Here is a 52601-nt window from a genome sequence, read left to right as displayed (position 1 = left end):
TGATTGAACGTTCAATCAAAACAAAATTCCTGCCTTCCCGTGACAGCGCATACTCGTGCGCCGGGCCTGCGCGCCCGGAAATCTTTGCCTATGCTGCTGTCTACCAACAAGGAATCAACGTGACGAGGGACACCGCCATGTTCTACGTGCAACGCGACGCCACCGGCCAGTTGCTGCGGGTAGAAGCCGCTTCATACGAAGGGTTCAGCGAGATACTCCCCGCCGACAATGCCGAAATCCAGGAATGGTTCGGCGATGACGAAGTGGAAAACAGCCTCAAGCAGCTCAAGCAAAGCGACCTGGACATGATCCGCGTGCTCGAGGACTTGATCGATGTGCTGACCGCCAAGGGCGTCTTCAGCATCACCGACCTGCCTGCCGGGGCACAGGCCAAGTTGCTCAATCGTTCCAAGGCGCGCAAGGCGCTCGGCAGCTTGAACAACCTGATCGATGAAGAAGAGCAGGGCGGGTTGATCTGATACTGGATCAGCCCCCGTTCCTCAGTGATATGGTTATTCAATAAAGGTATTTAAAATATCCTTCTTATGACTTTATAGTCGATCCCACTGCGTACCCGTCGACCAATCGATGCGCCGCACGACTTGAACCCACACGGGAAATCCCCGTGCGTTTCTGATCGTTGCGCGTACTTTGACGTCGCGCACTGCGTGGGAGTGAACCATGTCCGCCGCCTCGAACGCCTTGTCGTCCATCGACAGCGCCCAGCCGCAACACTTTGAAATCCGCCCGTTCTCCGGTGCCGTCGGGGCCGAGATCATTGGCCTTGACCTTGGCAAGCCCGTCAACGCCGAGGATTTCACCCGCATTCATCGCGCCCACCTCGATCACCATGTACTGGTGTTCCGCGACCAGCGCATCACCCCTGAACAGCAAATCAGCTTCAGCCGCCGCTTCGGCGAGCTGCAGATCCATGTGCTCAAACAGTTTCTGCTGGCCGGGCACCCCGAGATCCTGATCGTTTCCAACATCGTCGAAGACGGCCACAACATTGGCCTGGGTGATGCTGGCAAGTTCTGGCATTCGGACCTGTCGTACAAGACGCTCCCCAGCCTCGGTTCGATGCTGCATGCCCAGGAACTGCCGAGCGAGGGCGGCGATACCCTGTTCGCCGACATGCACAAGGCCTGGGACGCCGTACCCGAAGCCCTGCGCAGCGTGATCGAGGGCCGCGCGGCCGCTCATTCCTACACGGCCCGTTATTCCGAAACCAAGTTCGAGGGCAACTGGCGCCCGACCCTGAGCGCCGAGCAGTTGGCCCAGGTGCAGGAAGTCATCCACCCGGTGGTGCGTACCCACCCGGAAAACGGCCGCAAGGCGCTGTTCGTCAGTGAAGGCTTCACCACCCGCATCGTCGGCCTGCCAGCGGATGAAAGCCACGACGTGCTGCAACAGCTGTATGCCCTGAGCGTGCTCGAACAGAACATCTACCGCCATCAGTGGCAGCCCCACGACCTGGTGTTCTGGGACAACCGCTCGCTGATCCACCTCGCCACCGGCTGCCCCGCGCACCTGCGGCGCAAGCTGTACCGCACCACCATCCAGGGCGATGCCCCGTTCTGACGACTGAGGAAACACATCATGCGCAAATCCATCAGCCGCCTGGCGGCAAGCATCGGCCTGGGCGCGAGCCTGGTCGTCGGCAGCCTGGCGGCACCTGCCGTGGCCCAGGCCGAAGGCGAGATCCGCATCGCCGAACAGTTCGGCATCGTCTACCTGCTGCTGAACGTGGTGCGTGACCAGCACCTGATCGAGAAGCACGGCAAGGAGCAGGGCATCGACATCAAAGTCGATTGGGCCCAGCTTTCTGGCGGTGCAGCCATCAACGATGCGCTGCTGTCTGGCTCGGTGGACATCGCCGGCGCCGGCGTTGGCCCACTGCTGACCGTCTGGGACCGTACCAAGGGCCGGCAGAACGTCAAGGCCGTCGCCTCGCTGGGCAACTTCCCGTATTACCTGGTCAGCAGCAACCCCAACGTGAAGACCATCGCCGACATCTCCGAGAAAGACCGCATCGCCGTGCCGGCGGTAGGCGTCTCCGTGCAGTCGCGCTTCCTTCAATACGCCGCAGCCCAGCAGTGGGGCGACAAGGACTACAACCGCCTCGACAAGTACACCCTGGCCGTACCGCACCCCGATGCCACGGCCGCGTTGATCGCCGGTGGCACCGAGCTTAACGGGCACTTCTCCAACCCGCCGTTCCAGGACCAGGCGTTGGCCAACAAGGACGTGCACGTCGTGCTCAACAGCTACGACCTGCTCGGCCCCAACTCGCCGACCCTGCTGTTCGCCACCGAAAAATTCCGCAACGACAACCCCAAGACCTACAAGGCCTTCGTCGACGCCCTGGCCGAGGCTGCGGACTTTGCGCAGAAGGACAAGGCTGCTGCTGCCGATACCTACATCCGCGTGACCAAGGCCAAGATCGACCGCGACGCGCTGATCAAGCTGATCGACAACCCGCAGTACGAGTTCACCGTCACGCCGAAGAACACCTACAAGCTGGCAGACTTCCTTTATCGGGTCGGCGCCATCAAGCACAAGCCTGAGTCGTGGAAGGATTACTTCTTCCAGGATGAACGCCCGCTGCAGGGGAGCTGATCGATCATGACCGCCCCATTGCCAGGCCACGCGGCCAGCAACCTGAGCCGTGTCGCCACGCCACCCTTGCTCAAGGTGGATAAACTCAGCCTCGAATACCGCACCGCGCAGCGCGTGGTGCGGGCCACTCACCAGGTCAGCTTCGAAGTTGACCGTGCCGACCGTTTCGTCTTGCTGGGGCCTTCGGGCTGCGGCAAGTCCACCTTGCTCAAGGCCGTGGCCGGGTTCATCAACCCCCAGGAAGGGCAGATCCTGCTGCAGGGCCAGCCCGTCAAAGGCCCAGGGCCGGACCGTATCGTGGTGTTTCAGGAGTTCGACCAGCTACCGCCCTGGAAGACGGTAAAGCAGAACGTCATGTTCCCGCTGCTGGTCTCTGGCCAGCTCAAGCGCGCCGAGGCCGAGGAACGGGCGCTGCATTACCTGGACAAGGTCGGCCTGGCGGCGTTTGCCGATGCCTATCCCCATACCCTGTCTGGCGGCATGAAGGCGCGCGTGGCGATTGCCCGGGCCTTGGCCACCCAGCCGAAGATTCTGCTGATGGACGAACCGTTCGCCGCGCTCGACGCGCTGACCCGGCGCAAGATGCAGGAAGAGCTGCTGCTGCTGTGGGAAGAGGTGCGTTTCACCTTGCTGTTCGTCACCCACTCCATCGAAGAGGCGCTGGTGGTCGGCAACCGCATCTTGCTGCTGTCGCCGCACCCGGGGCGGGTACGGGCCGAGGTGCACAGCCATCAGTACGATCTTGGCAGCCTGGGCGCAGCGGATTTCCAGGCCAGTGCCCGCCGCATTCATCGGCTGCTGTTCGATGAGGCACAAACGCCCGAGCAAGCCGACGAACTCGGCTTCAACGATATCCGTATCGCCCACTGACAGGAGCTTCAGCCATGACCACTACCCCTGTACGTCAGGAATACGAGGTGCAGCTGGAGCCGCTGCTCAGTGTGCCTCTGGAACGCCAACTGCCATTGGCCCAGCGTTTGTGGCAGCACGGCTGGCTGCGCAAGGCGGTCATCCTGGTGGTGATCGCCGCGCTTTGGGAGGCCGCAGCCCGCTATCAAGGCAACGACCTGCTGCTGCCGAGCTTTCTGCAAACGTCCGCTGCGTTATGGGATGGCCTGATCAGCGGTGAACTGCCGGCCAAGGTCGGCGTGTCGCTGGTGATCTTGCTCAAGGGGTACGTGCTGGGCATCGCGCTGGCCTTTGGGTTGACCAGCCTGGCGGTGTCGACCCAGCTCGGTCGTGACCTGCTGGGCACCTTGACCTCGATGTTCAACCCCCTGCCAGCGATCGCCTTGCTGCCGCTGGCGCTGCTGTGGTTCGGCCTGGGCGACAACAGCCTGATCTTCGTGCTGGTGCACTCGGTGCTGTGGGCACTGGCGCTGAACACCTACGCGGGCTTTCTCGGGGTGTCCGAAACCCTGCGCATGGCCGGCCGCAACTATGGCCTGAAGGGCCTGCGCCTGGTGTTGCATATCCTGGTACCGGCGGCCTTGCCGTCGATTCTGTCGGGGTTGAAGATCGGCTGGGCGTTTGCCTGGCGTACCCTGATTGCCGCCGAGCTGGTGTTTGGCGCCAGCAGTGGCAAGGGCGGCCTGGGTTGGTACATCTTCCAGAACCGCAACGAGCTGTACACCGACAAGGTGTTCGCCGGGCTGGCCGTGGTGATCCTGATCGGTTTGCTGGTCGAAGGGTTGGTGTTCAATACCCTGGAGCGGCTGACGGTGCGGCGTTGGGGCATGCAGCGCTAGCAGGCAAGCCTGCACCGGCTGCTGTGGGGGCGGGGTTATCGGGGTGCCGAACCGGCACGCAGAGGCCGGTACAGGTTATGGGTTCTGGTACTGGGCAGCCGCATTGCTCAGCATCTTGCCAATCTCTTCGCGCAGCCCTTCGGGTTGCTCCACCACTACCCCATCCCCCTGGCTCAGCAGCCACCAGCGCAACGGCCAGCCATCGCTCACCGTGGCACGCACCCGATGCCCATGCTCCTGCGCCGTCAGCTGCATGTCGGTGCTTAGCGGCGTCTCGCGCAGCTGCCGCGCCAATGTGTCACTGATCCGCGCCACCAGCTCCACCCCTTCGCCCTGGGCCGGCTGCAGCGCGTCACCGCGCAGGTAGGTCAATAGGTCGAAATTGCCGCGCAGCTCGCCCACGGCAGTCGACGACCAGTGCCAGCCGAACGGTATGCTCTTGTCATTGCGCTCCAGCGGAAAAATCAGCGACAACTCGTTGAGGTCGCGCTCAACCGTGCGTTTGCTGACATTGAAGCCCACATCACGCAGGCGCCAGACCAGCTCGGCGCTGGTGATGCCTGGGGAGCGGCTGGGCAGCTGGCGCAGCAGCGCCCACTGACGGCTGAGGGTGGCGCGAGTGGTGGCGAACGGCAAAAGATAACGTCCTTGTCTAGGCTTGCCGCAATAGGATGGCGGCACGAGCGGGGCATGGCAATTGGCCACAGCCTGCTCAGATCAAGGAAGTCGCATTTGGTTGCCTCGTGCCGAATCGTTCGCGACAGGTTTTGTCGTGACGTCACGCAGAATCACGCCTCATCACAGCTGAGGTTGGGGTTGTGTGTCGTTCAATGAGGATGAACATGTCTGCTGCCAGCAATATCCATTCGCTGCTCGCCCGTCTTCTGCCAGAGCGGGTCATCGCCCCACCAGCCCCTGCGGCGAGGCGTCATCGGTTGTTTGCCGGGGTCGGGTTGCCCAGCCAGCGGTCGCTGTTGGTCAGCCGCCTGGATGAGGCCAGCGATTTGCAGGTGGTGTATGCCGACCTGCGCCGCCAGGCGTTGCAAGGCAGCGTAGCGGCGCTCAATGACCTCGGCTGGATCTGGCTCAATGGCAAGTACTGGCGTGCCGACACGGTGCTGGCCGGCCACCTGCTGCGCATGGCGGCCTTGCAGGGCAACGCCGCGGCCTGGTTCAACCTGGGCCAGCAGCACTATTTCGGCAAAGGCATCGAGGCGTCGTACGTGCAGGCGGCCGAGTGTTATCGGCAGGCGTTCGACCGCGGCATGTTGCATGCTGCCGCTGCGCTCGGTGACTTGTATGAAGAGGAAGTGTGCGATGGCGACCTTGACTGGCAGGTCGACCTGGTAGAGGCCTACCAGTGGTTTCAGCGCGGCGCCCAGCGGGGCGAAGCGCGATGCCGGTTTGAAGTCGGTTATCGGCTGATGCATGGCCTGTACGTCGAAGCCGATATCAAAGGCGCGTTGTATTGGCTGGAACTGGCGGCTGCGGCGGGGGTGATGCAGGCGGCCGAGGAGCTGGCGGTGCATTTCAGCAGCCGCGACGGCACGCGGTACCTGGAATGGCGCGACCGGGCAGTGCAGATGGGCAGCACGCTGGCGCTGACGATGAAGCTGGAAGACCAGGTGCAGCCCTGACCGTTGCCTCATATTCGCGGCAAAGCGCAGCCCCTTGTGGGGGCGGCCTTGCGCCGCGAAAGGGCATTACATGAACAACAATTCATCCACGCTATCCGTCGCCCGCTGTTGACGACAGGGGGAGGGCCAGGCGTATATTGATAGTTAGCAAACTATGAATATCCTTGGTTCCTTTCATGACCCTTGATCTCCTGCGCCTGCAAGTCAGCAGCGGCATGGTGGTTGCCGCACGCCATTGGCGGCGCATCTGCCATGCGGCCCTCACCAGTTACGGCATCTCCGAGGCCTGCGCCGCGCCGTTGCTGATGATCGTGCGCCTGGGCGACGGCGTGCATCAGGTGGCGGTGGCCCAGGCCGCCGGCCTCGAAAGCCCGTCGTTGGTGCGCTTGCTCGACCAACTGTGCAAAGCCGGGCTGGTGTGTCGCAGCGAGGACCCTCTGGACCGCCGCGCCAAGGCCCTGAGCCTGACCGCCGAAGGCCGCGCCCTGGCCGAGTCCATCGAAGCCGAGCTGGTGCGCCTGCGCCGTGATGTGCTGCAGGGCATCGACCAGGCCGACCTGGAGGCCACCTTGCGCGTACTGCGCGCCTTCGAAGCCGTCGGCCTCGGCACACCAGGCGGGGCAGCATGAACGGATTCTTCAGCTCGGTGCCCCCGGCCCGCGATTGGTTCTACGGCGTGCGCACCTTCGGTGCGTCGATGATCGCCCTGTACATTGCCCTGCTCATGCAACTGCCACGCCCTTACTGGGCGATGGCGACCGTCTATATCGTCTCCAGCCCGTTCGTCGGCCCCACCAGCTCCAAGGCCCTGTACCGCGCCCTGGGCACCTTGCTCGGTGCCGGCGGGGCGGTATTGCTGGTGCCACCGCTGGTGCAGTCGCCGCTGTTGCTGAGCGTGGCCATCGCCTTGTGGACCGGCACCTTGCTGTTCCTCTCGCTGAACCTGCGCACGGCCAACAACTACGTGCTGATGCTGGCCGGCTACACCCTGCCGATGATTGCCCTGGCTGTGGTCGACAACCCTACGGCGGTGTTTGATGTGGCCTCGTCGCGGGCCCAGGAAATCTGCCTGGGCATCGTCTGCGCGGCGGTGGTCGGCGCGATCTTCTGGCCGCGGCGCCTGGCCCCGGTGGTGGTCGGCTCGACCGGCAACTGGTTCGCCGAGGCGATCCGCTACAGCGATACCTACCTGGCCCGCGACGTTGCCGCCGACAAGGTCGGCAGCATGCGCGCCTCGATGGTGGCCACGTTCAATACCCTGGAAATGATGATCGGCCAGCTCGGCCACGAAGGTGCCGGCCCCCACACCCTGAAAAACGCCAGTGAACTGCGTGGGCGCATGATCCACCTGCTGCCAGTGATCGACGCCCTGGACGACGCCCTGGTCGCCCTCGAAGGCCGTGCGCCGGCCCAGTTCGCCCAGCTGCAACCGCTGCTGGCCGAGGCCCGCGAATGGCTCAAAGGCACCGCTGACGATGCCTCCCTGGCCCCCTGGACCGCATTGCACGAGCAGATCACCCGCCTGCAACCCAGCGCCACGGCCCTGGACCAGCGCGCCGGCCTGCTGCTGTCCAACGCCCTGTATCGCCTGACTGAATGGGTCGACCTCTGGCAAGACTGCTGCACCCTCCAGCACGCCTTGCGCAAGGACGACGCCACGCCCTGGCGCGCCGCCTACCGCCACTGGCGCCTGGGCCGGCTGACGCCGTTCTTTGACCGTGGCCTGATGCTCTACTCGGTGTTTTCCACGGTTACCGCGATCATCGTCGCCAGTGGCCTGTGGATTCTGCTCGGCTGGAACGACGGTGGCAGCGCGGTCATCCTCGCTGCCGTAGCCTGCAGCTTCTTTGCCGCAATGGACGACCCGGCGCCGCAGATCTACCGGTTCTTCTTCTGGACGCTGATGTCGGTGATCTTCTCCAGCGTCTACCTGTTCCTGGTGCTGCCCAACCTGCACGACTTCCCGATGCTGGTGCTGGCCTTTGCCGTGCCGTTCATCTGCGTCGGTACGCTGACCGTGCAGCCGCGTTTCTACCTCGGCACCTTGCTGACCATCGTCAACACCGCCACCTTCATCAGCATCCAGGGCGTCTATGATGCGGACTTCCTGACCTTCATCAACGCCAACCTGGCAGGCCCGGTGGGGCTGCTGTTCGCCTTCATCTGGACCTTGCTGCTGCGCCCGTTCGGCGTGGAGCTGGCGGCCAAGCGCATGACCCGCTTCGCCTGGCGCGATATCGTCGAAATGACCCAGCCCGCGACATTGGCCGAACACCGCCAGGTGGGCGTACAGATGCTCGACCGCCTGATGCAGCACCTGCCACGCTTGTCGCAAACCGGCCAAGACAGCGGTGTGGCGCTGCGTGACCTGCGCGTAGGCCTGAACCTGCTTGACCTGCTGGCCTACCTGCCACGCGCCAACCCGCAGGCCCGCGAGCGCCTGGCTTTGGTCATCGAAGAAGTCGGCGCCCACTACGCCGCCTGCCTGCGCGCCAATCAGCGCCTGCACGCCCCGGCCGCGCTGTTGCGCAACATGGAGCGTGCGCGACAAGGGCTGGCGTTGGACGATCACAACGACCGCGGCGATGCCCGTGTACACCTGCTGCACGCCTTGAGTGGCCTGCGCCTGGCCTTGCTGCCCGGTGTCGAAGTGATGCTCGAACCTACCGAACAACCGCAACTGCCCCCCGGCATCGATGGAGCCCCACTGTGATCGGTGATCTGGATATCAGCGGGGTGTTTCTGCCCACGCTGTTGGTGATGATGTTGTTCACCTACCTGTTGTTCCTGGGCGTGCACGCTGTACTGGTGCGCCTGCACTTTTACCGCCTGGTCTGGCACCGGGCCTTGTTCAACGTTGCCCTCTACGCCGTGATGCTGGGCGCGGTCGACCACTTTTGCCGAAACCTGATGCTGCCATGAAAAAACCTTTGCTGACCCTGGGCCGTGTGGTCCTGACCTTGCTGGTCGTGAGTTTCGCCGCCGTGCTCGTCTGGCAGATGGTGGTGTACTACCTGTTTGCCCCCTGGACCCGCGACGGCCACATCCGCGCCGACGTGATCCAGATCGCCCCGGATGTGTCCGGGCTGATCCAGAAGGTCGAGGTGCGTGACAACCAGGTGGTCAAGCGCGGCGACGTGCTGTTCACCATCGACCAGGACCGCTTCAGCCTGGCCCTGCGCCAGGCCCAGGCAACCCTGGCCGAGCGCGAGGAAACCCTGGCCCAGGCCGCCCGTGAAACGCGCCGTAACCGCAAACTGGGCAACCTGGTGGCGGCCGAGCAACTGGAAGAGAGCCAGTCTCGCGAGGCCCGCGCCCGCTCGGCGGTCAACGAGGCGCAGGTGGCGGTCGATACTGCCCAGCTCAACCTCGACCGCTCGGTGGTCCGCAGCCCGGTCGATGGCTACCTCAACGACCGCGCCCCGCGTAACCATGAGTTCGTCAGCGCTGGCCGCCCGGTGCTGTCGGTGGTCGACAGCGCCTCGTACCACGTCGATGGCTACTTCGAAGAAACCAAGCTCGGTGGCATCCACATTGGTGACGCCGTGGACATCCGCGTGATGGGCGACAACACCCGCCTGCGCGGCCACGTGCAAAGCTTCGCCGCCGGTATCGAAGACCGCGACCGCAGCAGCGGCGCCAACCTGTTGCCCAACGTCAACCCGGCCTTCAGCTGGGTGCGCCTGGCCCAGCGGATTCCGGTGCGTATCGCTTTCGATGAAGTGCCGGAAGACTTCCGCATGATCGCCGGGCGCACCGCCACGGTATCGATCATCGAGGACAAGCGCCCATGAAACGCCTGATGCTGGTGGGCATGGCCTTGTCCCTCGGTGCCTGTGCCCTGGTTGGCCCGGACTATGAAGTGCCGAAAGACGCGGCCGTGCAGCGCAGCGACCTCAACGGCCCGCTGCGTCAGGATGCCGACAGTGTGGTGTCGGCGCCGGTGCCCGAAGACTGGTGGCAGCTGTACCAGGATCAGCGCCTCAACGCACTGGTACGCCAGGCATTGAGCGCCAATACCGAGCTGCGCGTGGCCGCTGCCAACATTGCCAAGGCCCGTGCGCAGGTTGAAGTGGCCGAATCGCAGGGCGGTTTCAGCGGTGGCATCAAGGCCGGCGCGCAGCGCTTGCAGGAGTCCGGCGAGGCCTTCCTGCTGCCTGAAAAGGTGCCCGTGGCCAATATCGGTGAGGCCATCATCAGCGCCTCCTACCAGTTCGACCTGTGGGGCACGTTCAAGCGCGGCACCGAAGCGGCCAAGGCCAACGCCGACGCGGTGCAAGCCGCCGCAGACACCGCGCGCATCACCCTGGTGGCCGATGTGGTCAAGGCCTACACCCAGGTGTGCTCGGCCAACGAGGAATACCACATTGCCCGCGAGTCGCTGGACTTGCAGGAGCAAGGCGTGAAGCTGAACCAGCGCCTGCGCGATGCCGGCCGTGGCGATGAAACCCAGGTCACCCGCTCGCAGACCCAGTTCAAATCGTTGCGCGCCGAGTTGCCGCGCTTCAAGGCCGAGCGCGAGACCGGCCTGTATACCCTGGCTGCACTGCTGGCAAAACCCGTGGAGCAGTTGCCGGCAGGCACCGCCGACTGCGCCGAGCTGCCGCACCTGGCGCAGTTGGTCCCGGTGGGCGACGGCGCCGCGTTGCTCAAACGCCGCCCCGATGTGCGCCAGGCCGAACGCCAACTGGCGGCGGCTACCGCCAACATCGGCGTGGCCACCGGCGCGCTGTACCCGGATATCAGCATCGGCGCCCAGGTCGGCACCATTGGTATTCTCGAGAACCTTGGGGAGCCGGCCACCAACCGCTGGGGCTTTGGCCCGCAGATCAATTGGAGCATCCCGACCAATGGCACCCGTGCCCGCATCCGCATGGCCGAAGCCTCGACCCAGGCGGCGCTGGCGCATTTTGATGGGGTGGTGCTGAACGCCATTCGCGAGACCCAGACCCGATTGGCGCAGTACAGCGCCTTGCTGGACCGGCGTGATGCCTTGGCCGAGGCGGAGCAGTCGGCCAAGGAAGCGGCGGACCAGACGCATCGGTACTACCAGGCTGGGCGTGAATCGTTCCTGGCGGATTTGCAGGCGACGCGGACGTATACCGATATGCGCGCGCAGTTGGCGGCGGCGAATAGCCAGGTGGCGATGGGGCAGATTGGGGTGTTCCTGGCGTTGGGTGGGGGGTGGAAGGGGGGTGGTGGCAAGCCTTGAGGGTTGTGGGGTTGTGGGAAGGTGTTTGACGACAGAGTCGCGACGCTTATGCGATCGAGCGCCGCCCGCGCGGCGCATCGCGAGCAAGCTCGCTCCTACATCTGTTTCGGCCAGTCACGTCTGTGCCATCGCACGCGACCGCCTTGTTTTTTCGACTCGAGATTGAGGCGAGCACCAAGGGGCCGCGCGCGGTGGCTTCAGGATCAACTGGCCCGAAACAGATGTAGGAGCGAGCTTGCTCGCGATGCGCCGCGCGGGCGGCGCTCGATCTCAAGGGCGCTGAAACTCTCACGGCGAACACCTTGAAGCCGTAAGACATTTCCGAACCTGAAACCTGTCCTGTTTTGTCACAAGATTTTTCATGAAATCCGCCCACCACCCTTGAGAGAAATAGAGTGGAAGTGAACAATGTTCTCTTTCGCATTCCCTCCGAGACTGGCCATGAATACCCATTCCCGTCTGCTTGCCTGGCTGCCTGCTTTACTGCTGGGCCCAATGCTGGCGCTGTGCAGCACCCTGGCGTTGGCCGAAGCCCCCGCCGAGGCTACCAAGGCCCTGCACTTGCTCGATTACCTGGGTGCCGACTACCCGCCGACCGTGCGCGAAGGTCAGGTGATCGACGAGGGCGAGTACCGCGAGCAACAGGAGTTCAGCGCGGTCCTGGCCGACCTGGTCAAGAACCTGCCGGCGCATGCCGAACAAGCCGCGCTGGTACAGGGCGTGCTGGGGTTGCGCCAAGCCATCGACCAGCGTCAGGACGGCGCCGCTGTAGCCCGTCAGGCCCGTCAGTTGGGCGCACGCCTGGCGGTGGCCTACGAGGTCAGCCAGGCCCCGGTGATTACCCCAGACCCGGCCCGTGGTGCTTCGCTGTATGCGCAGAACTGCTCGATCTGCCATGGCGACAGCGGTGCCGGCGACGGCCCGGCCGGCGTTGGCCTGGAGCCACCTCCAGCCAACCTGCGCAGTGTCGAGCGGCTAGACCAGCTGAGCCTGTTCGACTTGTACAACACCCTCGGCCTGGGCATCGAAGGTACCGAGATGCCATCGTTCGCCGACCAGCTCGACGAGCGTCAGCGCTGGGACGTGGCCGCTTATGTGGCGAGCTTCACCGCCAACCCCGACGCGGCCAAGGGCGATAAAGCCTGGAACCTGGCAGACCTGGCGCGCCAGACCCCGGCCGAAGTGGCGGCCAACGAAGGCGCCGATGCAGTAACGGCGTTCCGCGCCCAGCGTGCCCAGCCGCCGCAAGTCAAACGTGGCCCGGCGCAGTTGCTCGAATACACCGCCAGTACCCTGGACAAAAGCCTGGCGGCCTACCGCGAGGGTGATCACGACCAGGCCTACGACCTGTCGGTAGCCGCTTACCTGGAAGGCTTCGAGCTGGTGGAAAGCTCGCTGGACAACATCGACACCCAGGCGCGCAAGGACACCGAAAAAACCCTCATGGCTTACCGCCAGTCGCTGCAGGACGGCTTGCCAGTGGCCCAGGCCGAGCAACGGCTGGCCGAAGCCAAGGCCAAGCTCGACCAGGCCGCCAAGCTGTTGGGCAGTGATGGCCTGAGCTGGTCGCTGAGCTATATCTCCGGTTTGCTGATTCTGTTGCGTGAGGGCCTTGAAGCGATTCTGGTGCTGGCGGCGATCCTCGCCTTCCTGCGCAACACCGGCCAGCAATCGGCGGTGCGCAGCGTCAACGTCGGTTGGGGCCTGGCGCTGGTCGCAGGTTTTGCCACCTGGGCCTTGGCGGCTTACGTGATCGACGTGGGTGGTGCCCAGCGCGAGCTGCTGGAAGGCTGCACAGCGCTGTTTGCCGCGGTCATGGTGCTGTGGCTCGGGGTGTGGATGCACGACCGCCGCCACGCCGCTGCCTGGCAGGACTACATCAAGAGCAGCCTGGTCAGTGGTGGCGGGCGCTTCGGCTTTGCCATGCTGGCGTTCTTCTCGGTGTACCGCGAACTGTTCGAAGTGATCCTGTTCTACGAGACCCTGTGGCTGCAGGCCGGGCCTGCCGGGCATCAGGCCGTGCTGGCGGGGGGCGCCACGGCGGTGGTGCTGCTGGTGGGGTTGGCGTGGGTGATTCTGCGCGGCTCGGCCAAGCTGCCGCTGTCGCTGTTCTTCAGCATCAACGCCGCGCTGCTGTGTGCGCTGTCGGTGGTGTTCGCCGGGCATGGCGTGAAGGCGCTGCAGGAAGCCGGGGTGCTGGGCACGCGGCCGGTGGCGTTCTTCGAGTTCGACTGGCTGGGCATTCATGCCGATGCCTATTCGCTGGCAGCGCAGGCAGTGGCCTTGCTGGCCATCGTGTTCCTGTACGGGCGCTCGTGGCTGGCAGAGAAACGCAGGGCGGCGGCCAACTAGCAAAGTTGTGTAAACCCCCTGTAGGAGCGGCCTTGTGTCGCGAAGCGGCCCCAGGATTTCAGCAGCGCTGCACAAATTGCCGGGGCCGCGTTGCGGCCCTTTCCGACCGGTCCGGCGCCCCGGCAAGGCCGCTCCTACAAGGATTGCGGCAGTCTGTCAGGCCGGTTGTGGTGCCGTGAGAATGTTCTGCAGCAGATGCACACTTTCGACGGCGTCATGACCCAGGCTGGTCAAGTAGCCACCATCGGGTTGATCGGTCAGCCCTTTTTCGTGCAGGCGTTTAGCAGCCGCGACCAGCTTAGCGGGGGCTTCGCTTTCTATTATCTTGATGCCTTCCTGGCTGCTGTCGTGCTTGAACAGCGCGAGTACTTCCAGTTCGGCGATCAGCTCGGGGGTAAAGGACATGGCGACTCCTGACTTCCAGACGAGGATGGCGGCACCTTCATGGGTGCCTGACCTTCGAGTGTAGTCGGGTTATTCGTCGTCGCCTTGATCCATCTCAGGTGGCAGCTCGGGCAGGGCACGCAGGGCGTTTTCATACCATTCGCTGTTGAACGCGCGGTCTTCCACCAGCATGTTGTCGATCTCGAAGGCCAGCACATGGGCCATCAGGTTGAGGATGTCCTCGCGCGCATAGCCAACCAGGGTGAGCTTGTTGAAGGTGGCCTTGGCCGCTGGCGGCTCGTCGCTTTCGATCTGGTTCTCGATGGCCTGGGTCAGCGTTGCCTCGGCGAAGGCTTCGTCGTCATTGTCGATGTCGGTGGGCTCGCTCATGGCGGTACTCCTGTGATTGGGCATACAGTTTGCCACGCCTGTGGCGGCAATGTCCGGTCATTGACCGGGTGCATGACGCTGGTCAGGGGCAGGCTGAGGGGCTATAAAAGCCGGGCCATCCCCATACGGCCTGGAGGCTGTTACCCCATGCTCAAGCTTCACGGATTCTCAGTCAGCAACTACTACAACATGGTAAAGCTGGCGCTCCTGGAAAAAGGCCTGCCTTTCGAGGAGGTCACCTTCTATGGCGGCCAGGCGCCGCATGCACTGGAAGTCAGCCCACGGGGCAAGGTGCCGGTGCTGGAAACCGAACACGGCTTCCTCAGCGAGACCAGTGTGATTCTCGACTACATCGAGCAGACCCAGGGCGGCAAGGCGCTGTTGCCTGCGGACCCGTTCGAGCAGGCCAAGGTGCGCGAGCTGCTGAAAGAAATCGAGTTGTACATCGAGCTGCCGGCACGCACCTGCTACGCCGAGTCGTTCTTTGGCATGGCGGTAGAGCCGTTGATCAAGGAGCGCGCGCGGGCCGACCTGTTGGCCGGCTTTGCCACGCTCAAGCGCAATGGTCGCTTCGCGCCGTATGTGGCGGGTGAGCAGCTGACGATTGCCGACCTGATGTTCTGCTTCTCGGTCGACCTGGCTTACGCGGTGGGCAAGAAGGTGCTGAACGTCGACTTCCTGGCGGATTTCCCGCAGGCGAAGGCGTTGTTGCAGCGAATGGGCGAGAACCCGCACATGGCGCGGATTTTGGCAGACAAGGAGGCGTCGATGCCGGCCTTCATGGAGATGATCCGCAGCGGCAAGCGCTGAGGTTTGCAGAAGCGTCAAGCCCGCCCCCACAGGGTTCCGTTAAATCAATGAGTTAGCGGTTTCTCTGTGGGGGCGGGCTTGCCCCGCGATCGAGGGCAAAGCCCTCGCCATGGCCTTAGCGCGAAGCCAGCAAGGCTTGGCCGCGTACTACCGCCGCACGCACTTGCGCCGGCGCGGTACCACCAATGTGGTCACGGGCATTGACCGAGCCTTCCAGGGTCAGCACGGCGAATACGTCCTGCTCGATCTGGTCGCTGAACTGGCGCAGTTCTTCCAGGCTCATCTCGGCCAGGTCCTTGCCGGTGTCCACACCATACTTCACGGCATGGCCGACGATTTCGTGGCAATCACGGAACGGCAGGCCACGGCGTACCAGGTAGTCGGCAAGGTCGGTGGCAGTCGAGAAGCCACGCAGGGCAGCTTCGCGCATGATCGCGTGCTTGGGCTTGACCGCCGGGATCATGTCGGCAAAGGCACGCAGCGAGTCGCGCAGGGTATCGGCGGCGTCGAACAGCGGTTCCTTGTCTTCCTGGTTGTCCTTGTTGTAGGCCAGCGGTTGGCCTTTCATCAGGGTCAGCAGGCCGGTCAGCGCGCCGAACACGCGGCCGCTCTTGCCACGTACCAGCTCCGGTACGTCCGGGTTCTTTTTCTGCGGCATGATCGAGCTGCCGGTGCAGAAGCGATCAGGCAGGTCGATGAACTGGAACTGCGCGCTGGTCCACAGCACCAGCTCTTCGGAGAAGCGCGACAGGTGCATCATGGCGATGCTTGCGGCAGCGCAGAATTCGATGGCGAAGTCGCGGTCGGAAACGCCGTCCAGCGAGTTGCCAGACACGTCCTCGAAGCCCAGCAGCTTGCAGGTGAGCTCGCGGTCGATCGGGTAGGTGGTGCCTGCCAGCGCGGCGCTGCCCAGGGGCATGCGGTTGGTGCGCTTGCGGCAGTCGACCAGGCGCTCGTAGTCGCGGCTGAGCATTTCGAACCAGGCAAGCAGGTGATGGCCGAAGGTGACCGGCTGGGCCGTCTGCAGGTGGGTGAAGCCGGGCATGATGGTGTCGGCTTCACGCTCGGCCTGCTCCAGCAGGCCCTTTTGCAGGCGGGTGATTTCGGCCAGGATCAGGTCGATCTCGTCGCGCAGCCACAGGCGGATGTCGGTGGCCACCTGGTCGTTGCGGCTGCGGCCGGTGTGCAGTTTTTTACCGGTGATGCCGATGCGATCGGTCAGGCGTGCCTCGATGTTCATGTGCACGTCTTCAAGCTCGACGCGCCAGTCGAAGTTGCCGGCCTCGATTTCGCCCTGGATGGTCTTCAGGCCATCAATGATGGTGTCGCGCTCGGCATCGCTGAGCACGCCGACCTGCGCCAACATGGTGGCGTGGGCGATCGAACCCATGATGTCGTGGCGGTACAGGCGCTTGTCGAAATCGACCGAAGCGGTGAAACGGGCGACGAAGGCGTCGACGGGCTCACTGAAGCGGCCGCCCCAGGACTGATTGGTCTTGTCGGTGCTCATGGATTCACTCATTGCAGGCGTGAACGAAAAAGTGGCAACGATGATAGCAGGGTTGGGCTTGCTGCCGCAGGGCGCCGGTCGAGAGAAATGGCCCGAAAACGGCAGGCAGACACGCACACAAGGATTTGCAGGATTGAACGGCAGTGTTCCATGGACCGTCTACAGTTGGACAGAGGACTGGCAGTGAATCTGCCAGCCGAGTGAATCTTTGGCCATCGCACCGGTCTAGAGCGTGACCGCAGTGTCGCTCGAACCACATCTGTCTACGCTATACCTGTGCGAGACTCATTCAGGAATCCAGCGCAATTATGAATGTCCTGATCGTTGATGACGAACCCCAAGGCCGTGAACGCCTCAGTAGGCTGCTCGGCGAACTGGAGGGTTACACCGTGCTGGAGCCTAGCGCCACCAACGGCGAGGAAGCCCTGGCGCTGATTGAAAGCCTCAAGCCTGATGTCGTCCTGCTCGACATCGGCATGCCCGGCCTGGATGGCCTGCAGGTTGCCGCTCGCCTGTGCGAACGCGAGGCGCCGCCGTCGGTGGTGTTTTGCACCGGCGACGACGAATACGGCACCGAGGCTTTCAAGGACAGCACCCTCAGCCATGTGACCAAACCCTTCCAGCCCCAGGCGCTGCGCGATGCCTTGCGCAAGGCCGAGAAGCCCAACCGCGCCCAGTTGGCGGCGCTTACCCGGCCTGCCAATGAAGGCGGAGGCCCGCGCAGCCATATCAGCGCGCGAACGCGAAAGGGCATCGAGCTGATTCCGTTGCCCCAGGTCATCTATTTCATTGCTGACCACAAGTACGTGACCTTGCGCCACGAGACCGGAGAAGTGCTGCTCGATGAGCCGCTCAAGGCCCTGGAAGATGAATTTGGCGATCGCTTTGTGCGCATCCATCGCAACGCGCTGGTGGCCCGCGAACGTATCGAACGCCTGCAGCGCACGCCGCTGGGGCATTTTCAGCTGTTTCTCAAGGGCCTTGACGGTGATGCGCTGACCGTCAGCCGGCGCCACGTGGCTGGCGTGCGCAAGATGATGCAGACGCTCTGACCCGCCGTGCACTGCCTGTTGTAGGAGCGGCCTTGCGTCGCGAAAGGGCCGCGAAGCGGCCCCAGGTTTTCAGCTTCGCCGCACAAATTGCCGGGGCTGCTGCGCAACCCTTTCCGACCGGTCCGGCGCCCCGGCAAGGCCGCTCCTACAAACAGCCATCCGTGGGCACAAACACACCAGCCACCCCCACCGCACCGCCTTTGACCCGTATCTGCTAGCGATGCCATCGGAGCTGTTATCATCGGCGGTATTTCTCTGCATCGGGGCGTTCCATGTCCACTCGCGAAATCCGCATTGCCACCCGTAAAAGTGCCTTGGCCCTGTGGCAGGCCGAATACGTCAAAGCCCGCCTCGAGCAGGCCCACCCTGGGCTGATCGTGACCCTGGTGCCCATGGTCAGCCGCGGTGACAAGCTGCTCGACGCGCCGCTGGCGAAAATCGGCGGCAAGGGCCTGTTCGTCAAAGAGCTTGAAACCGCCCTGCTGGATAACGAAGCCGACATCGCCGTGCATTCGATGAAGGACGTGCCCATGGACTTCCCCGAAGGCCTGGGCCTGTACTGCATCTGCGAACGCGAAGACCCGCGCGATGCGTTCGTTTCCAACCGTTTCGAAAGCCTTGAAGCCTTGCCCGCCGGCAGCATCGTCGGTACCTCCAGCCTGCGCCGTCAGGCCCAGTTGCTGGCGCGCCGCCCGGACCTCGAAATCCGCTTCCTGCGGGGCAACGTCAATACCCGCCTGGCCAAGCTCGATGCCGGCGAATATGACGCAATCATCCTCGCTGCGGCGGGTTTGATCCGCCTCGGTTTCGAAGACCGCATCACCTCCAGCATCAGCGTCGACGACAGCCTGCCAGCGGGCGGCCAAGGTGCGGTGGGCATCGAATGCCGCAGCGCCGACAGCGAAATCCATGCGCTGCTGGCGCCACTGCACCATCTCGACACCGCCGACCGGGTGGTGGCCGAACGGGCATTGAACAAACACCTCAATGGCGGCTGCCAGGTGCCGATCGCCTGTTACGCGGTGCTTGAAGGCGACCAGCTGTGGCTGCGTGGCCTGGTCGGCCAGCCCAGCGGTGGCACCTTGCTGGTGGCCGACGCCCGGGCGCCGCGCGCAGCGGCTGAGGCGTTGGGCGTGCAGGTTGCCGAAGACCTGCTGGGCCAGGGCGCCGAAGCCATCCTCAAGGAAGTCTATGGCGAGGCCGGGCACCCGTGAGCGATTGGCGCCTGTTGCTGACCCGGCCTGCCGATGACTGCACAGCACTGGCGCAACGGCTGGCGGCGGCGGGGGTGGCCAGCAGTTGTCTGCCGCTGCTGGCGATAGACGCTGTTGCTGTGGATGAGCGGCAACGCCAGTTGCTGGGTGGCCTGCAGGGCTTTCAGGCAATCATCGTGGTCAGCAAGCCGGCAGCCAGGTTGCTGCTCGAACGGCTGGCCCAGGCCGGGCTGCAGCCACCGGTTCAAGGCTGGTTCACGGTGGGCGAGGCGACCGCAGCGGTGCTGCAGGGCGCGGGCCTTGAGGTGGCCTGCCCAGCGCAAGGTGACGACAGTGAAGCCTTGCTCGCGCTGGCGGCCCTGGGCGAGGCTATCGGCGTGCCTGCGCCGCGTGTCTTGATCGTCCGCGGCGTCGGAGGTCGCGAACTGCTGGCAGAGCGTCTTGCAGAGCAAGGTGCTAGTGTCGATTATCTGGAACTGTATCGTCGCAGCCTGCCGGAATACCCGGTGGGCACCTTGATGCGTCGCATCGAAGCGGAACGCCTTAATGGCCTGGTGGTCAGCAGTGGGCAGGGCTTTGAACACTTGCAGCAGATGGCCGGCGCCGATTGGCCGCAGGTGGCGCGTCTGCCGCTGTTCGTGCCGAGCCCGCGGGTTGCCGAGCAGGCCAGGGCCGCCGGGGCCCAACAGGTTGTGGATTGCCGTGGCGCCAGTGCCACGGCCTTGCTGGCAGCCGTGCAGCGCAGCGCTGCACCTGCCTCTTAAGGCGCTAAGCTGAACGCCAAGCGCCCCCATGCAAAGGATGGATACGTGAGCGAAACTGTCTTGTCCAATAATGATCAGCCGTCGGCCCAGACGCCGGCGGACCCCGTCACCGCCCCACCTGCCAAGCGCTCCGGCAGTGGTCTGGCAGCACTGGCCCTGCTGCTGGGAGCGGCCGGGGTCGCAATAGGTGGCTGGGGTGTCTGGCAGGTGCGTCAACTGCAAGGCAACGAGTTCAACCAAGGGCAGCACCTTGAAGCGCTGAACCAGCGCGCCGAAGCGCTGCAGCAGCGTGAGCAGCAGATCAGTGCACAGTTGGCCAGCCTGCCGGCCGCCAGCGAGCTGGAAGACCGCCGCCGGCTGGTCTCGCAGCTGCAAGGCGACCAGCAGCGCCTCAGCCAGCGCCTGGAAACCGTGCTTGGCGAAAGCCGCAAGGAATGGCGCCTGGCAGAGGCCGAGCACTTGCTGCGCCTGGCCACCCTGCGCCTCTCGGCCCTGCAAGACATTACCAGTGCCAAGGCGCTGGTCGAAGGCGCCGACGAAATCCTGCGCGAGCAGAGCGACCCAGGCGCCTTCGCCGCCCGCGAGCAATTGGCACGCAGCCTGGCAACGCTCAACAGCACCCAGCAACCCGACCGCACCGGCCTGTACCTCAAGCTGGCCGCGCAACGTGAACTGGTGCAGCAGCTCAGCGCCCAGTCGCCCGAGTTCGACAGCAACGCCGATGCCCTTGGCGCGCTGACTGCCGACGGCGATGGCGCCAGTCGCTGGTCGCAGTGGTGGGCGGAAATCTCCAAGTACTTCCAGATCGACTTCAATGCCGATGACAACGTGCGGCCGCTGCTGGCCGGGCAGTCGCTCAACCAGTTGCGCCTGGCCCTCAGCCTGACCATTGAGCAGGCCCAGTGGGCGGCGCTCAACGGCGAGGCCAAGGTCTACACCCAGGCGCTGGATGATGCGCGCTCTGTGCTGTTGGCCAACTTCAACGCCGACAACCCGCAGAGCAAGGCCATGCTCGACAGCCTCAACGCCCTGGCCGAGCAGCCGGTGTCTGTCGTCACCCCTGACCTGAGCGAAAGCCTGGCCTCGGTGCAGGCCTACATCCAGCGCCGTCACCTGCCGGCCGAGGGTGAAGGGGGCAAACCATGAAGCGGGTCTACCTGCTGGCCGTGCTGGCGATCGTGATCGCCGCCGCGCTGGGTATCGCGGTGGCCAAGCACAGTGGCTATGTATTGATCTCCTATGGCAGCTTCCGTTACCAGTCGGGGTTGTGGGCGGCGTTGGCCGGGCTGATCGCCGTAATCGCCGTGCTCTGGTTGCTGCGCTACCTGGTCGGCTTGGTGCTGACCTCCAGTGGTGTGGTCAACCCGTGGTCGCGACGCAACCGCAGCCGTCGCATCCGGGTGGCCATCGAGCAAGGCCAGTTGGACCTCGCCGAGGGCCGCTGGGCCAGCGCCCAACGCCATTTGCACCGCGCCGCCGAAGCCGAGCGCCAACCCTTGCTGTACTACCTCGGTGCCGCCCGCGCGGCCAACGAGCAAGGCCGCACGGCAGACAGCGACCAGTTGCTCGAGCGTGCTCTGGAGCGTCAGCCGCAGGCCGAGCTTGCCATTGCCCTGACCCACGCCCAGTTGCAGATGGACCGCGGTGATACCGACGGCGCCCTGGAAACCCTGCTGGCCATGCACGAGCGACACCCGCACAACGGCCAGGTGCTGCGCCTGCTGCAGCGCCTGCACCTGGAGCGCGGCGACTGGTCGGCGCTGATTCGCCTGCTGCCTGAGCTGCGCAAGGGCAAGGTGCTGCCGGCCGATGAGCTCGCCGAACTGGAAAAACGCGCCTGGGGCCAGAACCTGAGCCTGGCGGCGACCCGGGGCGAAGATGCGCAAAGTGCGCGTCAGGCCTTGGAGCGCGCCTGGCAACAGCTTACCGCCGCCCAGCGCCAGGAACCGCAACTGGTGCTGGCCTATGCCGAGCAACTGCGGCAGGTGGGCGCCCAGGGCGAGGCGGAGCAGGTGTTGCGCACTGCCCTCAAGCGTGAATACGAAAGCCACCTGGCCCGTTTGTATGGCCTGGTGCGCGGTGATGACCCGGCACGTCAGCTACAGGCTGCCGAAGGCTGGCTTAAAGCCAACCCTCAGGACCCGAGCCTGTTGCTGACCCTCGGCCGCCTGAGCTTGCAGAACCGCCTGTGGGGCAAGGCGCGTGACTATCTGGAAAGCAGCCTGCGGATGGAACGCAACCCGGAAACCTGCGCCGAGCTGGCCCGCTTGCTCGCCGGCCTTGGCGAGACCGAGCGCAGCAACCAGCTGTTCCAAGAGGGCCTCGGCTTGCTGGATGAGCGTCTGTTGGCGCTGCCGTTGCCAGAAGCCGTTCGCGCCTGAACCTTTGCCTGAGCCACCCCTGAGCCCGCGCCGAAGTGCGGAATCAGGGGCTGGGTAACTTGTCTGGCAATATAAGTTAGATCTGCAATCCATTTCTTAAGACGTTTCCTACTTCCAGAATGGAAACTTCCTTTGCTATTCAGCGACTTGTCGTCCCTGTAGTGCCTTGAAACAAAGCGGTTGTTTCCTCTACCGTTTCAAGCCACTTCATTCCCCGGGACCACCATTGCCCATGCTGCCGGCCCGTTTACGCACTTTCTTTGTCCCTGCCTGCCTGGCCTCGTTGGCGGTGCTGGTCGGGTCCTATTACCTGGAATATACGCTGGGGTTGATACCGTGCCCGTTGTGCTTCACCCAGCGCCTGCTGTTGGGCCTGTACGCGGTGCTTTGCCTGGGCGCAGTGGTACAGGCGCCTTCGGCCAGCCGCGGTTACACGCGGGCGCTGCTGGCCTGCTCGCTGACGGGGGCGCTGCTGGCCGCCCGGCATGTCTGGCTGCAAGGGGCGAGTGGGGCGGTCCATGTATGCACGGCACCGATCTGGCGGGTGTTCGAGCAATCCTGGCGCGAGGCCGCCCGGCAATTGCTGCTGGGTGGGCCGGATTGTGACTCGCTGACCTGGAGTTTTCTAGACCTGACGCTACCTGAATGGAGCCTGTTGGCCTTCCTGTTGCTGGCTGCGCTGCCCTTGAGCCACCTGCTGGCGTATCGTTTCCGCACCCTGGCCGGTACTTGACCTGGCGCACACCTGGGGCGCCATCGCGACCAATGGCGTTGTATGGGGGTATTAAACACTTGTATGAACTTTGTCTGCTGAGTACCTTGATGGTCAGCACGCGCGGGAATAATCTCCCAGCACGCATACCGAAAATACAACTGCTCGATGCCGTCCTGCTGATGTCACCTTTGTGCTGCGCGGTCGTGGTGCGAGGTGCAGCGGCATCTACCCAGAAGGGAAGAGATCGCCATGCTCGATAGTTGTCAGAACGCCCAGGAACGCTGGGGCGGGGTTCATAAGCTGATCGACCGTTGGCTTCTGGAGCGCCAGGAGCTGGTGCAGGCTTTTCGCGCGTTGCGCGACGCCAAGCCGGCCTTCGCCGACAAGGACAAGAACCGCGATTTCTGTGCGGTTCTGGTCGACTACGTGTCGGCCTGGCACTTCGAGGTCAGCGAACAGTTGGTCAGCGAAGCCAAGGCCTTCGGTGATACGCGCGGCCTTGAACTGGCCACACAGATCAACCCACGTATCGATGACAGCACCCAGATCGCCCTGGCATTCAATGACCATTGCGAGAAGGGCGAGTGCAAGGACCCGGAGCGCTTCGCCGAAAAACTGGCCAAGCTGGGCGGCCTGCTGCACGAGCGCTTCGAGCTGGAAGATTGCCTGATCGAGGTGCTGCACAACGCGCACAAGGAAGAGGGCGCAGTCGAAGCCTGAGGCTTGGCGTCAGTCGCCAACCGCCAGCAGTTCGATCTCGAATACCAAAGGCGTATAGGGTGCGATCAGGTCACCCGCGCCCTCTGCCCCATAGGCTTGTGCCGACGGAATCACCAGGCGCCATTTGGCGCCTGCATGCATCCTAGGCAAGGCCACCTGCCACCCTTCGATCACCGAGCCCAGGCTGAACCACTGCGGCTGTTGGTTCTGATCGAACACCGAGCCGTCCGGCAACCTGCCCACGTAGCGAACCTGTACCTTGCCCCCCGCTTTGGGCTGTGCCCCGGCGCCGCTTTGCAGTTCGCTGTAGAGCACGCCTTCGGGTAGCTCATGCACACCGGCCCGTGCCCGCTCGTTGGCCATGAAGCGTGTTTCCACCGCCTTGAGCTTGTCTGCCTCGGCCTGCTCTGCCGTGCTGTCTGCCTGCGCCTCATGCTGCTGCAGCACGGCCTGCATGCGTGCCTTGTCGAGCTTCAGCGGCTGCCCTTGATAGGACTGGCGCAGGCCTTCGACCAGGGCGTCCAGTTGCAAGCCAGGCATCTCGGTGCGCAAGCGCTCGCCCAGGCTGGCGCCCAGGCTGTAAGCCAGGTCGTGGTCGTCCGCATTGGCCAGGGCAAAGGGCGCCACCAGGCACAAACCTAAAACAAGAAAACGAGGCATGGGCAGTTCCTGCGCAATGAGCGGGCCGTTACAGCCAACATCGGGGTGGGCCAGTATCTGCCAAATATGAGCAACGCTTAATTCAGCAACTACACTTTCACGGAGCTGCAAGATAACAACTTTGCCCAGGCATGCAACGCGGCGTAAATATTACTGTCAACATGCCCTAGCGGCGGTAGCAGCAGAAGCATAGTATGAGCCGCAATCTCGTCAGCCAGGAGGTAAACCATGTCGGCCAAAAAGAAGCCAGTAAGTACGCCGTTGCACCTGCTCCAGCAACTTTCGGGCAGCCTGCTCGAACATTTGGAAGATGCCTGCTCGCAAGCGCTGGCTGATGCGGAAAAACTGCTGGCCAAGTTGGAAAAGCAACGGGGCAAGGCACAAGAGAAACTGCACAATGGTCGCCTGAAAATGCAGGACGCGGCCAAGGCAGGTAAAGCCAAGGCGCAGTCCAAGGCCCAGAAAGCCATTGGTGAACTTGAAGGGTTGCTCGACTCGCTCAAAGACCGCCAGACCCAGACCCGCACCTATATCCAGCAACTCAAGCGTGATGCCCAGGACAGCCTGAAGCTGGCCCAGGGTGTGGGCAAGGTGCGTGAAGCCGCAAGCAAAGCACTGGACCAGCGCGCCGTAGCCGCCAAGGCTGCAAAACCGACCGCTGCCAAAGCCCCGGCGAAAGCCGCCGCTACCAAGCCAGCCGCTCGCACCGCCGCCAAGCCAGCCGCCAAAGCCGCCGCTGCCAAGGCGCCAGTCAAAGCTGCCGCTAAACCCGCTGCCGCCAAGGCGCCAGCCAAAACCGCCGCCGCCAAACCTGCGGCCAAGCCAGCCGCCAAACCAGCCGCTGCCAAAGCTCCGGCCAAGGCTGCTGCTGCCAAACCCGCAGCCAAGCCAGCTGCTGCCAAAGCCCCGGCCAAGGCTGCTGCTGCCAAACCCGCAGCTAAGCCAGCTGCTGCCAAGGCACCCGCCAAGCCTGCAGCCAAACCAGCCGCTGCCAAAGCCCCGGCTAAAACAGCAGCGGCCAAGCCTGCAGCGAAACCGGCCGTTGCCGCCAAGGCACCCGCGCGTGCCGCCGCCAAACCAGCTGCTAAGCCCGCTGCAAAACCGGCGGTGAAAGCAGCCGCCAAGCCAGCGGCCGCCAAGCCAGCCGAAACCAAGCCGGCCACAGCTGCCACCAGCACGCCTGCGGCCGCGACCAACTCGGCCGCGCCAGCCCCAGCCGCTTCGGCACCCGCCAGCACCCCGGCTCAGGCGCCGTCTTCGGCCTCCTGAAGCGCTGCCGCCGCGACGCGCAATTGATGCAGCGCGCGGTGTTCTCGGGCCTGGTCCGGCGCTAGCCGGGCCAGCCAGTCGTCCGTGGGCTCCTGAGAGTCTGCGGGCCACTGTTGCGAAAGCGCCTGCAAGCGTTCCAACAAGGTCTTCTCGGCCTGCAATTCCAGCCCCTTTACCTGCTCACGCAATGCCGCCAACAGCGCATCGTTGCGCGCTGCCGTGCGCCATTGTTGGCGCAGGCCACGTAACGGGGCCACCACTTCACGCTGCCAAGGTTCGGCGATGTCACGCAGGGCTTGCGCGCGCTCCTCACTCACGGCCACGCCGCGTGCTTGCAGCCAGGTCGCACAGAGCAACAGGCAAACGTCACCGCCCAGCGCTTGCACGCCAAGGCAGGCCTCTTCCACGCCGGGCCTGGCATACAAGGCCAGGGCGTGATTCCACAGGTCGGTGCACATGATTCCACTCACGCTACGGGTCGAGGAAGCTGGTAGACTCCGCGACCATCATGATCAGACTATCCAACCTCACTTTACAGCGTGGTCCGCAGCGCTTGCTAGAAGGCGCCGAGATGACCTTGCACGCCGGCCACAAGGCCGGTTTGATCGGCGCCAACGGCGCCGGAAAATCCAGCCTGTTCGCCTTGCTGCGCGGTGAGCTTTCGCCCGATTCCGGCGACTGCCAGCTGCCCGGCGACTGGCGCATAGCCCACATGCGGCAGGAGGTCGACACCCTCGACCGCTTGGCCGTGGACTATGTGCTCGATGGCGACGTGCGCCTGCGCAAGGTGCAGGCCGAGCTTGCCGTAGCCGAAACGGCGCATGACGGCACCGCCCTGGCCCGCCTGCACAGTGAGCTGGAAAGTGCCGACGGCTATACCGCCGATGCCCGCGCGCGCAAGCTGCTGGCAGGCCTGGGTTTCACCAACGAGCAGATGGGCCGCCGTGTCGGTGACTTCTCCGGTGGCTGGCGGATGCGTCTGAGCCTGGCGCAGGCGCTGATGTGCCCGTCCGACCTGCTGCTGCTCGATGAGCCCACCAACCACCTGGACCTGGATGCGATCCTCTGGCTGGAAGACTGGCTCAAGGGTTACCCCGGCACCTTGCTGCTGATTTCCCACGACCGTGATTTCCTCGATGCCGTGGTCGACCACGTGCTGCACGTCGAGCAGCGCAAGCTCAACCTGTACAAGGGCGGCTACAGCGCGTTCGAGCGCACCCGTGCCGAGCGCCTGGCGCAACAGCAGCAAGCCTACGAGAAGCAGCAGGCCCAGCGCGCGCACATGGAAAAGTACATCGCCCGCTTCAAGGCGCAAGCCACCAAGGCCCGCCAGGCACAGAGCCGAATCAAGGCCCTGGAACGCATGGAAGAATTGTCGGCGGCGCATGTGGATTCGCCGTTCGATTTCGTCTTCCGCGAATCGCAGAAAATTTCCAGCCCGCTGCTGGACATGTCCGAGGGCTGCCTGGGTTATGGCGACAAGGCCATCCTGGAGAAGGTCAAGCTGCAGCTGGTGCCGGGTGCGCGTATCGGTTTGCTCGGCCCCAATGGCGCGGGCAAGTCGACCCTGATCAAGAACCTCGCCGGCGAGCTGGCACCGCTGTCGGGGCGCCTGGTCCGTGGCGAGAACCTGGCGGTGGGTTATTTCGCCCAGCACCAGCTCGACTCCCTGGACGACAAGGCCAGCCCGCTGCTTCACCTGCAGCGCATTGCCCCCACAGAGCGCGAGCAGACGTTGCGCGACTTCCTCGGCGGCTTCGATTTCCATGGCAATCGTGTCGACGAACCGGTGGTGAATTTCTCCGGCGGCGAGAAGGCCCGGCTGGCCCTGGCGCTGATCGCCTGGGAGCGGCCGAACCTGTTGCTGCTGGACGAACCGACCAACCACCTCGACCTGGAAATGCGCCTGGCCCTGACCATGGCCCTGCAGGAGTTCGCCGGTGCCGTGGTGGTGGTTTCCCACGACCGTCACCTGCTCAAGAGCACCACCGACGACTTCCTTCTGGTGGCCGACGGCAAGGTCGGTACCTTCGATGGCGACCTGGAAGACTACAGCCGCTGGCTGCTCGACTACCGTCAGCGCAGTGCGCCGGCCAGCAACGCCCCAGCCAACCCGGACAAGACTGACAAGAAGGCCCAGCGCCAGGCGGCAGCGGCCTTGCGGCAGCAGTTGGCACCGCACAAGAAAGCGGCCGACAAGCTGGAGGCCGAGCTCAACCAAGTGCACGGCCAGTTGGCCGAGATCGAGACCGCGCTGGGCGACAGTGGCGTCTACGAGGCGGCGCGCAAGGATGAACTGCGTGACCTGCTGGCCCGCCAGAGCAAGCTCAAGCAGCGTGAAGGCGAGCTGGAAGAGGGCTGGATGGAAGCCCTGGAAACCCTCGAAAGCATGCAGGCCGAGCTCGAGGCGCTGTCCTGATGGCTGAGGTGTTTGGGGCGCAGGTCTTTAGGTAGGATCAGGGCGTTTGTGTGCAGGGTGAGAGCCTTCCAGCACCTGTGATATCGGGCGCCGCCCGCGCGGCGCATCGCGAGCAAGCTCGCTCCTACATTTGCTTCGGGCCAATATCGCCTGTGATAGAGGCGCGCGACCCTTTGTTTGTACGACACGATATCTATGCGGGCACCAAGGGGGCGCGCGCCAATGCTTCAGGGATAACTGGCCCGAAACAAATGTAGGAGCGAGCTTGCTCGCGATGCGCCGCGCGGGCGGCGCTCGATCTCAACAGCACCCTACAACTCAAGCCTTAAACATATCTGCAAAATCACTGGTTATTTTTTCACCAACACCTTAGCTTAACGTTTTGCAACATATGTTCGAGCGAGGTGTGTGATGTCGATGGAAGTGTGGTTGGGCTTCTTTGCCGCGTGTTGGGTGATCAGCCTTTCACCGGGGGCTGGGGCGATTGCCTCGATGTCCAGCGGCCTGCAGTACGGTTTCTGGCGCGGTTACTGGAACGCCCTGGGCCTGCAGATTGGCCTGATCGTGCAGATCGCCATCATTGCCGCCGGCGTCGGCGCCATCCTTGCTGCGTCCGCCACTGCCTTCACGATCATCAAGTGGTTTGGCGTCGCCTACCTGGTGTACCTCGCCTACAAGCAATGGCGTGCGTTGCCGATGGACATGAGCGACGAGCCTGCCGTACGCCCCATCGGCAAACCGCTGAGCCTGGTGTTCCGTGGTTTTCTGGTCAACGTCAGCAACCCCAAGGCCTTGGTGTTCATGCTGGCGGTGCTGCCGCAGTTCATCAACCCCCATGAAGCGCTGTTGCCGCAGTACGTGACAATCACCGTGACCATGATCACCGTCGACATGCTGGTGATGGCGGGTTACACCGGCCTGGCTTCGCGCGTGCTGCGCCTGCTGCGTACGCCCAAGCAGCAGAAGCGGCTGAACCGTACCTTTGCCGGGTTGTTCCTCGGCGCGGCGACCTTCCTGGCGACCCTGCGCCGCGCGCCTATCTGAAAAAAGCCCGCGAGTGATAGCACCGGCTTCGCCGGTGTTCGCGGGGCAAGTCGGATCGCCGCACCGCCGCTCCCGCAGCGCCCCCGCTATTTCGGTTTTTCCACAAACCCCTTGAGCAGATCCAACGGCAGCGGAAACACGATGGTCGAGCTCTTGTCCCCGGCTATCGCCCCCAGCGTCTGCATATAGCGCAACTGCATGGCCCCCGGCTCCTTGCTAAGCATCTGCGCCGCCTGCATCAGTTTCTCGGACGCCTGCAGTTCCCCTTCGGCATGGATCACCTTGGCCCGCCGTTCACGTTCGGCCTCGGCCTGGCGCGCGATGGCACGCACCATCGATTCATTGAGGTCGACGTGCTTGATCTCGACATTGGCCACTTTGATGCCCCAGGCATCGGTTTGCGCATCCAGCACCTGGCGTATGTCGGCGTTGAGCTGCTCGCGTTCGGCCAGTAGCTCGTCCAGTTCGTGCTTGCCGAGCACTGCGCGCAAGGTGGTCTGGGCCAGCTGGCTGGTGGCGACGAGAAAGTCCTCGACCTGAATGATGGCTTTTTGCGGGTCGAGCACGCGGAAGTACAGCACCGCATTGACCTTTACCGAGACGTTGTCGCGGGTGATCACATCCTGTGGCGGCACATCCAGCACGACCGTGCGCAGGTCTACCCGGACCATCTGCTGGATGACCGGGATCAGCAAGATCAGCCCCGGCCCTTTGACCTGCCAGAAGCGCCCCAGCTGGAACACCACGCCGCGCTCGTACTCTCGCAAGATACGGAACGCCGAAAGCAACAGCACGCCCAACAGCATCAGCAGGGCGCCGAAACCCAATTGCATGAACATCGTCATTCTCCTTGCGCCGAAGGTGCAGCGGCGCTTACCTCCAGCATCACGCCGCGACGCGCCATGACGCGCACGTGTTGACCAGGTTGCAGTGGCGTCGCGCACTGTACCTGCCACTGTTCGCCCTGCGCCTGTACCGAGCCGCAGTACGGGTTGTCTGCCAGCACCTGGGTGACGGTGACCAGGCTGCCGACCAGGCCGGCATCACCGCTGACCAAGGCGCGCTTGCGCGTTTTCAGCGCCATGCCCAGCACGCCACCGATGAACAGCGCCGAAAGCAGCGCCAGGCTGACGATGAACGCCAAAGGAATGCCAAAGCCGGGGGCATCGGTATCCATCAAGATGACCGCACCGACCACGAACGCAACGATGCCGCCAAAGCCGACCACGCCAAAGCTGGGCAAGAACGCTTCGGCGATCATGAAGGCCAGCCCAAGCAGAATCAGCGCGACCCCGGCGTAGCTCACCGGCAGCAACTGCAGGGCATACAGCGCCAACAGCAGGCAGATGCCGCCGATCACGCCGCCAACGGCGGAGCCAGGGCTCATGAACTCGAACAGCAGGCCGTACACGCCGACCATGATCAGCATCAGCGCCACGCTGGGGTTGGTGATCACCGCCAGTAAGCGCGTGCGCCAGTCCGGCAGGTGCTCGACCAGGCTGGCATCGCGGGTGTGCAGTTGCCGTGGTTGGCCGGCAACCTCCAGCGTCTTGCCATCGAGCTGGCGCAGCAGGTCGGGCAGGTCGTTCGCCACCAAGTCGATTACCTTCAGCTGCATGGCCTCGCTGGCTGACAGGCTGACCGCTTCACGCACCGCCTTCTCCGCCCAATCGGCATTGCGCCCGCGCAGCTGCGCCAGGCCCCGTATGTAGGCGGCGGCGTCATTGACCTGTTTGCGGGCGAGGGTTTGCTCATCGTCACCGGGCCTGGCCTTGTCGTCTTTGGGGGCGCCGCCGATCTGCACCGGTGTGGCAGCCCCCAGGTTGGTCCCCGGGGCCATGGCTGCGACATGGCTGGCATAGAGGATGTAGGTGCCGGCGCTGGCAGCGCGTGCCCCGCTGGGGGCGACGAAGCTTGCAACAGGCACGGGGCTGGCGAGTATTGCCTTGATCATCTGGCGCATGGCGCTGTCCAGGCCGCCGGGCGTATCCATGCGGATGACCACCAGTTGCGCGCCCTGCGCCTGGGCCTGGTCCAGGCTGCGCACCAGGTAGTCGGCACTGGCCGGGCCGATGGCATCGTCGATGCTCAACACCCAGACCGCACCGGGCGCGGCCTGGCCGCTCGGCGTCAACCCGAGCAGCATCAACAGCAACAGCCAGCGCCACCAGCGAGCGGCCACCTGTCGTCACCTCGTTCGCCTCTATTTCACAAGTTTAGTCATGGCTGGCGGCCCAAGGCCTAAAATTGAAGATTGGGGGTAACTGCGGAGGTGCATCATGCGCATGGCAAAGACGCTGCAGGCTCGCCTGGACAAGGCCAACTGCGACTACGACATCATTCCCCATCCACATTCGGCCACCAGCCTGGAATCGGCCCGCACGGCCGGCGTACCCGCCGAGCGGGTCGCCAAGTCGGTGATGCTCGATGACCGGCATGGCAACTACATCATGGCCGTGCTACCGGCCAACCGGCATCTGGACATGAGCAAGGTACGCATGTCCGGCGCCTGGCAACTGACCCGCGAAAGTGGCTTGCCGAGCCTGTTCGGTGATTGCGAACGGGGCGCGGTACCGGCGCTTGGCGATGCCTACGCGATAAAAATGATGCTCGACCCGACCCTTACCCGCCAAGGTGATGTCTACCTGGAGGCAGGTGACCACGATCACCTGATCCACATGAGCATGGAGCAGTTCATGAAGCTGGTACCGCACGCCGAAGTGCGTGAGCTGTGCTGATGTTCTCAAACCAATGCCGGGCGGGCGTCGTGGACGGCCTGGCCGGCTTTCAGGAGGAACCATGGAAGCACCTACCCACCCATTTGCAGACCTTTTCAAACAGCTGGGCTTGCCTGACGATGCCTTGAGTATCGATCAATTCATCACCAGCCATTCACCGCTGCAAAACGAGATCAAGCTGGTGGATGCCCCGTTCTGGACCGACGCCCAGCGCAATTTCCTGAAGGAAAGCATCAATGAAGATGCCGATTGGGCGGTGCCCTTCGACCAACTCAACGAAGCGTTGCGTCGCCCCCGAAAATAAAGCGCCGAGCGGCACCTGACGAGTGATTGGCCGTTGCTATGCTCAGGAAAACAATAAGGGGATAGCGCGATGAAAGATCCCTACGCACCAGGCTTCTGGTGCTCCGTGACGATCCTGGGCACGCTGACGGCCAGTTACTTCTATGGCATCAGGCAGACGCAACAGATGAATCAGGCGGTGCAGTTTCTCTACGCCGCCGCCGCGGTCACCGTGGCGGTTGCGCTGGTGGCGCTGACCTGGATCGCCTGGCAGCACTTGCACCTGAACAAGCGCGAAGTGATTCAGGGGCGAACGTTGCTGACCATCTGGAACACCAAGGTGGCCCTACGCCGGGTCGAAACGGTGTTCGACCGCTATTTCTGGGGTAGCTACTGGCATTCCGGGCGTACCTTCGAAGAGGTCATGGGCGAGCTCAAGGGCACACCGCTTGAGCAGAGCCTGGATGCCCTCAAGCGCCAGTGCCGGGCGCTCGACCGCGAAATCCACGATCACCAACACCATTGGCTGGCCAACGCGCGGGACTTATCCAGTGTGGCGGCGGCCATGGCCCGTGAGCGCTACCAGCTCGACCTGGGCGAGCCCACCTGTACCGGCAACGGTACCACCGCAGTACTCAATCGCGACCTTGAAGTGTTGGTGTACACCTGGTCGGCGCGCCTGCGCAGCTTCGACCATCAACTGGACGAACTGGAGCGCGCCTACCATTGACGCGGTTCATTCGCCGCGGATGTACTGCTCCAGCTGCAAGATCAGGTTTGCCTGCTCGGCGATGGTTTCCTTTACCAGATCGCCGATCGACAGCAGGCCAAGCAACTCGCCGTTGCTGACCACCGGCAGGTGGCGCAAATGCAGGTTGGTCATCTGGTTCATGCAGTATTCCAGGTTGTGCTTGGGTTCGACCGTGATCACCGGGGCGCTCATGATCTCGCGCACCGGTGTTGCCGCTGACGAACGGCCCTTGAGCACCAGCTTGCGGGCGTAATCGCGTTCGCTGACGATGCCCACCACCTGGTTGTTCTCCACCACCGGCAGTGCGCCGATATTCTTCTCCGCGAGCAGCTTGAGGGCCTCCAGCACCGAGTCGTCAGGGCCGATGGTGTAAACGGTCTGGTGTTTCGACTTGGTTTTGAGAATTTGTTCGACGTTTTTCATACGGGCCTCTGCGGTGGAAAAAGCGATGTCTCCAAGTAAATAAAGCATCCGGCACGGCGCTCTGCACGGCAATGCAGGAAACGGCATGGAGGCGATTGAAAAACGTCATGGTTGAGCTGATTGCGTACTTCGCGCAGGAGCCAGGCCAGATTTAGTGTGCTGGGAACCTTCCTGGGGGCGGCAAAGTTCCCAATAATCTGTGACAATGAATGTCAAGTTGCCATCATCTAGACCTCGTTCGGCAAGGAGCCGCAATGCAAAGTATGTTTCGCCTTACAGCGCTAAGCTGCGCCTTCATGATCGCTGCCGGTTGCAGCAGCCAACAGAGGGAGAGTATTTCCAAGACTGTGAAAGACATTGGCAAGGACTACGGCCTGCCAGTGCTCTGTGGTGTCGGGGCCGTGGCCGGGGGGGCTGCCGGTTATGCCCTCAAAGGCAAGGACGGCATCTTGCCGGGCGCCGCAGCTGGCGGCGCCCTGGGTTGCGTCGTCGGTTATGTGTGGCAGTCCCGCCTGCAGGAGCTGGACCGCATCGCCAAGGAAGAAAACCTGAAGATCACCACCGAGCAGTTGACGGTCGCCTCGGCCGCCGTGGTAACGGCGGTGCCTGAACAGGCAGGCCTGGTGACTCAGATCGAGGACACCGGCATGTTCGCCACCGGTTCCGACAAACTGACTACCAGCGGCCAGCGGGCCGTGGCCAAGCTGGCGCAGATGTATGCCAAGCCTGCGGCCAGCGACAAGCAGGCTGCCGCCAAGGAGGCGCAAGCACGTCGCCTGCTGATCGTTGGCCACAGCGATGCGGTGGGTAATGCCGAGTTCAACCAGAAGCTGTCCGAGCGCCGCGCCAAGACGGTCGGCAAGGTCATGCTGCAGGCCGGCATCCCGGCCGGCGCGATCTACTACCAAGGGGCCGGGGCATCGCGCCCGATCGCCGACAACAGCGACCCGCTGCTGCGTGGCAAGAACCGCCGCGTGGAAATCGTCGAGCTGGCCAACGAACAGGCTCTGGTAATGCGTGCCCAGGCCGAAGCAAGCAACACCCGCTACCTGCACTACGGCACCTCGACCGCCGCCAAGCCCCGTCAGGCGGCCACCACGGCGCAAGCGAGCAGCAAGCCTGCGCCCACCAAAGCCACCACGGCGCAGCGTACGCCTGTCGCGACCAGCACCAGCACCAGCACTGCCAAGGCCGTTGCTGGCGCACGACCGCAAGTCGATTTCGCGGGTACGCCGGTTGCCAGCTACAACTGGACCATGGCCCAGAACATCAAGCCGAAACAGAGCGGTTTCACGCTGATCAGCAGCGCCTACGCGGCGCAGATGCCGATGTCCAGCTGCGAAGCCGACCGGCCACGCAATGCCGGTGAAGTGCTGAGCATGGCTAATGACCAGCCTTTGCAGCGGCGCGCCACCAAGGACTATCTGCCGGGCTACAACAACCGTGTCTGGGCCAACTTGGTCAACGGCCACCTGGTGACTGTGTCGCCGGTCTCGATCTTGCGCGAGAACGCCCGTGTCGATCGCCAGCCGATCCTTCAGCTGGTCGAAGACTACAAGCTGCCCACCCAGCACAAGACGCGGACAATGAACGCCGTGGCCAACACCTATGAAGGCGAAAGCGAAGTGCTGTACCGGGTCTTCGCCAGTGATGCCAAGGCCTCGATTTCCTGCATGGATATCGTGTTCAGCAAAGGCAACGCCGAAGTCAACGAAGGTGCCTTGTTCTATGCCGCCGGCAGTGACGCGTATGTCGCTTCCTACAAGCCGATCCCGGCCAAAAAATAAATCCCCGTCAAGGACGTCCTGAATGGAAGACTTTTCGCTTGCTGCACTCAAATCGCTGATTCTCGCCAATCAGTTGCTTTCCGCTGGCCTGCTTTCGCTGCTGATCACGGCGGTGATCGTGCGTAACTACTGGGAAGAGGTGTCCTACTTTCTGATCCGTGTCTGGCACAGCTTCCCCTTGATCGGCACGGTGGCGCGCTTGTCGCGCAAGCCAGCTTCGGTCGACGGTGACGGCTGGATCAACCACGAAGTCAACCTGGCGAACGTGTACAACAAAAAATTCAAGTTGTACGCCAAGGACGCGAACGCCTACAGCGCCTACCTCGATTACCTGTCCAAAGCGGGTGAGGCCGGGCGTTCTGCGCGCCCGTGGTGGGTATTGGCGGTAGTACTGATGTTGGTGGTGGTCGAGGCCATGGGCTTCGCTTATGTGGTCGCCGGCTGGGTGAACATGGATGCCTCCACCAACGACCGTCATTGGCTGACCGCTTTTGTGGCGATCCTGCTGGCTGTCGCCTCGGCGTTTCTTGCCGAAGCCGCCGGGCACGCGTTGCACCACAACAGCCTGGTCGCCCGCGCCCGCCACTGGTGGCAAGGTGAAGAGCCCTCCAAGCGCTCCCGCTCCCTGAAATCCAACAAAGCGATCAACCTGGAAGACTCGTTCGACGACTCGGACAAGCCTGACTACGAGCAGCTGCTGGCCCGCGTAAAGGATGTAAACGCCAACGTCACGCGCAAGTTCTTCTGGTTGATCACTTGTGGTGTGTTTGTGGTCGCCATGGCCATCGGCGCCTTCGTCATCCGTTCGGCCACCCTGGACAGCATCGAGACCGAAATGGTCAACGGCATGCGTGCCGAAGCGTCCTCGCAAAGCAGCACTGCAGGGTCGCCATTCGACCTGCCGGCAGAGTCCCAGGCCATCAACGATGAAGCCGATAACGCCACCATCGACGACAAGATGCAGGCGATCCGCAAGGCCAGCCTGACCACCTATGTGATGCTGTCGCTGATCTACGTGGCGATTCAAGGCATCAGCCTGTGGTTGGCGAGCCGCTACTTCTTCGCCGGTACGCACTCGCATACCGCCTGGCAGCGTACCCACAAGTACGCCACCTCCGAAGAGATGCTCGATGCAATGGATCAGCAGCGTTCGGCCATCGCCAGCCATGCCGATGACAAGCTGCGTCGCCTGCAGACCTTGTTGTCCAGCCGCGATCACACCGATGCCAACGTGCTGACTGCACTGGACGGGGAAAATACCGCCCGCCGCAACTTCCTGAGTTTCGTCGAGCACAAGGCAGACAAAATCTCGGAGAAGCCGGAAAAGCCAGTTCGGCCCGTTGAAGCCGTTGCGCCAGCGCCAGCTGCGGTCGCCGTAGCCGTCGCCGCAGCGCCGGTCGAGCCCCAGCCTGCCGTTGCCCCAGTTGCCCCAGTTGCCCCAGTTGCCCCAGCCGCCCCTGCTGCGGCAGTGGTCGAGCCGGCCGCTATCAAGGCGTCTGACTTCCACGATGTCACCGGCCTGCCGGAAGAAAGCCTGGCCGCCGCCAGCCGTGCGCTGAATGTCAGCGAGGCGCAACTGCGCGATATCCGCGAGCAACAGCAGGCGCTGAAGGCGCTTGGCCTGTTCCCGGCGAACAAGGAGGGCATGCTGTCATGAGGCTTGCCAAGGCCCTGATCCTTGCGCTGGCGCTGCCGTGTGCAGCGCTGGCCGCCGAACGCAACGACCTGCAGAGCTGCTACACGCGCAACGGCCTGGCCGATATCAAGCCAGCAGGGACCGGCCGCGAGCTGGTGGTGATCATCGATCAGACCATCCCGATGCCTGAAGACCTGCAGCGCAGCAGCTGGGGCCAGATCGACCGGTTCGTGCAGCCGGGCGATCGCGTCAGGCTGTATACCTTCTCGGCGTTCCTGCCGGGTGAGTATCAGCGCCTGGTGTATGCCGGCGAGCTGGACATGCCGTTGCAGGGCGAGGTGCGTGACGATGTGAACATGCGCAAACTGCGTGGCCTGGACCAGTGCCTGGCGACCCAGAAAAAAGCCTTTCAGGCAGGCTTTGGCGGCTTGTTCGTGAAAGGCCTGCGTGAAGCCCGCCAGGACATCCCCAAGAGCGAGATCATGAACACGCTGCGCCGCGTGGGTGAAGACATGGGCAAGGAGCAGGGTGTCCAGGAGCGGGTGGTGTACCTGATTTCGGACATGCTTGAGCATTCCGACTACACCAGCTTCTACGCCGCCAATCAGATCAAGCAGCTGGATGTCGCCAGCGAGCTCAAGCTTGCGCAAAGCAAGGGGCTGTATGCGGACCTGCAGGGTGCACGGGTGTATGTGTCTGGCGCAGGCCTGGTCACCGACGCGGTGAAGCATGCCTACCGTTCCGGCAAGACCATGGATGCGCTGAACAACTTCTGGGCGCAGTACCTGAATGCGTCCAACGCGACGCTGGAAGGCTTTGGTACACCGAGCCTGAGCACCGACCTTCGATAATCAGACACCGGGGCCGCGCTGCGGCCCCAGTGCGCTTGCTTACAGCTTCGGCATCTGCCCGATGCGCGCGACCATCTCGCTCACTACCTGCAGATCCAGCATGAACTGCTCCACGGTCTTGAACTCGTTGTCGTTATGCCCGGTGTACTTCACATCAGGCATGGCCAGGCCGAATTGCACGCCGTTGGGCAGGTCATGCACCGAGGTGGCACCCGCCGAGGTGCCGAACTCATGTTTCATGCCCAGGTTTTCGCTGGCCACGGCCAGCAGGGCCTTGACCCATTCGCCTTCCGGGTTGCGGAACATCGGCTCGTCGAGGCTGTAGTCGAACGCGACCGGGACATGGCTGGTGCTGGTCCATTTGCCCAGTCTGGCTACCAGTTCCTGCTTGATCGTGGCGACCGGCTTGCCTTTCGGGATGCGCAGGTTTACCGCCAGTTTCAGCCCCTTGTCATCCACGCCGACGAAGGTCAGCGAGGCGGTCAGCGGGCCCATGAACGCATCTTCGAAGCCTACGCCCAGCTTCTTGCCCAGGTAATCCAGGCCCCAGTTGTCGTTGGCATAGCGAGCGGCGTCGGTGAACTGGTTGTGCTTGAGCGGCACCTGTTGGCCCAGGCCATCGATGAACACCAGCATGCGCGCCACTGGGTTGACCCCCGATTCGGGCTCCGAAGAGTGGGCCGAGACGCCGGTGACGGTCAGCAGCACGTCCTTGCCGGCCACCTTGGCGTCGATCTTGAAGTCACCGCCATTGCCCTTCACGTACTCGGCACCGGCCTTGTTCAGGCTTGCGGCCAGTTCAGCCGGCTTGTCGCTGGCCAGGGTGGCTACCGAGGTGGTGGGGATCTGGTTGGTGGCCAGGCCGCCGGTGAGGTGGGTGATTTCAGCGCCCTGGCCGCTGGCGGCGCGTTTGTCGAAGCTGGCCATCACCGTGCCGTAGCCCTTCTCGGCAATTACCACCGGGTAGCCGCCATCGAGCGCCAGGTTGTAGTCGGGCGTCGGGTTGCGCTCGAAGTAGTAGGGGATGGCGTCCCCGCTGGTCTCTTCGGTGGTGTCCACCAGCAGTTTCAGCTGCCGGGCCAGGGGCAGCTTCTCGTCCTTGGCCACCTTCAGTGCATACAGCGCCACGACGATGCCGTTCTTGTCGTCTTCGGTGCCACGGCCGTACATGCGGTCACCTACCAGGGTCACCTTGAACGGGTCGAGGCGGGTGCCATCGTCCAGCTTCCAGTTGTCCGGGTTGACCGGCACCACATCGGCGTGGGCATGAATGCCGACCACTTCCTTGCCTTCGCCGAGGGTGATCTCGTAGACCCGGTTGTCGACATTGCGGAACGTCAGGCCAAAGCCTTCGGCCAGGGCTTTGATCTTGTCGGCGATCTTCAGGAATTGCGGGTTCTCGTGCTGCGGCACACCGTCGACGCTGAAGGTGGGGATGGCCACCAGTTCACGCAGGGTTTCGGTGGCGGCCTTGCCGTACTTGATGCGGGTATACAGGCCCAGCAGGCGGTTGATCTCGTTTTGCTGTTCGACGGCCAGGGGTTTGTTGGCCAGGTAGGCGCTCAGCGTTTCGCCGAGGTTGTCGGCCTTGGCCAGGTCGCTGCCGTTGAGCTTGCCGATGAACTGCTTGAAGTCGGCAGGGTCGGTGCCGTCGTAGGCCTTGATGATGGCCGCAGATTGTTGCTGGGAGAGGTTGGCCTGGGCCGGCACGCTGAACAGGCCGATACTGGCCAGCAGCAGTGAGGTTGCGGTGAGTTTTTTCAGGTGCATGGGTGCGCGCATTCCTTCGCGAATCGTTGTAGGGAGGTACCCGTTCGAAAAACGGGAAGGTGCCCACGCTAACACCAATGCTCTGCGGTACGGGAGTACCAGAAACGCGACATGTCGCACAAACGAAAAAGCCCCGGGAATAATCCCAGGGCTTTCGAAGATGGCGCACTCGGCGGGATTCGAACCCACGACCCCTGCCTTCGGAGGGCAGTACTCTATCCAGCTGAGCTACGAGTGCAACGCGCACGCATGATACCCATCTGATTCGGTTGCGTCCATCGCCTTGATCTGTGGCTGTTTTTCCCCGAGGTGATCCTGCCCCAGGCACCGCCCAGCCGCAAAAACCTCTATCCATATGCAATAACAGTATTTCCAAGCGGATTCTTATGCTGGCTACTATCTGGTCACAACTTGTTATAACAAGTCACTGACAGCGAAGAGACCCATGGCCGAACTGCTCCCCCTTTCCCCTGTTCCGCTCTACACCCAGCTCAAGGAGCTGCTGCGCGAGCGCATTCTTGACGGCACCTACCCGCCGCACAGCCGCATGCCCTCGGAGAGCGAGCTGGGCAAGGCGTTTGATGTCAGCCGTATCACCGTGCGCCAGGCGTTGGGCGACCTGCAGAAAGAGGGGCTGATCTTCAAGATCCACGGCAAGGGCACGTTCGTCGCCAAACCCAAGGCCTTCCAGAACGTCAGCACCCTGCAAGGCCTGGCCGAGTCCATGACGCAGATGGGCTACGAAGTGCTCAACCGACTGCGCAGCTTTCGTCATGTGCCCGCCAGTGCGCTGGTGGCCGCGCGGCTGCAGGTCGAGGAGGGCAGCCTGGTTACCGAGATCCACCGCGTGCGCCTGATCAACCGCGAGCCGGTCTCGCTGGAGCTGACCTGGCTGCCCAAGGCCGTCGGCGAGAAGCTTGAAAAAGCCGACCTGGTCACCCGCGACATCTTCCTGCTGCTGGAGAACGACTGCGGCATCGCGCTCGGCCACGCCGACCTGGCCATCGATGCGGTGTTGGCCGACAGCGACCTGACCCAGGCGCTGGAGGTGGAAGAGGGTTCGCCAATCATGCGCATCGAGCGCCTGACCCACACCGCCGACGGCGCCCCGCTGGACTTCGAACACCTCTATTACCGCGGCGATGCCTTCCAGTACCGCCTGCGCATCGACCGCCAGAAAGGGGGCAAGGCATGAGCATCCAGACCCAGGACTACGACATCGTCGTCATCGGCGGCGGCACCGCCGGCCCGATGGCCGCGATCAAGGCCAAGGAACAGGACAAAAGCCTGCGTGTGCTGTTGCTGGACAAAGCCAACGTCAAGCGCAGTGGCGCCATCAGCATGGGCATGGATGGCCTGAACAACGCGATCATTCCTGGCCATGCCACGCCTGAGCAGTACACCAAGGAAATCACCGTGGCCAACGACGGTATCGTCAACCAGGCCGCCGTGCATGCCTACGCCACTCACAGTTTCGAGACCCTCGAACAACTGGACCGCTGGGGCGTCAAGTTCGAGAAGGACGAGACCGGTGACTACGCGGTGAAGAAGGTCCACCACATGGGCGCCTACGTGCTGCCCATGCCCGAAGGCCACGACATCAAGAAGGTCTTGTACCGCCAGCTCAAGCGCGCTCGGGTTGAAATCAGCAACCGCATGGTCTGCACCCGCGTGCTGCTCGACGACGAGGGCGCTGCGGCCGGGGTGCTCGGCTTCGATTGCCGCACGGGTGAGTTCCGCGTGGTCCGCGCCAAAGCGGTCATCCTCGCCTGCGGTGCGGCCGGCCGCCTGGGCCTGCCTTCTTCTGGCTACCTGATGGGCACCTACGAGAACCCGACCAATGCCGGCGACGGTTATGCCATGGCCTACCACGCCGGTGCGGAGCTGGCGAACCTTGAGTGCTTCCAGATCAACCCGCTGATCAAGGACTACAACGGCCCGGCCTGCGCCTACGTCACTGGCCCGTTGGGCGGCTATACCGCCAACAGCAAGGGCGAGCGCTTCATCGAGTGCGACTACTGGAGCGGCCAGATGATGTGGGAGTTTCATCAGGAGCTGGAAGGCGGCAATGGCCCGGTGTTCCTCAAGCTCGACCACCTGGCCGAAGAAACCATCCAGAACATCGAGGAGATCCTGCACAGCAACGAACGCCCCAGCCGCGGCCAGTTCCATGCCGGGCGTGGCACCGACTACCGCCAGCACATGGTCGAGATGCACATCTCCGAGATCGGTTTCTGCTCGGGGCATTCGGCCTCGGGGGTGTGGGTCAACGAGAAGGCCGAAACCAGCGTCAAAGGCCTGTATGCCGCCGGTGACATGGCTGCAGTGCCGCACAACTACATGCTCGGTGCATTTACCTATGGCTGGTTCGCCGGCGTCAACGCCGCGCATTACGTGGCCGGGCGCGAGCTGGCCGAGGTCGACAGCGCCCAGGTCGAGCGTGAGCGTGCGCGGGTGTTCGCGCCGTTGCAGCGCGAGCACGGCCTGCCGCCGGCGCAGGTCGAGTACAAGCTGCGGCGCATGGTCAACGATTACCTGCAGCCGCCGAAGGTGACCAAGAAGATGGAGATCGGCCTGACGCGGTTTGCCGAGATCGAGCGCGACCTGCAACAGATGAAGGCCAGCAACCCCCACGAGCTGATGCGCGCGATGGAAGTCACGGTGATCCGCGACTGCGCCGAAATGGCCGCCCGCGCGTCGCTGTTCCGTGAAGAAAGCCGTTGGGGGCTGTACCACCACCGGGTCGACTTCCCCGAGCGCAATGATGGCGACTGGTTCTGCCATTGCCACCTCAAAAAAGGCGAGGACGGCGAAATGACCAGCTTCAAGAAAGCCGTCGAACCTTACCTGATTGCCCTGGATGCCGATGAGCAGACTGCCTACGACCGCCTGCGGGTCAAGGCCGGTACCCGCGAAGAGGTCGCCCTGGTTCGCGCGTGATCCCGCGCCCACAGGGCTGTAGAAACCACAAGAGAAGGGTGCCCAAGCAGGCCCCGAGGAAACCGTGACATGGCCTACCAGCCGCAAGAGATCTTCTTCCGCAGCAGCGCCCCGGTAACCATCGACGAAGACAAATGCATCGCCGAAAAGGGCTGCACCGTATGCGTCGAGGTCTGCCCCATGGACTTGCTGGCGATCAACCCGGCCACGCAAAAGGCCTACATGGCCTTCGACGAGTGCTGGTATTGCATGCCCTGCGAAAAGGACTGCCCCACCGGCGCCGTGAAGGTCGACATCCCTTACCTGCTGCGCTGACCCACAGGCCATCCGGCGAACCACCGGACGCCCCTCTGCAATGCCCCTCGTTTCCCACCACCAAGCCTGGTGGCGGAGACGATTGCAAAACCTATAACGATTCGAGGGGAAACACCCATGCGCCTTGTAGCAACCGTGGCCGGCCTCGCGCTGGCGCTTGCTGGCCTCAATGCCAGTGCTCAAACCATACGTATCGCCATCGGCACCCAGGACACCACCATCAACTGCGCCACCGGCGGGCTGTTGATCCGTGAGCTGGGCCTGCTGGACAAATACCTGCCGCATGACGGCAAGTACAAGGATGCCCATTACCAGGTCGAGTGGAAAAACTTCACCAGCGGCGCACCGCTGACCAACGAGATGGTTGCCGGCAAGCTGGACTTCGGCGCCATGGCCGACTTCCCGGGCTCGTTCAACGGCGTCGCGCACCTGGACGCCGGCAAGCGCAGCCTGTTCATCAGCGTGCTGTCGGGCAGTGTGCACGGCAGCGGCAACGGCATCGTCGTGCCGGCGGCGTCCGCCGTGCAGTCGCTGAGCGAGCTCAAGGGCAAGACCATTTCCGTGCCGTTCGCCTCCACCGCCCACGGCATGCTGTTGCGCGCTGTCGCGGCCCAGGGCTGGGACCCGCAGAAGGATGTGCGCATCATTGCCCAGGCGCCCGAGATTGCAGGCTCTGCCTTGCGCAGCAACCGCATTGAAGCACACGCCGATTTCGTCCCGTTTGCCGAACTGTTCCCCAACCGAGGCTTCGCCCGCAAGATCTACGATGGTGCCCAGGCCAACGCGCCCACGTTCCACGGTGCCCTGGTGGATGCCGACTACGCGAAAAAATACCCCGAAGTGGTCACCGCTTACCTGCGTGCCAGCCTCGAAGCCGACCGCCTGATCGCCGCCGAGCCCGAGAAGTACAGCGAGCTGATCGAGCGGGTCACCGGCATCGAAGCCGAGGTCAACTACCTGTTCCACGGCCCGCTCGGCCTGCAGACCCGCGACCTGACCTGGAAGCCGGAATACCGCAAGGCGGTGGCGACCTCCATCGAGACCCTCAAACTGCTGAAAAAGACCGACCGCGGCCTGGACACCGAGCAGTTCATCGACGACCAGTACATCCGTGCCGCCTTCAAGCAGGCGGGTGTGGATTATGACAAGGCGCTGAACAATTACGAGCCGCTGCCGCTCAAGGCGGTGGATGCGCTGAGCGGCAAACCGATCACCGACTTCAGCCGTCTGGCGCAGATCTGGGTACGGGGTGAAGGCAAGGTACGCCACTACGCCTCGCCCGAGGCTGCCCTCGCTGCCTTGGCCCAGCTGGAGCAGGAAGGCAAAGACATCCGCGCCATCTACGCCCAGGCCGCCGACAGTGGCATCAAGCTGTTGGCCAACCAGGCCTGGTTCGTGCGCAGCGCCAACGGCGAGCTGGCCGCCTTCCTGCTCAAGGACCAGGCCGAGCAGTACGCCAAGGCGCATGGCGGTGAAGCGCTGGACTTCGTCAGCGCCAACCAGAAGCTGGTCGCCCAGCGCTGACCCGGAGGCATCGTCATGACCCGCGACCTCAAACGCTGGCCCGTGCGCCTGGCCTCATTGCTGGCCTGCCTGTTGTTCTGGCAGGTGGCTGCCAGCGCCAAGCTCGACCTTGGGCTGTTCACCTTTACCTATGTGCCCACGCCCAGGGCGGTGCTGGATGCAGCCTTGCAGTTGTTCACCTCCAGTGCCTTGCTGGCGCACCTTTGCAGCAGCCTGTCGCGGGTATTTGCCGGCTATGGCGTGGCGGCCGTGTTGGGCGTGGCGCTGGGGCTGTTGATCGGCCGCTCGAAGTGGGCCGAAGACACCCTGTTGCCGCCCCTCGAAGTGCTGCGGCCGATCCCGGCGGTGGCGTGGATCCCGTTGGCGATCCTGATGTTCCCGTCGTCGGAGCTGTCGATGGTGTTCATTACGTTCACCGGGGCGCTGTTCCCGATTCTGCTCAACACCGTGCACGGTGCCGAGGCGGTCGACCCGCGCCTGGTGGCGTCGGCGCGTAGCCTGGGCGCCGGGCGCTGGGCGATTCTCGCCGAAGTGGTGCTGCCCAGTGCCCTGCCGGGCATCGTCACCGGCCTGGCCATCGGCATGGGCACGTCGTGGTTCTGCCTGGTCACCGCCGAGATGATCGCCGGGCAGTTCGGCATCGGCTATTACACCTGGGAGTCCTACACCTTGCAGAACTACCCGGACATCATCGTCGGCATGCTGCTGATCGGCGTGCTGGGCATGGGCAGCAGCGCCTTGGTCAAGTACCTCGGCAGCTGGGCAACCCCTTGGTATCACGTGCGGAGGGCGGCTTGATGAGCAGTTATCAACAGGTGCCAGAGCCTGGGCGTATCGAGGGGCAGGGGGTGTCGATCCGCCTGGGCCAGGGCAGCCAGGCTTTCGAGGCCGTACAGCGCCTGGACTTTAGCGTCGCTCCCGGCGAGTTCGTGTGCATTCTTGGCCCGTCTGGTTGCGGCAAGTCGACGCTGTTGGGCGCACTGGCCGGGCACCTGGTGCCCAGCAGCGGGCAACTGACGGTCGATGGCCTGGCGGTCGACGGGCCGTCGCCGCAACGCGGCATGGTGTTTCAGCACCATACCCTGCTGCCCTGGCGCAGCGTGCTCGACAACGTCGCCTTCGGCCTGAAGATGCAAGGCCTGGGCAAGGCCGAACGGCAACGCCAGGCCCGTGAGCTGTTGCAACTGGTAGGCCTGGCAGACTTTGCCGAGCGTTGGCCGAGCCAGCTGTCTGGTGGCATGCAACAGCGTGCCGAAATCGCCCGGGTGCTGATCAATCGCCCGCGCCTGCTGCTCATGGACGAGCCGTTCGGCGCGCTGGATGCGCAGACACGCTCACGGATGCAGGAGTTGCTGCTGGATATCTGGGCGCGCATCCGCACGACCGTGGTGTTCGTTACCCACGACATCGACGAAGCGCTGTTTCTCGCCGACCGCATTCTGGTGATGAGCCCACGCCCAGGGCGCTTTATCGAAGACCTGCGCCTGGGCTTCCCGCGGCCTCGCCAGGCCAGCTTGCTGACCAGCCCGGCCTTCACTCACCTCAAACGTCACTGCCTGGCCTTGCTGCGCCACGAGAAGGGCCGCGAACTGCCGCGCCTGACCCCGCTGGGCCTGCCAGACACCGACCACCCGCCGCTACGGATCGCGCTATGACTGAACGAACGACTGATAACCCCGACATCCTTGCCTTGCTGCCTCGCCTTGAGGCTGCTGACGCCGGCGTGCGGCGCATCGCGCTGATCGAGCTGGCCGACCTCGAAGACCCTGATGGCTTGCCGTGGCTCACCGACGCGCTGCTGGTGGATGCCGCCGACGAGGTGCGCAGCGAGGCTGCGAGCCTGCTCGAAGCCTGGGAAGAACCCGAGGTGGTGCAGGCACTGTGCGCCGCGCTGGCCGATGCGGCAGAGCCGGTACGCCTGGCGGCCGCGCAGAGCCTCAGCGAACTCAAGAGCCTGGAGGCCGGGCAACTGATTCTGCCGTGGGTCAACCACGCCGAGGCCTTCGTGCGCGCCAGCGCCCTGCGTGCCTTGCGTGAGCTGCGCCTGGAAGAGGCAGCAGCCCCGGCACTGCTGGCACTGGCGGATGATGACGCGGCCGTGCGGCGTGAGGCGGTGGGCATTCTTGGCTGGCTCAAGCACCAGCCGGCATTGCCGGCACTGGCTAAGCTCGCCGCAGCCGAGCCAGACACAGAGGTGCGCCGCGCCGCCATTGGCGCACTCGGCCTGGCACGCGACAGCGGGGTGCTGCCGGCGTTGGTGGCAGCGTTGAGCGATGCGGCCTGGCAAGTGCGCGAAGAAGCCGCGACCACCCTGGGCAAAGTGGGCCAGGACCAGGCTGGCCCGGCGCTGGTGGGCGCGCTTGCCGATGGCTTCTGGCAGGTGCGCTTGCGGGCGGCGCGTTCACTAGGGCGGCTGCGTTACGGCGCAGCGCTCGACGCGCTGGGTGAGCTGCTTGGCCATGGCATCGCCAACCTGCGCAAGGAGGCGGCACTGGCCCTGGGCGAGTTGGGCCAGGCGCGTGCCTTGCCGGTGTTGCAGGCTGCCGAGGCCGACAGCGACCCCGAAGTGCGCAAGGCGGTGCGCATTGCCCTGGCGCAATTGCGCGGTGCAGCCTGATGAACGCCCCAGGGGAGATCCGCAACCTGCGTGGGCCTGGGCAGTTGCTGGTGCAGTGGGCGGAGGGCGAGCACAGCATCAGCCATGCCCGCTTGCGCGGCGCCTGCCCGTGCTCTCAATGCCGTGCGGCGCGGTTGTTGGGGGGCATCGCCGTGGTTGCCGCCGATGTCCGCATCGAGCGGGTCGAGCCGCAAGGGTATGGGGTGCAACTGGTCTTCAGCGATGGGCATGAGCGGGGGATCTATCCGTGGGCGTATCTTCGCGAGCTCGGCACGCGCCCACAAACACCGCGCTAGCCATTCATAGCGCAATCAGTTCAGGCCGCAGCCCTTCGACCCGGCGCGCCGGTTGCGGCAGGTAACCACCGTCACCGGTGATCTGGTGCAGCACCTTTTCGCGCAGCCCATGCAATGCCACGCCCGTACGCAGCCGCGGGTGCGGCAGATCAATCTCGACCACCGACTTGATCCGCCCCGGCCGTGGTTCCAGCACCACCACCCGGTCAGCCAGGTACGTCGCCTCCTCGGCATCGTGCGTAACCAACAGGGTGGTGATGCCGGCGCGTTCACGGATGGCCAGCAGTTCATCCTGCAGTTGCTGGCGGGTCAGTGCATCGAGCGCACCGAAAGGCTCGTCGAGCAGCAGAATACGCGGGCTTGCCACCAACCCGCGGGCAATGGCGACGCGCTGGGCCATGCCACCGGAAAGCTGGTGTGGGTAAGCCGATTCGAACCCGCTGAGCCCGACCAGCAAAACGAACTCATGCACCCGCCTGGCGCGTTCGCCCTGGGTGAGCGACTCGTTGACCAGCCCCAGAGCGATGTTCTGCTCTACCGTCAGCCAAGGGAACAGGCGGTGTTCCTGAAACACGATGCCGCGCTCGCCACCGATGCCCCTGACCGGCTGCCCGTCGACGCGGATGTTGCCACTGTAGTCGGTGTCGAGCCCGACCAGCAGGCGCAGCAGGGTGGACTTGCCGCAGCCGGACGCACCCACGATGGCGATGAACTCGCCTTGGTTGATCGCCAGGTTGAAATCGCGGATGGCCTCGAACGGTTGGCCATCGACGCTGAAGACTTTACCGACCCCCTCGAAGCTGACCAGCGGCGGGGTGACGTCGGCCTGGTTGGCGGCGGGCAGGTGCGAGGTGTTGAAGGCGTTCATGCAGTTCTCCAGCGCGTGGCGCGCGATTCGAGGCGTTGTCCGAGGGTGCCGAGCAGGGCGCCGACCAGGCCGATCAAGACCATGGCAGCCATCACCTGGTCCATGCGAAACAGCTGTTGCGCACCGATCATCAGGCTGGCGATGCCGCCGTCTGAGGGCATGAAGTATTCCGCGCCGATGGTGCCCAGCCAGGCATAGATCAGCGACAGGCGCAGGCCGGCAAAAATCGCCGGTGCGGCGCCCGGCAGCACCAGCCGGTGCAGGCGTTGCAGCAGGCCCAGGCGCAAGGTGCGGGCCGCCTCACCCAGCTGTGGCGACAACCCGGCGATGCCACGCTGGGTAGCGATCAGCAGCGGGAAGAACGCAGCCAGGGCCACAAACACGGTCTTGGCGCCTTCGCCCAGGCCGAACCACGCCGTGAGCAGCGGCACCCAGGCGAACAGCGCCACCTGGCGCACGGCGGTCAGGCTTGGCCCGAACACGCGTTCGGCATGGTGTGAAAGCCCGAGCAGCACGCCCACCAGCAAGCCCGCGCCGCCGCCAAGGGCCAGGCCACTCAGGGTACGTTGCAGGCTCAGCAGCAACGCCTCTGTCAGCGTGCCGTCCGCCAGCCCGCTGAACAGGGTGCGCAGCACGCCCAGCGGCGAGGTGAGGATGTTCTGGTCGACCCAGCCAAGGCTGCTGCTGGCCTGCCACAGGGCCAGCAGCGCGGCCGGCAGCAGCAGGCTCTGCCAACCCTTGGGGATGGGGCCGCGCTGTTGCTCGCCGGTAGCGGGTTGCGGCCAGAACAACAGGCGTTTTTCCAGGCGCGAGAAGCCTTGCTCCATCAGCGCCCCGACCAGGCCGATGACCAGGATGCAGAGCAAAACCAGGTCGAGCATGAACAGTTGCCGGCCCCACACCATCAGGTAGCCGATGCCTTCGCTGGAGGCCAGTAGCTCCACGGCCAGCAACGACGTCCAGCCGGTGGCCAGGGCCAGGCGTACGCCAGTCAGAAAGGCGGGCAGGGCGGCGGGCAGCAGCAGGCGCAGGAACCACAAGTGGCGTGGCAGGCGCAGGGCCGCTGCGGCTTCACGCAGTTTGGGCTGGGCATCGCGCACGCCAACCAAGGTGTGCAGGGTGACAGGAACCACCACGGCTTTTACCAGCACCACCAACTTGAGCAACTCGCCGATGCCGAAGAACAGCATGAACAGCGGAATCCAGGCCAGGGTCGGGATTTGTGCCAGCGCCACGAAGGTGGGTAGCACCAGCGTCTGTGCCCGCCGCGACGACCCCAGCCAGGTGCCCAGCAGCAGCCCGCTGGCAATACCGACCGCCAACCCCCAGAACAGCCGCTGCAAACTTATCCACAGGTGCCCCCAAAGCTCCCCCGAACCAAACTCCACCGCGCTCTGCCACACCAGCGCCGGCGCCGGCAGTATCTGCTCGCTCATCCAGTGTTGCTGGCTGGCGACCCCCCACAACAGCGCGATCACCCCCGGCAATACCCACGAAAGGTATGCGCCCTTGTAGGAGCGGCCTTGCGTCGCGAAAGGGCTGCGCAGCGGCCCCCGACGCCGCCCCCGCCCCCAATTCAGAATTCCATTCATCGCCATCTCTCAAAGCGTTTTCACGTTATGCACTAATGGAATAAAAAATTAATCAGTGCGCATTTCAAGAGATAAGAGCACGCACGCCCCGCCTACGGAAGCCCCCTGCCGTTGCGTTTTCCTCATATTTTCCATGCATTCTCCGCAAGCCCCCTGCGGCCCCGCACACCGCTTGGTTTATGCCTTCTGGTTACTAAAAAATGAAGTTTTGATCTTTGTATGTTCTAACCAGTCCCGCCTAGCTTCTGCCCAAAGCGCCGGCCATCGTCGGTGGCAGCCTGCCAAGGAGCCTTGCCATGAACACCCCCATCCGCCACCTGATCACCGCCCTTGGGCTGGTCTTCACCCTCAACGCTCACGCGGTTGAATCGGCCAAGCCAGAGAGCATCCGCATCGCCGTCCCCGACCTGAGCGCAGGCAGCAAGCACAGTGCCGGCGGCGTGGTCGATGTGCTGCGTGACCAGCAACTGCTGGAGAAAGAGTTCGCCAAGGACGGCATCCGCATCGACTGGCACTTCTTCAAGGGCGCGGGCCCGGTGGTGAACGAGGCGTTGGCCAACGGCCAGGCCGACTTCGCCTACCTGGGCGACCTGGCTGCGATCGTCGGCAAGGCCAATGGCCTGGATACCCGCGTGCTGTCGGCCGGTGTGCGTGGGGTGAAAAGCTACCTGGGTGTGGTGCCGGGGTCTGGCATCAAGACCCTGCACGACCTCAAGGGCAAGCGTGTGGCGGTGTTCCGCGGTACCGCCAACCAGCTGTCGTTCGCCAGCGCGCTGGCCAGCCAGGGGTTGTCCGAGCGTGAGCTGAAGGTGATCAACCTGGACTTCAACGCCGCCAACGCCGCACTGGCCGCCAAGCAGATCGACGCCACCTGGGGCCTGTCCAACCTGCTTTCGCTGCGTGAACGCGGCTTGGTCGAACTGCCCGTCAGCTCGCGTGACCTGCAAGGCGCCGGCAGCACCCAGGCGGTACTGCTGGGTACCGGCGCGTTCATCCGCCAGCACCCCGACCTGGTGCAGCGCCTGGTCAATGCCCAGGAACAGGCCACCGAGTGGCTGCGCGACGAACACAACCGTGATGCCTACGTCGACCTGGTGGCGAATAACGCCAGCTGGCCGCGCAGCATCCTCAGCGACGACCTGGCCCAGGAAAGCCTCGCGCACTACTTCGACCCACGCCTGGACGCCGACTTCCTGGCCCAGCTGCAGCAGGGCGTCGACCTGGCTGCCAAGGAGCGCCTGATCCGCCGCGGCTTCCAGGTTGCCGACTGGGTCGAACCACGTTTTCTCGACGCCGCACTGCAACAGCAACAGGCCGTGCAGGCCGCCCGCTGACCTTCTGAACCGACAACAACCGTAAGGACCACGACCATGAGCAATGCCGCCCTGGCCACCGCGCCACTCGCCCTTGAACTCGACATTCACCCGGTTGCCGGCCGTATCGGCGCCGAGATCCGCGGGTTGAAGCTTTCTGCCGACCTGGATGCCGCCACTGTAGAGGCCATTCAGGTCGCGTTGGTCAAGCACAAGGTGATCTTCTTCCGTGGCCAGACGCACCTGGACGACCAGAGCCAGGAAGGCTTCGCCAAGCTGCTTGGCGAACCGATCGCGCACCCCACGGTGCCGGTGGTCGATGGCACCAGCTACCTGCTGCAGCTAGACGGTGCCGAGGGCCAGCGGGCCAATTCCTGGCACACCGACGTGACTTTCGTCGACGCCTACCCCAAGGCTTCGATCCTGCGCAGCGTGGTGTCGCCGACGTCCGGTGGCGATACCGTCTGGGCCAACACGGCGGCGGCGTACCAGGAGCTGCCCGAGCCGCTGCGCGAGCTGGCTGACAAGCTGTGGGCGGTGCACAGCAACGAATACGACTACGCGTCCATCAAGCCTGACGTCGACCCGGCCAAGCTTGAGCGCTATCGCAAGGTGTTCACCTCGACGGTGTACGAGACCGAGCACCCGGTGGTGCGCGTGCACCCGATCAGCGGTGAGCGGGCGCTGCAGCTGGGGCACTTCGTGAAACGCATCAAAGGGTATTCGCTGGCCGACTCACAGCACCTGTTCGCGGTACTGCAAGGGCATGTAACGCGTTTGGAAAATACCGTGCGCTGGCGCTGGCAAGCGGGGGATGTGGCGATTTGGGACAACCGCGCGACCCAGCATTATGCGGTGGATGACTACGGCACCCAGCCGCGGATCGTGCGGCGGGTGACCTTGGCGGGTGAGGTGCCGGTTGGGGTGGATGGGCAACTGAGCCGCACCACGCGTAAGGGGTGAGCCTGTTGGGGCCGCTTTGCGGCCCTTTCCGACCGCTCCGGCGCCCCGGCAAGGCCGCGCCTACAGGGGTATGCCGGTCATACCTCGGTATCACAGGCAATCAACTGCCTGACCAACCCCTGCGCCAACGGCGACAGCCCATACCCCACTCGGCTCACCACCCCATAGCGGGTATAGAACGCCTCTTCCTGCTCCGGCGCCAGGTCCGCAAGCTTCAGCGCCACCAGCCCCCCATCCCGCTGATACGGCCGCAGGTTGGCATTGCAGGCAATGCCGATGGTGTCCGAATGCATCACCACGTTGAGCAGCGCATAGCCATGTTCGCATTCCACCGAGGGCAGAAAGTCCTGTCGCCCACTGAGGTCGCTGAGGATCTTGCGAATGTTCGGCGGGCGCAAGGTGGTGGCCAGCGGGTACTCGAACAGGTCCCGCGCCTGCACGGCTGCACGAGTGGTCAGCGGGTGCCCGGCGCGGCAGCAGAAGTGCCAGCGCTGCGGCGTCAGCTTGTGCACGCGGTAATCCGGGTCTGACTCGAACTGGCGCGTGTCGGCGACAAAGAATTCGATCTCTTCGGCAATCAGCCGACGGTTCAGCGCCTGCCAGTTATCCACCTGAAAACACGTGCGCGCCGCCGGGTATTCAGCCACGAAACGCGCCACCGCCCGTGGCACCAAGCCCCCCGCCGGCGCGGGGCCGGAGCCGAAGCGCACCACACCGGTGGTGGCACCGTTGAACTGGTGGATCTCGTTGACCAGGTTGTGCGCCCCGTGCACCAGCCGGCGCGAATGTTCCAGCACCAGCAAGCCTTGGCGGGTGGGGGCCAGCTCTTTGCTGGCGCGGTCTACCAGGCGGCAGCCGATGTTGTGCTCAAGGGTCTGGATGCTGCGGCTGAAGGCCGATTGCGAGAGGTTAACCGCGGCCGCCGCAGCCACGAAGCTGCGGTGCTCGACCAGGGCAATGTAGTGGCGCAGCTGACGGAGATCGATATGCATTTTCTACATTAAAACCTTCGGTCAAATGCAATTGCTGACAAGG

The 52601-nt window shown here is 64.0% G+C and carries 52 protein-coding genes and 1 tRNA gene; 39 read left to right on the top strand and 14 right to left on the bottom strand.

Annotated elements, in window-relative coordinates:
• The first annotated feature begins 137 nt into the window (after positions 1-137).
• The 5 genes from NP534_RS04765 (at position 138) to NP534_RS04745 (ending at position 4367) form a co-directional block, all read left to right on the top strand.
• Positions 138-479, top strand: a complete 342-nt coding sequence (locus NP534_RS04765) for a hypothetical protein (protein ID WP_033703347.1) — start codon at positions 138-140, stop codon at positions 477-479.
• Positions 480-681: 202 nt separating this feature from the next.
• Complete coding sequence (locus NP534_RS04760; protein ID WP_274097941.1) at positions 682-1581, top strand: TauD/TfdA dioxygenase family protein; 900 nt, start codon at positions 682-684, stop codon at positions 1579-1581.
• Positions 1582-1599: 18 nt separating this feature from the next.
• Entirely contained in the window at positions 1600-2619 is a 1020-nt protein-coding gene (locus NP534_RS04755; RefSeq protein WP_274097940.1) for an ABC transporter substrate-binding protein, read from the top strand.
• 6 nt (positions 2620-2625) lie between these two features.
• Positions 2626-3489, top strand: a complete 864-nt coding sequence (locus NP534_RS04750; RefSeq protein ID WP_274097939.1) for an ABC transporter ATP-binding protein — start codon at positions 2626-2628, stop codon at positions 3487-3489.
• Between the two features lie 14 nt (positions 3490-3503).
• On the top strand, positions 3504-4367 hold the full coding sequence (locus NP534_RS04745; protein ID WP_274097938.1) for an ABC transporter permease: 864 nt from the start codon (positions 3504-3506) through the stop codon (positions 4365-4367).
• Positions 4368-4442: 75 nt separating this feature from the next.
• Here the strand turns inward: NP534_RS04745 and NP534_RS04740 are convergent, their stop codons facing one another.
• On the bottom strand, positions 4443-5003 hold the full coding sequence (locus tag NP534_RS04740; RefSeq protein WP_033703321.1) for a WYL domain-containing protein: 561 nt from the start codon (positions 5001-5003) through the stop codon (positions 4443-4445).
• Between the two features lie 206 nt (positions 5004-5209).
• Here NP534_RS04740 and NP534_RS04735 point away from each other — a divergent pair, with 206 nt between their 5' ends.
• The 7 genes from NP534_RS04735 to NP534_RS04705 all read left to right on the top strand — a co-directional run bounded on the left by NP534_RS04735 (position 5210) and on the right by NP534_RS04705 (position 13568).
• The gene (locus NP534_RS04735) at positions 5210-6004 is read left to right on the top strand and encodes a tetratricopeptide repeat protein (RefSeq protein ID WP_274097937.1); all 795 of its coding nucleotides are present in this window, start codon (positions 5210-5212) and stop codon (positions 6002-6004) included.
• A 176-nt stretch (positions 6005-6180) separates the two neighbouring features.
• Positions 6181-6633: a MarR family winged helix-turn-helix transcriptional regulator gene (locus tag NP534_RS04730; RefSeq protein WP_033703319.1), complete on the top strand. Its 453-nt coding sequence runs from the start codon at positions 6181-6183 to the stop codon at positions 6631-6633.
• Positions 6630-8717 carry an FUSC family protein gene (locus NP534_RS04725; protein ID WP_274097936.1) on the top strand — a complete coding sequence of 696 codons (2088 nt, stop codon included), beginning with the start codon at positions 6630-6632 and terminating at the stop codon, positions 8715-8717. The genes NP534_RS04730 and NP534_RS04725 overlap by 4 nt, the downstream gene beginning before the upstream one ends.
• Positions 8714-8926: a DUF1656 domain-containing protein gene (locus NP534_RS04720; protein ID WP_033703316.1), complete on the top strand. Its 213-nt coding sequence runs from the start codon at positions 8714-8716 to the stop codon at positions 8924-8926. Before NP534_RS04725 ends, NP534_RS04720 begins: the two co-directional genes overlap by 4 nt.
• Positions 8923-9798, top strand: coding sequence for an efflux RND transporter periplasmic adaptor subunit (locus tag NP534_RS04715; protein ID WP_274097935.1), 876 nt, complete (start codon positions 8923-8925; stop codon positions 9796-9798). The genes NP534_RS04720 and NP534_RS04715 overlap by 4 nt, the downstream gene beginning before the upstream one ends.
• Positions 9795-11216 (top strand): efflux transporter outer membrane subunit, encoded by a 1422-nt coding sequence (locus tag NP534_RS04710; RefSeq protein ID WP_033703314.1) that lies wholly within the window; start codon positions 9795-9797, stop codon positions 11214-11216. Before NP534_RS04715 ends, NP534_RS04710 begins: the two co-directional genes overlap by 4 nt.
• A gap of 408 nt (positions 11217-11624) precedes the next feature.
• Positions 11625-13568, top strand: coding sequence for a cytochrome c/FTR1 family iron permease (locus tag NP534_RS04705; protein ID WP_274097934.1), 1944 nt, complete (start codon positions 11625-11627; stop codon positions 13566-13568).
• A gap of 156 nt (positions 13569-13724) precedes the next feature.
• Here NP534_RS04705 and NP534_RS04700 read toward each other — a convergent pair whose 3' ends face one another.
• Positions 13725-13973: a TIGR02647 family protein gene (locus tag NP534_RS04700; RefSeq protein WP_274097933.1), complete on the bottom strand. Its 249-nt coding sequence runs from the start codon at positions 13971-13973 to the stop codon at positions 13725-13727.
• A 69-nt stretch (positions 13974-14042) separates the two neighbouring features.
• The gene (locus NP534_RS04695; protein WP_186660536.1) at positions 14043-14342 is read right to left on the bottom strand and encodes a hypothetical protein; all 300 of its coding nucleotides are present in this window, start codon (positions 14340-14342) and stop codon (positions 14043-14045) included.
• Positions 14343-14489: 147 nt separating this feature from the next.
• Here NP534_RS04695 and NP534_RS04690 point away from each other — a divergent pair, with 147 nt between their 5' ends.
• Positions 14490-15152, top strand: coding sequence for a glutathione S-transferase (locus NP534_RS04690; RefSeq protein ID WP_033703310.1), 663 nt, complete (start codon positions 14490-14492; stop codon positions 15150-15152).
• 115 nt (positions 15153-15267) lie between these two features.
• Here the strand turns inward: NP534_RS04690 and argH are convergent, their stop codons facing one another.
• Positions 15268-16662 carry an argininosuccinate lyase gene (gene argH / locus NP534_RS04685; RefSeq protein ID WP_033703309.1) on the bottom strand — a complete coding sequence of 465 codons (1395 nt, stop codon included), beginning with the start codon at positions 16660-16662 and terminating at the stop codon, positions 15268-15270.
• 308 nt (positions 16663-16970) lie between these two features.
• Between argH and NP534_RS04680 the strand changes: the two genes are divergently transcribed.
• The 7 genes from NP534_RS04680 (at position 16971) to NP534_RS04650 (ending at position 23508) form a co-directional block, all read left to right on the top strand.
• A complete protein-coding gene (locus tag NP534_RS04680; protein ID WP_033703307.1) occupies positions 16971-17714 on the top strand; it encodes a LytR/AlgR family response regulator transcription factor in 744 nt (247 codons plus the stop codon).
• Between the two features lie 272 nt (positions 17715-17986).
• Positions 17987-18928: a hydroxymethylbilane synthase gene (hemC, locus tag NP534_RS04675; RefSeq protein WP_033703306.1), complete on the top strand. Its 942-nt coding sequence runs from the start codon at positions 17987-17989 to the stop codon at positions 18926-18928.
• Positions 18925-19692 carry a uroporphyrinogen-III synthase gene (locus NP534_RS04670; RefSeq protein WP_274097932.1) on the top strand — a complete coding sequence of 256 codons (768 nt, stop codon included), beginning with the start codon at positions 18925-18927 and terminating at the stop codon, positions 19690-19692. The genes hemC and NP534_RS04670 overlap by 4 nt, the downstream gene beginning before the upstream one ends.
• 45 nt (positions 19693-19737) lie before the next feature.
• On the top strand, positions 19738-20838 hold the full coding sequence (locus tag NP534_RS04665) for a uroporphyrinogen-III C-methyltransferase (RefSeq protein WP_047582865.1): 1101 nt from the start codon (positions 19738-19740) through the stop codon (positions 20836-20838).
• Entirely contained in the window at positions 20835-22073 is a 1239-nt protein-coding gene (locus NP534_RS04660) for a heme biosynthesis protein HemY (protein WP_274097931.1), read from the top strand. The genes NP534_RS04665 and NP534_RS04660 overlap by 4 nt, the downstream gene beginning before the upstream one ends.
• Positions 22074-22305: 232 nt before the next feature.
• Positions 22306-22806 (top strand): disulfide bond formation protein B, encoded by a 501-nt coding sequence (locus NP534_RS04655; RefSeq protein ID WP_274097930.1) that lies wholly within the window; start codon positions 22306-22308, stop codon positions 22804-22806.
• A gap of 231 nt (positions 22807-23037) precedes the next feature.
• Complete coding sequence (locus NP534_RS04650) at positions 23038-23508, top strand: Rsd/AlgQ family anti-sigma factor (protein WP_033703299.1); 471 nt, start codon at positions 23038-23040, stop codon at positions 23506-23508.
• Positions 23509-23517: 9 nt separating this feature from the next.
• Here NP534_RS04650 and NP534_RS04645 read toward each other — a convergent pair whose 3' ends face one another.
• Positions 23518-24168 carry an FKBP-type peptidyl-prolyl cis-trans isomerase gene (locus tag NP534_RS04645; protein WP_033703297.1) on the bottom strand — a complete coding sequence of 217 codons (651 nt, stop codon included), beginning with the start codon at positions 24166-24168 and terminating at the stop codon, positions 23518-23520.
• A 228-nt stretch (positions 24169-24396) separates the two neighbouring features.
• On the opposite strand from NP534_RS04645, the gene NP534_RS04640 reads away from it, so the two are divergent.
• Positions 24397-25437 (top strand): AlgP family protein, encoded by a 1041-nt coding sequence (locus NP534_RS04640; RefSeq protein ID WP_274097929.1) that lies wholly within the window; start codon positions 24397-24399, stop codon positions 25435-25437.
• On the opposite strand, the gene NP534_RS04635 is transcribed toward NP534_RS04640, so the two are convergent.
• Positions 25413-25895 carry a TIGR02444 family protein gene (locus NP534_RS04635; RefSeq protein WP_274097942.1) on the bottom strand — a complete coding sequence of 161 codons (483 nt, stop codon included), beginning with the start codon at positions 25893-25895 and terminating at the stop codon, positions 25413-25415. The genes NP534_RS04640 and NP534_RS04635 overlap by 25 nt on opposite strands.
• A 50-nt stretch (positions 25896-25945) precedes the next feature.
• Here NP534_RS04635 and NP534_RS04630 point away from each other — a divergent pair, with 50 nt between their 5' ends.
• Both NP534_RS04630 and NP534_RS04625 read left to right on the top strand, forming a co-directional pair.
• Positions 25946-27856 carry an ATP-binding cassette domain-containing protein gene (locus NP534_RS04630; RefSeq protein WP_274097928.1) on the top strand — a complete coding sequence of 637 codons (1911 nt, stop codon included), beginning with the start codon at positions 25946-25948 and terminating at the stop codon, positions 27854-27856.
• 411 nt (positions 27857-28267) lie between these two features.
• A complete protein-coding gene (locus NP534_RS04625; protein WP_274097927.1) occupies positions 28268-28900 on the top strand; it encodes a LysE family transporter in 633 nt (210 codons plus the stop codon).
• A gap of 86 nt (positions 28901-28986) precedes the next feature.
• Here NP534_RS04625 and NP534_RS04620 read toward each other — a convergent pair whose 3' ends face one another.
• Together NP534_RS04620 and NP534_RS04615 are read right to left on the bottom strand one after the other, a co-directional pair.
• Entirely contained in the window at positions 28987-29739 is a 753-nt protein-coding gene (locus tag NP534_RS04620; protein ID WP_027595137.1) for a slipin family protein, read from the bottom strand.
• 2 nt (positions 29740-29741) lie between these two features.
• Positions 29742-31082, bottom strand: coding sequence for an NfeD family protein (locus NP534_RS04615; RefSeq protein ID WP_274097926.1), 1341 nt, complete (start codon positions 31080-31082; stop codon positions 29742-29744).
• A gap of 97 nt (positions 31083-31179) precedes the next feature.
• On the opposite strand from NP534_RS04615, the gene NP534_RS04610 reads away from it, so the two are divergent.
• The 3 genes from NP534_RS04610 to NP534_RS04600 all read left to right on the top strand — a co-directional run bounded on the left by NP534_RS04610 (position 31180) and on the right by NP534_RS04600 (position 32650).
• Positions 31180-31638, top strand: a complete 459-nt coding sequence (locus tag NP534_RS04610) for an aminoacyl-tRNA deacylase (protein WP_033703289.1) — start codon at positions 31180-31182, stop codon at positions 31636-31638.
• Positions 31639-31699: 61 nt separating this feature from the next.
• Positions 31700-31942, top strand: coding sequence for a DUF2789 domain-containing protein (locus NP534_RS04605; protein ID WP_274097925.1), 243 nt, complete (start codon positions 31700-31702; stop codon positions 31940-31942).
• A 69-nt stretch (positions 31943-32011) separates the two neighbouring features.
• Positions 32012-32650, top strand: a complete 639-nt coding sequence (locus tag NP534_RS04600; protein ID WP_033703287.1) for a hypothetical protein — start codon at positions 32012-32014, stop codon at positions 32648-32650.
• A 6-nt stretch (positions 32651-32656) separates the two neighbouring features.
• Here NP534_RS04600 and NP534_RS04595 read toward each other — a convergent pair whose 3' ends face one another.
• Positions 32657-33094 (bottom strand): CBS domain-containing protein, encoded by a 438-nt coding sequence (locus NP534_RS04595; RefSeq protein ID WP_033703285.1) that lies wholly within the window; start codon positions 33092-33094, stop codon positions 32657-32659.
• A gap of 254 nt (positions 33095-33348) precedes the next feature.
• Here NP534_RS04595 and NP534_RS04590 point away from each other — a divergent pair, with 254 nt between their 5' ends.
• Genes NP534_RS04590 through NP534_RS04580 form a run of 3 tightly spaced genes read left to right on the top strand, consistent with a single transcriptional unit; the run spans position 33349 to position 37368 of the window.
• The gene (locus NP534_RS04590; protein WP_274097924.1) at positions 33349-34881 is read left to right on the top strand and encodes an OmpA family protein; all 1533 of its coding nucleotides are present in this window, start codon (positions 33349-33351) and stop codon (positions 34879-34881) included.
• A gap of 22 nt (positions 34882-34903) precedes the next feature.
• A complete protein-coding gene (locus NP534_RS04585) occupies positions 34904-36538 on the top strand; it encodes a hypothetical protein (protein WP_274097923.1) in 1635 nt (544 codons plus the stop codon).
• Positions 36535-37368, top strand: coding sequence for a hypothetical protein (locus NP534_RS04580; RefSeq protein WP_033703282.1), 834 nt, complete (start codon positions 36535-36537; stop codon positions 37366-37368). Before NP534_RS04585 ends, NP534_RS04580 begins: the two co-directional genes overlap by 4 nt.
• Before the next feature lie 39 nt (positions 37369-37407).
• Here the strand turns inward: NP534_RS04580 and NP534_RS04575 are convergent, their stop codons facing one another.
• Positions 37408-39138 (bottom strand): dipeptidase, encoded by a 1731-nt coding sequence (locus NP534_RS04575; RefSeq protein WP_274097922.1) that lies wholly within the window; start codon positions 39136-39138, stop codon positions 37408-37410.
• A gap of 161 nt (positions 39139-39299) precedes the next feature.
• Positions 39300-39376: transfer RNA gene (locus NP534_RS04570), tRNA-Arg, on the bottom strand.
• A 207-nt stretch (positions 39377-39583) separates the two neighbouring features.
• Between NP534_RS04570 and NP534_RS04565 the strand changes: the two genes are divergently transcribed.
• The 8 genes from NP534_RS04565 to NP534_RS04530 all read left to right on the top strand — a co-directional run bounded on the left by NP534_RS04565 (position 39584) and on the right by NP534_RS04530 (position 46830).
• Positions 39584-40333 (top strand): GntR family transcriptional regulator, encoded by a 750-nt coding sequence (locus NP534_RS04565; protein ID WP_274097921.1) that lies wholly within the window; start codon positions 39584-39586, stop codon positions 40331-40333.
• Entirely contained in the window at positions 40330-42078 is a 1749-nt protein-coding gene (locus tag NP534_RS04560) for a fumarate reductase/succinate dehydrogenase flavoprotein subunit (protein WP_274097920.1), read from the top strand. Before NP534_RS04565 ends, NP534_RS04560 begins: the two co-directional genes overlap by 4 nt.
• A gap of 69 nt (positions 42079-42147) precedes the next feature.
• Positions 42148-42393 carry a 4Fe-4S dicluster domain-containing protein gene (locus tag NP534_RS04555; protein ID WP_008096634.1) on the top strand — a complete coding sequence of 82 codons (246 nt, stop codon included), beginning with the start codon at positions 42148-42150 and terminating at the stop codon, positions 42391-42393.
• Positions 42394-42510: 117 nt separating this feature from the next.
• Positions 42511-43917, top strand: a complete 1407-nt coding sequence (locus tag NP534_RS04550) for an ABC transporter substrate-binding protein (RefSeq protein WP_274097919.1) — start codon at positions 42511-42513, stop codon at positions 43915-43917.
• 15 nt (positions 43918-43932) lie between these two features.
• Positions 43933-44715, top strand: a complete 783-nt coding sequence (locus NP534_RS04545) for an ABC transporter permease (protein ID WP_274097918.1) — start codon at positions 43933-43935, stop codon at positions 44713-44715.
• A complete protein-coding gene (locus tag NP534_RS04540) occupies positions 44715-45572 on the top strand; it encodes an ABC transporter ATP-binding protein (RefSeq protein WP_274097917.1) in 858 nt (285 codons plus the stop codon). Before NP534_RS04545 ends, NP534_RS04540 begins: the two co-directional genes overlap by 1 nt.
• Positions 45569-46534, top strand: coding sequence for a HEAT repeat domain-containing protein (locus tag NP534_RS04535; protein WP_274097916.1), 966 nt, complete (start codon positions 45569-45571; stop codon positions 46532-46534). The genes NP534_RS04540 and NP534_RS04535 overlap by 4 nt, the downstream gene beginning before the upstream one ends.
• A complete protein-coding gene (locus tag NP534_RS04530; protein WP_274097915.1) occupies positions 46534-46830 on the top strand; it encodes a DUF971 domain-containing protein in 297 nt (98 codons plus the stop codon). The genes NP534_RS04535 and NP534_RS04530 overlap by 1 nt, the downstream gene beginning before the upstream one ends.
• 4 nt (positions 46831-46834) lie before the next feature.
• Here NP534_RS04530 and NP534_RS04525 read toward each other — a convergent pair whose 3' ends face one another.
• Positions 46835-47698, bottom strand: a complete 864-nt coding sequence (locus NP534_RS04525) for an ABC transporter ATP-binding protein (RefSeq protein WP_274097914.1) — start codon at positions 47696-47698, stop codon at positions 46835-46837.
• A complete protein-coding gene (locus NP534_RS04520; protein WP_274097913.1) occupies positions 47695-49290 on the bottom strand; it encodes an ABC transporter permease in 1596 nt (531 codons plus the stop codon). The genes NP534_RS04525 and NP534_RS04520 overlap by 4 nt, the downstream gene beginning before the upstream one ends.
• A gap of 296 nt (positions 49291-49586) precedes the next feature.
• Here NP534_RS04520 and NP534_RS04515 point away from each other — a divergent pair, with 296 nt between their 5' ends.
• Together NP534_RS04515 and NP534_RS04510 are read left to right on the top strand one after the other, a co-directional pair.
• On the top strand, positions 49587-50624 hold the full coding sequence (locus NP534_RS04515; RefSeq protein WP_274097912.1) for an ABC transporter substrate-binding protein: 1038 nt from the start codon (positions 49587-49589) through the stop codon (positions 50622-50624).
• 36 nt (positions 50625-50660) lie between these two features.
• Positions 50661-51566 (top strand): TauD/TfdA dioxygenase family protein, encoded by a 906-nt coding sequence (locus NP534_RS04510; protein WP_274097911.1) that lies wholly within the window; start codon positions 50661-50663, stop codon positions 51564-51566.
• 77 nt (positions 51567-51643) lie between these two features.
• Here the strand turns inward: NP534_RS04510 and NP534_RS04505 are convergent, their stop codons facing one another.
• A complete protein-coding gene (locus NP534_RS04505; protein ID WP_274097910.1) occupies positions 51644-52558 on the bottom strand; it encodes a LysR family transcriptional regulator in 915 nt (304 codons plus the stop codon).
• Positions 52559-52601: the final 43 nt, after the last annotated feature.

Source organism: Pseudomonas sp. 39004 (genome assembly GCF_028682155.1).
GTDB classification, from domain to species: Bacteria; Pseudomonadota; Gammaproteobacteria; order Pseudomonadales; family Pseudomonadaceae; genus Aquipseudomonas; species Aquipseudomonas capeferrum.
The sequence above is the reverse complement of the archived record's forward strand: the minus strand, read 5'-3'. Positions and strand labels throughout refer to the sequence as shown.

What these genes read in the sequence shown, in the direction of transcription:
- NP534_RS04765 (WP_033703347.1), top strand. Translation starts at nt 138, where the DNA reads ATGTTCTACGTGCAACGCGACGCCACCGGCCAGTTGCTGCGGGTAGAA.
- NP534_RS04760 (WP_274097941.1), top strand. Translation starts at nt 682, where the DNA reads ATGTCCGCCGCCTCGAACGCCTTGTCGTCCATCGACAGCGCCCAGCCG.
- NP534_RS04755 (WP_274097940.1), top strand. Translation starts at nt 1,600, where the DNA reads ATGCGCAAATCCATCAGCCGCCTGGCGGCAAGCATCGGCCTGGGCGCG.
- NP534_RS04750 (WP_274097939.1), top strand. Translation starts at nt 2,626, where the DNA reads ATGACCGCCCCATTGCCAGGCCACGCGGCCAGCAACCTGAGCCGTGTC.
- NP534_RS04745 (WP_274097938.1), top strand. Translation starts at nt 3,504, where the DNA reads ATGACCACTACCCCTGTACGTCAGGAATACGAGGTGCAGCTGGAGCCG.
- NP534_RS04735 (WP_274097937.1), top strand. Translation starts at nt 5,210, where the DNA reads ATGTCTGCTGCCAGCAATATCCATTCGCTGCTCGCCCGTCTTCTGCCA.
- NP534_RS04730 (WP_033703319.1), top strand. Translation starts at nt 6,181, where the DNA reads ATGACCCTTGATCTCCTGCGCCTGCAAGTCAGCAGCGGCATGGTGGTT.
- NP534_RS04725 (WP_274097936.1), top strand. Translation starts at nt 6,630, where the DNA reads ATGAACGGATTCTTCAGCTCGGTGCCCCCGGCCCGCGATTGGTTCTAC.
- NP534_RS04715 (WP_274097935.1), top strand. Translation starts at nt 8,923, where the DNA reads ATGAAAAAACCTTTGCTGACCCTGGGCCGTGTGGTCCTGACCTTGCTG.
- NP534_RS04710 (WP_033703314.1), top strand. Translation starts at nt 9,795, where the DNA reads ATGAAACGCCTGATGCTGGTGGGCATGGCCTTGTCCCTCGGTGCCTGT.
- NP534_RS04705 (WP_274097934.1), top strand. Translation starts at nt 11,625, where the DNA reads ATGTTCTCTTTCGCATTCCCTCCGAGACTGGCCATGAATACCCATTCC.
- NP534_RS04700 (WP_274097933.1), bottom strand. Translation starts at nt 13,973, where the DNA reads ATGTCCTTTACCCCCGAGCTGATCGCCGAACTGGAAGTACTCGCGCTG.
- NP534_RS04695 (WP_186660536.1), bottom strand. Translation starts at nt 14,342, where the DNA reads ATGAGCGAGCCCACCGACATCGACAATGACGACGAAGCCTTCGCCGAG.
- NP534_RS04690 (WP_033703310.1), top strand. Translation starts at nt 14,490, where the DNA reads ATGCTCAAGCTTCACGGATTCTCAGTCAGCAACTACTACAACATGGTA.
- argH (WP_033703309.1), bottom strand. Translation starts at nt 16,662, where the DNA reads ATGAGCACCGACAAGACCAATCAGTCCTGGGGCGGCCGCTTCAGTGAG.
- NP534_RS04680 (WP_033703307.1), top strand. Translation starts at nt 16,971, where the DNA reads ATGAATGTCCTGATCGTTGATGACGAACCCCAAGGCCGTGAACGCCTC.
- hemC (WP_033703306.1), top strand. Translation starts at nt 17,987, where the DNA reads ATGTCCACTCGCGAAATCCGCATTGCCACCCGTAAAAGTGCCTTGGCC.
- NP534_RS04660 (WP_274097931.1), top strand. Translation starts at nt 20,835, where the DNA reads ATGAAGCGGGTCTACCTGCTGGCCGTGCTGGCGATCGTGATCGCCGCC.
- NP534_RS04655 (WP_274097930.1), top strand. Translation starts at nt 22,306, where the DNA reads ATGCTGCCGGCCCGTTTACGCACTTTCTTTGTCCCTGCCTGCCTGGCC.
- NP534_RS04650 (WP_033703299.1), top strand. Translation starts at nt 23,038, where the DNA reads ATGCTCGATAGTTGTCAGAACGCCCAGGAACGCTGGGGCGGGGTTCAT.
- NP534_RS04645 (WP_033703297.1), bottom strand. Translation starts at nt 24,168, where the DNA reads ATGCCTCGTTTTCTTGTTTTAGGTTTGTGCCTGGTGGCGCCCTTTGCC.
- NP534_RS04640 (WP_274097929.1), top strand. Translation starts at nt 24,397, where the DNA reads ATGTCGGCCAAAAAGAAGCCAGTAAGTACGCCGTTGCACCTGCTCCAG.
- NP534_RS04635 (WP_274097942.1), bottom strand. Translation starts at nt 25,895, where the DNA reads ATGTGCACCGACCTGTGGAATCACGCCCTGGCCTTGTATGCCAGGCCC.
- NP534_RS04630 (WP_274097928.1), top strand. Translation starts at nt 25,946, where the DNA reads ATGATCAGACTATCCAACCTCACTTTACAGCGTGGTCCGCAGCGCTTG.
- NP534_RS04625 (WP_274097927.1), top strand. Translation starts at nt 28,268, where the DNA reads ATGTCGATGGAAGTGTGGTTGGGCTTCTTTGCCGCGTGTTGGGTGATC.
- NP534_RS04620 (WP_027595137.1), bottom strand. Translation starts at nt 29,739, where the DNA reads ATGTTCATGCAATTGGGTTTCGGCGCCCTGCTGATGCTGTTGGGCGTG.
- NP534_RS04610 (WP_033703289.1), top strand. Translation starts at nt 31,180, where the DNA reads ATGCGCATGGCAAAGACGCTGCAGGCTCGCCTGGACAAGGCCAACTGC.
- NP534_RS04605 (WP_274097925.1), top strand. Translation starts at nt 31,700, where the DNA reads ATGGAAGCACCTACCCACCCATTTGCAGACCTTTTCAAACAGCTGGGC.
- NP534_RS04600 (WP_033703287.1), top strand. Translation starts at nt 32,012, where the DNA reads ATGAAAGATCCCTACGCACCAGGCTTCTGGTGCTCCGTGACGATCCTG.
- NP534_RS04595 (WP_033703285.1), bottom strand. Translation starts at nt 33,094, where the DNA reads ATGAAAAACGTCGAACAAATTCTCAAAACCAAGTCGAAACACCAGACC.
- NP534_RS04590 (WP_274097924.1), top strand. Translation starts at nt 33,349, where the DNA reads ATGCAAAGTATGTTTCGCCTTACAGCGCTAAGCTGCGCCTTCATGATC.
- NP534_RS04585 (WP_274097923.1), top strand. Translation starts at nt 34,904, where the DNA reads ATGGAAGACTTTTCGCTTGCTGCACTCAAATCGCTGATTCTCGCCAAT.
- NP534_RS04580 (WP_033703282.1), top strand. Translation starts at nt 36,535, where the DNA reads ATGAGGCTTGCCAAGGCCCTGATCCTTGCGCTGGCGCTGCCGTGTGCA.
- NP534_RS04575 (WP_274097922.1), bottom strand. Translation starts at nt 39,138, where the DNA reads ATGCACCTGAAAAAACTCACCGCAACCTCACTGCTGCTGGCCAGTATC.
- NP534_RS04565 (WP_274097921.1), top strand. Translation starts at nt 39,584, where the DNA reads ATGGCCGAACTGCTCCCCCTTTCCCCTGTTCCGCTCTACACCCAGCTC.
- NP534_RS04560 (WP_274097920.1), top strand. Translation starts at nt 40,330, where the DNA reads ATGAGCATCCAGACCCAGGACTACGACATCGTCGTCATCGGCGGCGGC.
- NP534_RS04555 (WP_008096634.1), top strand. Translation starts at nt 42,148, where the DNA reads ATGGCCTACCAGCCGCAAGAGATCTTCTTCCGCAGCAGCGCCCCGGTA.
- NP534_RS04550 (WP_274097919.1), top strand. Translation starts at nt 42,511, where the DNA reads ATGCGCCTTGTAGCAACCGTGGCCGGCCTCGCGCTGGCGCTTGCTGGC.
- NP534_RS04545 (WP_274097918.1), top strand. Translation starts at nt 43,933, where the DNA reads ATGACCCGCGACCTCAAACGCTGGCCCGTGCGCCTGGCCTCATTGCTG.
- NP534_RS04540 (WP_274097917.1), top strand. Translation starts at nt 44,715, where the DNA reads ATGAGCAGTTATCAACAGGTGCCAGAGCCTGGGCGTATCGAGGGGCAG.
- NP534_RS04535 (WP_274097916.1), top strand. Translation starts at nt 45,569, where the DNA reads ATGACTGAACGAACGACTGATAACCCCGACATCCTTGCCTTGCTGCCT.
- NP534_RS04530 (WP_274097915.1), top strand. Translation starts at nt 46,534, where the DNA reads ATGAACGCCCCAGGGGAGATCCGCAACCTGCGTGGGCCTGGGCAGTTG.
- NP534_RS04525 (WP_274097914.1), bottom strand. Translation starts at nt 47,698, where the DNA reads ATGAACGCCTTCAACACCTCGCACCTGCCCGCCGCCAACCAGGCCGAC.
- NP534_RS04520 (WP_274097913.1), bottom strand. Translation starts at nt 49,290, where the DNA reads ATGAATGGAATTCTGAATTGGGGGCGGGGGCGGCGTCGGGGGCCGCTG.
- NP534_RS04515 (WP_274097912.1), top strand. Translation starts at nt 49,587, where the DNA reads ATGAACACCCCCATCCGCCACCTGATCACCGCCCTTGGGCTGGTCTTC.
- NP534_RS04510 (WP_274097911.1), top strand. Translation starts at nt 50,661, where the DNA reads ATGAGCAATGCCGCCCTGGCCACCGCGCCACTCGCCCTTGAACTCGAC.
- NP534_RS04505 (WP_274097910.1), bottom strand. Translation starts at nt 52,558, where the DNA reads ATGCATATCGATCTCCGTCAGCTGCGCCACTACATTGCCCTGGTCGAG.